This window comes from Paraburkholderia dinghuensis, assembly GCF_003837865.1.
In the GTDB taxonomy this organism is placed as follows: domain Bacteria; phylum Pseudomonadota; class Gammaproteobacteria; order Burkholderiales; family Burkholderiaceae; genus Paraburkholderia; species Paraburkholderia dinghuensis.
In genome coordinates this window covers 415-56803 of the sequence record NZ_RQIS01000013.1, presented here as the reverse complement: position 1 = coordinate 56803, position 56389 = coordinate 415, and the positions used below count along the sequence as shown (strand labels likewise).

At 61.2% G+C, this 56389-nt stretch carries 52 protein-coding genes and 8 pseudogenes (1 of these 60 cut by a window edge); 38 read left to right on the top strand and 22 right to left on the bottom strand.

Annotated elements, in window-relative coordinates; all coding sequences use genetic code 11:
* Positions 1-766 carry the 3' portion of a DMT family transporter gene (locus D1Y85_RS18185; protein ID WP_124152469.1) on the top strand. It extends 116 nt beyond the left edge of the window, so 766 of the gene's 882 nt are visible here — the last part of the coding sequence; the start codon falls outside the window, past its left edge; it ends in the stop codon at positions 764-766.
* A 213-nt stretch (positions 767-979) separates the two neighbouring features.
* Here the strand turns inward: D1Y85_RS18185 and D1Y85_RS18180 are convergent, their stop codons facing one another.
* Positions 980-1423, bottom strand: coding sequence for a cupin domain-containing protein (locus D1Y85_RS18180; RefSeq protein WP_124152468.1), 444 nt, complete (start codon positions 1421-1423; stop codon positions 980-982).
* Between the two features lie 408 nt (positions 1424-1831).
* Between D1Y85_RS18180 and scpC the strand changes: the two genes are divergently transcribed.
* Both scpC and D1Y85_RS18170 read left to right on the top strand, forming a co-directional pair.
* Complete coding sequence (gene scpC, locus D1Y85_RS18175; RefSeq protein ID WP_124152467.1) at positions 1832-3340, top strand: succinyl-CoA:acetate CoA-transferase ScpC; 1509 nt, start codon at positions 1832-1834, stop codon at positions 3338-3340.
* A 137-nt stretch (positions 3341-3477) separates the two neighbouring features.
* The gene (locus tag D1Y85_RS18170) at positions 3478-4206 is read left to right on the top strand and encodes an OmpA family protein (protein ID WP_124152466.1); all 729 of its coding nucleotides are present in this window, start codon (positions 3478-3480) and stop codon (positions 4204-4206) included.
* A 105-nt stretch (positions 4207-4311) separates the two neighbouring features.
* On the opposite strand, the gene D1Y85_RS18165 is transcribed toward D1Y85_RS18170, so the two are convergent.
* The 4 genes from D1Y85_RS18165 to D1Y85_RS18150 form a co-directional block, all read right to left on the bottom strand.
* Entirely contained in the window at positions 4312-5454 is a 1143-nt protein-coding gene (locus D1Y85_RS18165; RefSeq protein ID WP_124152465.1) for an endo-1,4-beta-xylanase, read from the bottom strand.
* A 587-nt stretch (positions 5455-6041) separates the two neighbouring features.
* Positions 6042-6332: a hypothetical protein gene (locus D1Y85_RS18160; RefSeq protein WP_124152464.1), complete on the bottom strand. Its 291-nt coding sequence runs from the start codon at positions 6330-6332 to the stop codon at positions 6042-6044.
* Between the two features lie 320 nt (positions 6333-6652).
* Positions 6653-7120, bottom strand: a complete 468-nt coding sequence (locus tag D1Y85_RS18155; RefSeq protein ID WP_124152463.1) for a YaiI/YqxD family protein — start codon at positions 7118-7120, stop codon at positions 6653-6655.
* A gap of 108 nt (positions 7121-7228) precedes the next feature.
* On the bottom strand, positions 7229-8224 hold the full coding sequence (locus D1Y85_RS18150; protein WP_124152462.1) for an aldo/keto reductase: 996 nt from the start codon (positions 8222-8224) through the stop codon (positions 7229-7231).
* Between the two features lie 399 nt (positions 8225-8623).
* On the opposite strand from D1Y85_RS18150, the gene D1Y85_RS18145 reads away from it, so the two are divergent.
* A complete protein-coding gene (locus tag D1Y85_RS18145; RefSeq protein ID WP_124152461.1) occupies positions 8624-8950 on the top strand; it encodes a DUF4148 domain-containing protein in 327 nt (108 codons plus the stop codon).
* Between the two features lie 32 nt (positions 8951-8982).
* Here D1Y85_RS18145 and D1Y85_RS18140 read toward each other — a convergent pair whose 3' ends face one another.
* The gene (locus D1Y85_RS18140; protein WP_425466947.1) at positions 8983-10653 is read right to left on the bottom strand and encodes an AMP-binding protein; all 1671 of its coding nucleotides are present in this window, start codon (positions 10651-10653) and stop codon (positions 8983-8985) included.
* Between the two features lie 597 nt (positions 10654-11250).
* Here D1Y85_RS18140 and arcD point away from each other — a divergent pair.
* Positions 11251-12714: an arginine-ornithine antiporter gene (arcD, locus tag D1Y85_RS18135; protein WP_124152459.1), complete on the top strand. Its 1464-nt coding sequence runs from the start codon at positions 11251-11253 to the stop codon at positions 12712-12714.
* 228 nt (positions 12715-12942) lie between these two features.
* Positions 12943-13332 (top strand): Rap1a family protein, encoded by a 390-nt coding sequence (locus D1Y85_RS18130; protein WP_124152458.1) that lies wholly within the window; start codon positions 12943-12945, stop codon positions 13330-13332.
* A 128-nt stretch (positions 13333-13460) separates the two neighbouring features.
* Here D1Y85_RS18130 and D1Y85_RS18125 read toward each other — a convergent pair whose 3' ends face one another.
* Positions 13461-13928, bottom strand: a complete 468-nt coding sequence (locus tag D1Y85_RS18125; protein ID WP_124152457.1) for a CBS domain-containing protein — start codon at positions 13926-13928, stop codon at positions 13461-13463.
* Between the two features lie 411 nt (positions 13929-14339).
* Between D1Y85_RS18125 and D1Y85_RS18120 the strand changes: the two genes are divergently transcribed.
* Positions 14340-15359 carry an alcohol dehydrogenase gene (locus tag D1Y85_RS18120; RefSeq protein ID WP_124152456.1) on the top strand — a complete coding sequence of 340 codons (1020 nt, stop codon included), beginning with the start codon at positions 14340-14342 and terminating at the stop codon, positions 15357-15359.
* 39 nt (positions 15360-15398) lie between these two features.
* Here the strand turns inward: D1Y85_RS18120 and D1Y85_RS18115 are convergent, their stop codons facing one another.
* Complete coding sequence (locus D1Y85_RS18115) at positions 15399-15989, bottom strand: LysE family translocator (protein WP_124152455.1); 591 nt, start codon at positions 15987-15989, stop codon at positions 15399-15401.
* Positions 15990-16090: 101 nt separating this feature from the next.
* Here D1Y85_RS18115 and D1Y85_RS18110 point away from each other — a divergent pair, with 101 nt between their 5' ends.
* Complete coding sequence (locus tag D1Y85_RS18110) at positions 16091-16981, top strand: LysR substrate-binding domain-containing protein (RefSeq protein ID WP_124152454.1); 891 nt, start codon at positions 16091-16093, stop codon at positions 16979-16981.
* A 6-nt stretch (positions 16982-16987) separates the two neighbouring features.
* Here D1Y85_RS18110 and D1Y85_RS18105 read toward each other — a convergent pair whose 3' ends face one another.
* On the bottom strand, positions 16988-17878 hold the full coding sequence (locus D1Y85_RS18105; RefSeq protein WP_124152453.1) for a LysR family transcriptional regulator: 891 nt from the start codon (positions 17876-17878) through the stop codon (positions 16988-16990).
* A gap of 69 nt (positions 17879-17947) precedes the next feature.
* Between D1Y85_RS18105 and D1Y85_RS18100 the strand changes: the two genes are divergently transcribed.
* The 3 genes from D1Y85_RS18100 (at position 17948) to D1Y85_RS18090 (ending at position 20517) form a co-directional block, all read left to right on the top strand.
* Positions 17948-18148, top strand: coding sequence for an SDR family oxidoreductase (locus tag D1Y85_RS18100; RefSeq protein WP_342773480.1), 201 nt, complete (start codon positions 17948-17950; stop codon positions 18146-18148).
* Between the two features lie 112 nt (positions 18149-18260).
* Positions 18261-18614 carry an NAD(P)-binding domain-containing protein gene (locus tag D1Y85_RS18095; RefSeq protein WP_246024963.1) on the top strand — a complete coding sequence of 118 codons (354 nt, stop codon included), beginning with the start codon at positions 18261-18263 and terminating at the stop codon, positions 18612-18614.
* 289 nt (positions 18615-18903) lie between these two features.
* Positions 18904-20517, top strand: coding sequence for a methyl-accepting chemotaxis protein (locus D1Y85_RS18090; RefSeq protein WP_124152452.1), 1614 nt, complete (start codon positions 18904-18906; stop codon positions 20515-20517).
* A gap of 287 nt (positions 20518-20804) precedes the next feature.
* Here the strand turns inward: D1Y85_RS18090 and D1Y85_RS18085 are convergent, their stop codons facing one another.
* Positions 20805-21155: a BON domain-containing protein gene (locus tag D1Y85_RS18085; RefSeq protein WP_124152451.1), complete on the bottom strand. Its 351-nt coding sequence runs from the start codon at positions 21153-21155 to the stop codon at positions 20805-20807.
* A 725-nt stretch (positions 21156-21880) separates the two neighbouring features.
* On the opposite strand from D1Y85_RS18085, the gene D1Y85_RS28030 reads away from it, so the two are divergent.
* Positions 21881-22084: a hypothetical protein gene (locus D1Y85_RS28030; RefSeq protein ID WP_342773478.1), complete on the top strand. Its 204-nt coding sequence runs from the start codon at positions 21881-21883 to the stop codon at positions 22082-22084.
* Between the two features lie 298 nt (positions 22085-22382).
* On the opposite strand, the gene D1Y85_RS18075 is transcribed toward D1Y85_RS28030, so the two are convergent.
* Complete coding sequence (locus tag D1Y85_RS18075; RefSeq protein ID WP_124152449.1) at positions 22383-23396, bottom strand: AraC family transcriptional regulator; 1014 nt, start codon at positions 23394-23396, stop codon at positions 22383-22385.
* A 98-nt stretch (positions 23397-23494) separates the two neighbouring features.
* On the opposite strand from D1Y85_RS18075, the gene D1Y85_RS18070 reads away from it, so the two are divergent.
* On the top strand, positions 23495-24247 hold the full coding sequence (locus tag D1Y85_RS18070; protein ID WP_124152448.1) for an SDR family oxidoreductase: 753 nt from the start codon (positions 23495-23497) through the stop codon (positions 24245-24247).
* A 242-nt stretch (positions 24248-24489) separates the two neighbouring features.
* Here D1Y85_RS18070 and D1Y85_RS18065 read toward each other — a convergent pair whose 3' ends face one another.
* Positions 24490-26082, bottom strand: coding sequence for an EAL domain-containing protein (locus D1Y85_RS18065; protein WP_124152447.1), 1593 nt, complete (start codon positions 26080-26082; stop codon positions 24490-24492).
* Between the two features lie 507 nt (positions 26083-26589).
* Between D1Y85_RS18065 and D1Y85_RS18060 the strand changes: the two genes are divergently transcribed.
* The 8 genes from D1Y85_RS18060 to tnpC all read left to right on the top strand — a co-directional run bounded on the left by D1Y85_RS18060 (position 26590) and on the right by tnpC (position 33971).
* A complete protein-coding gene (locus D1Y85_RS18060; protein WP_124152446.1) occupies positions 26590-27216 on the top strand; it encodes a hypothetical protein in 627 nt (208 codons plus the stop codon).
* 365 nt (positions 27217-27581) lie between these two features.
* A complete protein-coding gene (locus tag D1Y85_RS28110) occupies positions 27582-27875 on the top strand; it encodes an efflux RND transporter permease subunit (RefSeq protein WP_124152445.1) in 294 nt (97 codons plus the stop codon).
* Positions 27872-29167 carry a paraquat-inducible protein A gene (locus D1Y85_RS18050; protein ID WP_124152444.1) on the top strand — a complete coding sequence of 432 codons (1296 nt, stop codon included), beginning with the start codon at positions 27872-27874 and terminating at the stop codon, positions 29165-29167. Before D1Y85_RS28110 ends, D1Y85_RS18050 begins: the two co-directional genes overlap by 4 nt.
* Positions 29142-30764, top strand: a complete 1623-nt coding sequence (locus D1Y85_RS18045; protein ID WP_124152443.1) for a PqiB family protein — start codon at positions 29142-29144, stop codon at positions 30762-30764. Before D1Y85_RS18050 ends, D1Y85_RS18045 begins: the two co-directional genes overlap by 26 nt.
* A complete protein-coding gene (locus tag D1Y85_RS18040; protein ID WP_124152442.1) occupies positions 30761-31351 on the top strand; it encodes a PqiC family protein in 591 nt (196 codons plus the stop codon). The genes D1Y85_RS18045 and D1Y85_RS18040 overlap by 4 nt, the downstream gene beginning before the upstream one ends.
* 227 nt (positions 31352-31578) lie before the next feature.
* Positions 31579-31986 (top strand): IS66-like element accessory protein TnpA, encoded by a 408-nt coding sequence (tnpA, locus tag D1Y85_RS18035; RefSeq protein ID WP_185219035.1) that lies wholly within the window; start codon positions 31579-31581, stop codon positions 31984-31986.
* Positions 31983-32348, top strand: a complete 366-nt coding sequence (gene tnpB / locus D1Y85_RS18030; RefSeq protein WP_124152440.1) for an IS66 family insertion sequence element accessory protein TnpB — start codon at positions 31983-31985, stop codon at positions 32346-32348. Before tnpA ends, tnpB begins: the two co-directional genes overlap by 4 nt.
* A 33-nt stretch (positions 32349-32381) precedes the next feature.
* Positions 32382-33971: an IS66 family transposase gene (gene tnpC / locus D1Y85_RS18025; RefSeq protein ID WP_124152439.1), complete on the top strand. Its 1590-nt coding sequence runs from the start codon at positions 32382-32384 to the stop codon at positions 33969-33971.
* Positions 33972-34024: 53 nt separating this feature from the next.
* On the opposite strand, the gene D1Y85_RS27955 is transcribed toward tnpC, so the two are convergent.
* From D1Y85_RS27955 to D1Y85_RS18010, 3 genes and pseudogenes are all read right to left on the bottom strand, one after another.
* Positions 34025-34378 (bottom strand): LysE family translocator, encoded by a 354-nt coding sequence (locus D1Y85_RS27955; protein WP_281278298.1) that lies wholly within the window; start codon positions 34376-34378, stop codon positions 34025-34027.
* A pseudogene (locus tag D1Y85_RS28105) lies at positions 34374-34631 on the bottom strand (LysE family translocator); the annotation flags it as partial. The pseudogene D1Y85_RS28105 and the gene D1Y85_RS27955, both read right to left, overlap by 5 nt.
* Before the next feature lie 251 nt (positions 34632-34882).
* Positions 34883-35047: pseudogene (locus D1Y85_RS18010) on the bottom strand (porin); the annotation flags it as partial.
* Here D1Y85_RS18010 and D1Y85_RS27125 point away from each other — a divergent pair.
* Positions 35016-35177, top strand: coding sequence for a hypothetical protein (locus D1Y85_RS27125; protein ID WP_185219041.1), 162 nt, complete (start codon positions 35016-35018; stop codon positions 35175-35177). The pseudogene D1Y85_RS18010 and the gene D1Y85_RS27125 sit on opposite strands and share 32 nt — an antisense overlap.
* A gap of 105 nt (positions 35178-35282) precedes the next feature.
* Here D1Y85_RS27125 and D1Y85_RS27120 read toward each other — a convergent pair whose 3' ends face one another.
* Both D1Y85_RS27120 and D1Y85_RS18005 read right to left on the bottom strand, forming a co-directional pair.
* Complete coding sequence (locus D1Y85_RS27120) at positions 35283-35429, bottom strand: hypothetical protein (RefSeq protein WP_185219034.1); 147 nt, start codon at positions 35427-35429, stop codon at positions 35283-35285.
* A gap of 493 nt (positions 35430-35922) precedes the next feature.
* Positions 35923-36684 (bottom strand): hypothetical protein, encoded by a 762-nt coding sequence (locus tag D1Y85_RS18005; RefSeq protein ID WP_221410319.1) that lies wholly within the window; start codon positions 36682-36684, stop codon positions 35923-35925.
* 154 nt (positions 36685-36838) lie between these two features.
* Here D1Y85_RS18005 and D1Y85_RS18000 point away from each other — a divergent pair.
* From D1Y85_RS18000 to D1Y85_RS17945, 12 genes and pseudogenes are all read left to right on the top strand, one after another.
* Positions 36839-36991, top strand: a pseudogene (locus D1Y85_RS18000) (IS5/IS1182 family transposase); the annotation flags it as partial.
* 997 nt (positions 36992-37988) lie between these two features.
* Positions 37989-39212 carry a hypothetical protein gene (locus D1Y85_RS17990; RefSeq protein WP_185219033.1) on the top strand — a complete coding sequence of 408 codons (1224 nt, stop codon included), beginning with the start codon at positions 37989-37991 and terminating at the stop codon, positions 39210-39212.
* A gap of 28 nt (positions 39213-39240) precedes the next feature.
* Positions 39241-39366 carry a hypothetical protein gene (locus D1Y85_RS27950; protein ID WP_281278297.1) on the top strand — a complete coding sequence of 42 codons (126 nt, stop codon included), beginning with the start codon at positions 39241-39243 and terminating at the stop codon, positions 39364-39366.
* A gap of 45 nt (positions 39367-39411) precedes the next feature.
* A pseudogene (locus D1Y85_RS17985) lies at positions 39412-41259 on the top strand (DUF4034 domain-containing protein); the annotation flags it as partial.
* A 406-nt stretch (positions 41260-41665) separates the two neighbouring features.
* On the top strand, positions 41666-41899 hold the full coding sequence (locus D1Y85_RS17980; protein WP_124152431.1) for a type II toxin-antitoxin system Phd/YefM family antitoxin: 234 nt from the start codon (positions 41666-41668) through the stop codon (positions 41897-41899).
* Positions 41896-42291 (top strand): type II toxin-antitoxin system VapC family toxin, encoded by a 396-nt coding sequence (locus tag D1Y85_RS17975; protein ID WP_124152430.1) that lies wholly within the window; start codon positions 41896-41898, stop codon positions 42289-42291. Before D1Y85_RS17980 ends, D1Y85_RS17975 begins: the two co-directional genes overlap by 4 nt.
* Before the next feature lie 18 nt (positions 42292-42309).
* On the top strand, positions 42310-42582 hold the full coding sequence (locus D1Y85_RS17970; protein ID WP_124152429.1) for a hypothetical protein: 273 nt from the start codon (positions 42310-42312) through the stop codon (positions 42580-42582).
* A gap of 75 nt (positions 42583-42657) precedes the next feature.
* Positions 42658-43017 (top strand): fimbrial biogenesis chaperone, encoded by a 360-nt coding sequence (locus D1Y85_RS17965; RefSeq protein ID WP_124152428.1) that lies wholly within the window; start codon positions 42658-42660, stop codon positions 43015-43017.
* 110 nt (positions 43018-43127) lie between these two features.
* Positions 43128-43836 (top strand): annotated as a pseudogene (locus tag D1Y85_RS17960) (IS5 family transposase); the annotation flags it as partial.
* Positions 43837-44833: 997 nt separating this feature from the next.
* A complete protein-coding gene (locus D1Y85_RS17955; RefSeq protein ID WP_246024961.1) occupies positions 44834-45478 on the top strand; it encodes an AAA family ATPase in 645 nt (214 codons plus the stop codon).
* Positions 45479-45752: 274 nt separating this feature from the next.
* Positions 45753-45842, top strand: a pseudogene (locus tag D1Y85_RS17950) (HU family DNA-binding protein); the annotation flags it as partial.
* Positions 45839-46768 (top strand): annotated as a pseudogene (locus tag D1Y85_RS17945) (PDDEXK nuclease domain-containing protein). The pseudogenes D1Y85_RS17950 and D1Y85_RS17945, both read left to right, overlap by 4 nt.
* 91 nt (positions 46769-46859) lie before the next feature.
* Here D1Y85_RS17945 and D1Y85_RS17940 read toward each other — a convergent pair.
* Complete coding sequence (locus tag D1Y85_RS17940) at positions 46860-47408, bottom strand: hypothetical protein (protein ID WP_124152427.1); 549 nt, start codon at positions 47406-47408, stop codon at positions 46860-46862.
* Between the two features lie 253 nt (positions 47409-47661).
* On the opposite strand from D1Y85_RS17940, the gene D1Y85_RS17935 reads away from it, so the two are divergent.
* Entirely contained in the window at positions 47662-48480 is an 819-nt protein-coding gene (locus tag D1Y85_RS17935; RefSeq protein WP_148089152.1) for a TraB/GumN family protein, read from the top strand.
* A gap of 327 nt (positions 48481-48807) precedes the next feature.
* Here the strand turns inward: D1Y85_RS17935 and D1Y85_RS17930 are convergent, their stop codons facing one another.
* The 3 genes from D1Y85_RS17930 to D1Y85_RS17920 form a co-directional block, all read right to left on the bottom strand.
* Complete coding sequence (locus tag D1Y85_RS17930) at positions 48808-49644, bottom strand: IclR family transcriptional regulator (protein ID WP_246024960.1); 837 nt, start codon at positions 49642-49644, stop codon at positions 48808-48810.
* A gap of 97 nt (positions 49645-49741) precedes the next feature.
* Positions 49742-51004, bottom strand: coding sequence for a CaiB/BaiF CoA transferase family protein (locus D1Y85_RS17925; RefSeq protein ID WP_246024959.1), 1263 nt, complete (start codon positions 51002-51004; stop codon positions 49742-49744).
* Positions 51005-51185: 181 nt separating this feature from the next.
* Complete coding sequence (locus tag D1Y85_RS17920; RefSeq protein ID WP_124152423.1) at positions 51186-52493, bottom strand: MFS transporter; 1308 nt, start codon at positions 52491-52493, stop codon at positions 51186-51188.
* A 310-nt stretch (positions 52494-52803) separates the two neighbouring features.
* Here D1Y85_RS17920 and D1Y85_RS17915 point away from each other — a divergent pair, with 310 nt between their 5' ends.
* From D1Y85_RS17915 to D1Y85_RS17905, 3 genes are read left to right on the top strand one after another with little or no spacing between them, the layout of a single operon-like run.
* Positions 52804-53274, top strand: coding sequence for a MaoC family dehydratase (locus D1Y85_RS17915; protein WP_124152422.1), 471 nt, complete (start codon positions 52804-52806; stop codon positions 53272-53274).
* Between the two features lie 57 nt (positions 53275-53331).
* Positions 53332-54498, top strand: a complete 1167-nt coding sequence (locus D1Y85_RS17910; protein WP_124152421.1) for an acyl-CoA dehydrogenase family protein — start codon at positions 53332-53334, stop codon at positions 54496-54498.
* Between the two features lie 27 nt (positions 54499-54525).
* A complete protein-coding gene (locus tag D1Y85_RS17905; protein ID WP_185219032.1) occupies positions 54526-55533 on the top strand; it encodes an acyl-CoA dehydrogenase family protein in 1008 nt (335 codons plus the stop codon).
* A gap of 463 nt (positions 55534-55996) precedes the next feature.
* Here the strand turns inward: D1Y85_RS17905 and D1Y85_RS27700 are convergent.
* Positions 55997-56389, bottom strand: a pseudogene (locus D1Y85_RS27700) (DDE-type integrase/transposase/recombinase); the annotation flags it as partial.

The window sequence follows — 56389 nt, the reverse complement described above, 5'->3', positions numbered from 1 at the left end:
AATCGATCCGGTCAGCTTCGGCGGCATCAGGCTCGTTTCCGGAGCGATCACGCTCGCCGTCATCGTTCGGTTCAGACCGGAACGGCCCGCAGCCGCAAACGGCGACTGGCTCGCCGCTGCCATGCTGTTTTCCTACGTTGCTTTCTTTTCCTTCGCGTATCTGACCTTGTCCGCTGGTACGGGAGCATTGATTCTGTTCGGCGCGGTTCAATTGACGATGTTCAGTGTCGGCCTGCGCTCCGGCGAAAAGTTCGGATTAATAGCGTGGCTCGGTCTCGCACTGGCAGTTGCGGGACTTGTCTACCTGGTGTCGCCGGGTATTGCAGCGCCGCCGCTCGTCGGCGCTGCGTCGATGGCAGTCGGTGGCGTGGCATGGGGCGTGTACTCGTTGCGCGGTCGCGGAGTGGCCGATCCGCTCGCCGCCACGGCGGGAAACTTCGCGCGCGCGGCGCCGCTTGCCGTCTTGCTAAGCGGGCTTTTTATCGCCAACGCGCGTGCTCATGCGAACGAGACCGGGGTCACCCTGGCGATTGCCTCCGGGGCGCTCACGTCCGGTATCGGGTATGTCGTCTGGTATGCGGCGCTGAGCAAGCTCACCGCTATGCGAGCCGCCACCGTACAGTTGTCGGTGCCACTGATTGCTGCATTTGGCGGAGTGGTGTTCCTTTCGGAAGCGATCACGCCGCGTCTCGCTGCCGCTTCTGCCTCGATTCTTGGCGGTATCGCGATGGTGCTGAGCAGCAGGTCGCGGAAACCTCGCACGTAGCGTCCATCGTGCTCGCGACCCGCGCGCTCGATTACGTGAGGTCAATCATGCCAGCAGGCGGAACTTCATTTCGACTGCGACAGGCACACCGAACGCCGAGCGTTACGGCCTGTTCCGTGCGATTGCCCGGTCCGTTCGTCGCTGTGTTCGGGTGGCGGCAAGGTCGCGAGACGCGCAACGTTGCGCCGATCCATCACGACCCGCCGCACCCTCTCATGCCCCGACGCGCACGTTGCACTTCGCAGCGATCTCCATCAGCTTCGGGATATCCGGCTCGCCGGGCGGCACTTGCGCGTCGATCATCGTGAAGAGGGCCGCGGCCTCGCTGACGGGTCCCGACACCGAGAGCATCTCGCAGCCGTCCGCACCCATAGCGAAGCTATGCACCGTGCCGCCCGGCACGTGAACGAGCGTGCCCGGTGTGCCGGTAGTGGCCACGCCATTACAGACGACCTCGACGCTGCCCTTGATGACGTAGAACGTCTCGTCCCAGACGTGGCTGTGGGGAGGCGGGCCGCTGCCTTCGGGGCCTTGCTGAAGGAAAATTTCATAGCCGCGCGCCGTTTCGCGCGAGGCCAGCACGGTGATCTTTTCACCGACGACGTTAAGAGCGCGCGGATATTCGCCGGGCGTTACGACAAACGGTTCTGAATTCATGCGTTAGGTCTCCTGCGATGTGCGGGTCGTCGCGCTTGTGACGTATTCGCTGCCTGCCGTCCCGATCGTGACGTTGAGAGACTGATGGTCGAACCGGTTCTCGTGCCGTGGCCAGCATCGATGCGTAGCGCGTCGCCGGACGCCACAGAGTAGGCATGCGCTCGCGCCCTTGTATGTGGTCTAACGCACATAGGGCAGGGCGGTTGCCGACACCAGCGTTTGCAGACACTCGACCGTCTGCGTGTTCTCACAAATGCCGGTTGAACTGCGCTGTGGCCACGTAAAGACCTCCGGATTGCATGTGGCGTATCGTGACTATCAACCTCGCTTGCCGTCGCAGACGCTTTGCGCGGGCATTCGCAGTGGCACTGTTTCGAGAACCCCTGACCCTGATATCGAGGAGCTCACATGGAATCGCGAATCAAGAACGCGGCGTTCATGTCGAAAGTGATGCCGGCCAGCGCGGCCGCCGCACTGATCCGGCCGGGCATGACGGTGGGAATGAGCGGTTTCACTGGCGCGGGCTATCCGAAGGAGGTGCCGCTCGAACTCGCGCGGCTGATCGAGGACGCGCACGCGCGGGGCGAGCAGTTTGCCATTCGCGTGCTGACCGGCGCATCCACCGCGCCGGAACTCGACGGGGCGCTCGCCAAAGTGGGCGGAATCGATTTTCGCCTGCCGTACCAGAGCGATCCCGAACTGCGCGCGCGCATCAATCGGGGCGAGATCGAATATATGGACATTCATCTCGGTCAGGTGGCCCAGTATGCCTGGTTCGGCTTTCTCGGCACGATCGACATGGCCGTGATCGAGGTCGCCGGCGTCCTGCCCGACGGCCGCCTGATTCCTTCGACTTCGGTGGGTAACAACAAGACGTGGCTCGACCTGGCAAGCCAGGTGATTATCGAGGTGAATTCGAATCAGCCCGCCGGACTCGACGGCATGCACGACATCTACTACGGCACGGCGCTACCGCCCGAACGCAAGCCGATACCGCTCGTTGCGCCCGGAGACCGCATCGGCGAGCCGTATCTGCGGGTCGATCCCGCGAAGGTGGTGGCGGTAGTCGTTACCGACGCCCCCGATCGCCTTGGCCGTTTCGCGGCGCCCGACGAGATCAGTGCGCGTATCGCCGGGCATCTCGTCGAATTTTTCCGGCACGAAATCGCACGTGGACGGCTGCGGCCCGAGTTGCTGCCGCTGCAGTCGGGCGTGGGCAACATCGCCAACGCCGTGCTGACCGGCTTGCGGACCGGCGGTTTCGACGGCCTCAGCGCATTCACCGAAGTGATTCAGGACGGCATGCTGGACCTGATCCGCACCGACACGCTTCGCGTCGCCTCGGCCACGGCGCTCTCGCTGAGCCCCGAGGGCGTCGAAGAATTCCAGCGCAACATCGAGCACTATCGCAGCCGCATCGTGCTGCGTCCGCAGGAAATGTCGAATCACGCCGAACTGGTGCGGCGTCTGGGCTGCATTGCCATCAACGGCATGGTGGAGGCGGACATCTACGGCAACGTCAATTCCACGCACGTCGCGGGTACGTCGATCATCAACGGTATCGGCGGTTCGGGCGATTTTGCCCGCAATGGATTTCTGTCGTGCTTCGTGACGCCGAGCATCGCCAAGAACGGCGCCATTTCGTGCATCGTGCCGATGGCAAGTCACGTGGACCACACCGAACACGACGTCACCGTGATCGTGACCGAGCAGGGGCTGGCCGACCTGCGCGGGCTCTCACCCAAGCAGCGAGCGCGGGCCGTCATCAGCCAGTGCGCGCATCCGGATTATCGTCCGATGCTCGAAGACTACTTCGACCGTGCGTGCCGCGAGAGCGCCGGCAAGCACACGCCGCATTTACTCGACGAGGCGTTGTCCTGGCATGCGCGCTTTGTGAAGACCGGCCACATGCGTTGACGTACCGGTTCGTCTACGTGCCTGGTGGAGCGCGCCTCGACGACCTCTGGAACGCAGGTTTCTTCGAGGTCGCCAGGCTTGAAACCCGGCCTGAGTGCCAGGTTGCTTCACGCGCCTTTCCACTCTGTGCGAACGATATGAAACAAGCGAACTCCCGTGGCTCCGTTGGCAGCGGCCTGCGCCGCATCGCCATCGTGCTTGCCGCCGGTTCTGTACTCGCCGCCGCATGGTTCGCCGGCATCGTGCCGGCTAGCGCGCAGGTCATGATGTTCGTGCCGCCTGCGCCACGCCGTGAGATCGTGCCGCCGCCGCGCTTCGGCCACGTGTGGGTGCGCGGGCAGTGGGTCTGGCAGCACGGTCGCTACGTGTGGGTGCCTGGGCACTGGATCGTCGTCGCGCGTGGCGCGGCTGTGCCGCCGCCGCCACCGCTCATCGCAGAGGTGATGCGCCTTTCCGCCGATGCACTTTTTGCCTTCGATCGCGCTTCACTCGCGGACGTTTTGCCCGGTGGCCACGCCGAGATTCGCAACGTCGCCGCGAACCTGAACCGGATCGACTTCGGTCGCGTTGAGGTGCGTGGCTACACGGACCGTATTGGCTCCGTGGCGCACAACATGCGGTTGTCCCAGCGACGCGCCGACGCGGTGAAGTCGCTGCTCGTCGAGCAGGGCATTCCCGCCGAGCGCATCGATGCCCGCGGTTTCGGCATGCAGGACCCGATTACCACCCACTGCTCAGACAGCCTGCCGCGTGAGCAACTCATTGCTTGCTTGCAGCCAGACCGTCGAGTGGAGATCGTGACGTTCGGGCACGGAGATCAGCGCTATAGGGCGTCGCCGCCGGGCGCGGCACGGGTGCCGCGGTGAGCCTATTTATTGTCCGCGTCCGGCGTTGTATGCAATGCGACTGGGCCGATCCGGAAATCCGCGCGACGGCACGCGGACTCCTGCGTCGTATGGCTCAACGTTGCATCACGGCTGATACGAAGGATCGACGATTGCCCACAGCGCGGCTTTCGGCTGCAGGTTCGCGTCGAACAGCAGCGGCAGATTGGTCCGCACCGCTGGCGTCGACGTCAGCCAGGTGTGCTTGTCCGAGTAGCCCCAGAAGGTAACGGCCTTGATGCTCGGCTCATGTTCGAACAGGTCGAACACCGCGCGATACCGTAGCGCCTGCGCGCGCATAAGGTCGTTCGGGACCGGGTTGCCGATATCCGGAAGACACGCATGCGGATTGCCCCAGCATTCGCCCGGGTCGTTGTAGAGACTCACGTCGAGCTCGGTCACCTGGTTTTCGAGTCCGAGCGCGGCGACGTCGTCGAAGGCCTGCTTGATATTCGGCAGCGGCGGCCAGTTGACACTGATATGCATCTGATGCCCGACGCCGTCGATCGGTACACCCTGCGCGCGCAGATCGCGTACCACCGATAGCAGCTTCGCGCGCTTGCCCGCGTCGTCCGTGCTGTACTCGTTGATATAGAGCTTGACGTCCGGATCGGCAGCACGCGCGGCGCGGAATGCAATTGCAATGTAGTCCTTACCGAGCGCGCGATACCACGGACTGTCCGTGCGATAGACCTGATGCGGGTCGTCGCTGATCACTTCGTTGACGACGTCCCACGCATAGACCTTGCCGCGGAAGTGCGTAACGACGTCAGTGACATAGCGCTTGAGCCGCGCCGCGACGATATCGTGGTACTGCGGATCTTTCGGGTTTCCGTCGAAGAACCAGTCCGGCGCCTCCGTCCAGTCGCCGTTCTTGAAGTGCCATACGAGCGTGTGCCCGCGCACCGCAATGCCGTGCGCCTGGGCGAACGCGATGATCTTGTCCGCCGGCTCGAAGTTGTATTGGCCTTCGGCAACACCGATCGTGCCTGCCTTCATTTTGCTCTCGGCGGTCAAGCTCGAGAATTGCGTAGCGAGCAGCGCAGCGTCGGCGGGACTGTCGATCGACTCGGGCTCGATTGCCGCGCCGACCTTGAAGTGCGTCGCCATCACACTTCGCAACTGTGGTACCGCTTGCGCGGGCGCCGCCGCGAGCGGCGCGCCGCTTTGCGCGCAACCTGCGGTCCAGGCAATCGAGCACAACGCGGCAGCTGCCCAGATCGCACGCATCGAGATCCTTATAGGACGCATTTTCCCTCTCTTCTTAATGGATTTTCCGTTCGGTTAGTTTTCTGGTGCGTGCAACGTTACCGCTAACAATGTAGATGTTAAGCAACGACTCATCGACCCGCTATACGGGATTTGCCTTACCCGCTTATCGATGCAACGGGTTTGAGGAAACGATGTGTGGGACAGTGGTGCCAGTCGGGCCGAGAGAGCGGGGTAGACGGGAACCCATCTGGACTGGAGCGAGGTGAGAAAGGGAGAGTGTGGAACTTCCGAAGCCGAAACTTTGCGATTTTCCTCGAAGCGGTCTTCCATACGACGTATGGCGATCTAGCGCCTCGTGCTACAGATTTGTGTAGTTCGTGAGGATCGTCCGCTACAACAGACACGAGCTATGCCTGTCGATGTCGGCCTCCGCCGCTGCTTGACTTGTTCGCACCTTCGTCGGCACCTGTGCATCCATGCCGCTCGACAGCGCGGGACCGTTCAGGTCGGTTGTGTTAATTAGTGCCCGTTAGATGTCGCATTGACGCTTGCTCCCCATGCGACTGAACCGCTTATTCGCGGCTGCTTGTCATCTTTAACCAGTTTTACTGGGCGGCCGGCGACTTGACGCTCGGGGTAGCCAGCGAGTTGTTGTTCGGGAGAGGCGGGAGGGACGGCGTCGACATCATCGTGTTCGACATACCCGCGTTCTGTGACCCGGCGGCCATGCCGCTGTCCGTGTTGGCGTTGGCTGGCATGCCGTAGCCGCTTGTTGCTCCTTTCATCTGGTTAGCGGTACTGTTGTCGGTTGACCCTCCGCCCGCCTGGGCATATGCGCCACCCGACACCGTGAGTGCGGCGACAGCCGCGATTAATGTGCTAATTGCCTTACTCATGCTTCGACCCTCCTTAAGCGGACTGCAATGGAGACGCAGACGTCGTTGCCTGCGTCCAGAAAACCAGCAATCAACGTGCCGCTAAAGCGGCGAGTGCGTGAAGTCGGTGTCGACGGATTGCCGACGATCTGTACCTGTATTCACCGACCGAAACTGGCGGAGATGAAATGGACACAGGTGGAAATTGTAGTCGCCCCCGTGTTTGTCCGTGCAAGCACGCCCGAGTCATCGCGCGTGAATAGGGCCGGGATATTCGAATCTTGCTGCGCCGCTGACACAAGCAGCTAAAACAAGCGGCTAAAAGTTGCTACAAGCGGCTCTCAGCTGGCTCCGCTGCGCGGTGAGCCGTGACGTGCCAGGAACCGGTCGAGTTGGCCCGCAAACGCATTGCTGTCGCGCGTGGTGAAAGGTGCAGGGCCGCCCGTCTCGATGCCGGTGCTGCGCAACTGGTCCATCACGTCGCGCATTGTCAGGCGTTCCTGGATGTTTTCACGTGTAAACCAGTTTCCGCGCGGATCGAGCGCATGGGCGCCCTTTTCGAGCACCGCAGCGGCGAGCGGTATGTCTGCGGTAATGACAAGGTCGCCCGACGTGACTAATTCGACGATGCGGGCATCGGCAACATCGAAACCCGAGGGAACCTGAATCGCCTTGATGAACGGCGACGGCGGCGTGCGCAAGTATTGATTCGCGACCAGCGTCACGCAGATCTCTACGCGTCGCGCGGCCCGGAACAGCATGTCCTTGACGACGGCAGGGCAAGCGTCGGCGTCAACAAGCATCTGCATGAGAGTGATCCCGGAGAATAAACCGCGATCATATAGCAAGGCCAGCGGTCGGCGAGAAGCCAGAGCGCCGCTTCCCTTCGCGGCGCGGCGCTCTTTTGGCGGCTCGTTTTACCAGCGCTGGTGGACGTGGGGCGCTATGAGGCGCTCGTAAACTTCACGGACGCGTTGCATGACCTCATCGGGCAGTGGCGCGAGGCCCGCAGCCGAGACATTCGACGCCGACTGAGCCGCGTTTTTACTGCCCGGGATGATGACGGAAACCGCCTCCTCCATGAGAATCCAGCGAAGCGCCAGCTGCGCCATGGTGGCGCCTGCCGGTACGAGGTTGCGCAGTTCGTCGACGGCTTTCAACGCGATGTCATAAGGCACGCCGGAGAACGTTTCGCCGACGTCGAACGCTTCGCCATGCCGATTGAAAGCACGGTGGTCGTCCGACGCGAAAACCGAATCCGCGGACATTTTGCCGGTCAGCATGCCGCTCGCCAGCGGCACGCGCGCAATGACCGCAACGTTTTTCTTTTGCGCCTCGCGGAAAAACAGGTGGGCGGGGCGTTGACGAAACATGTTGTAGATAATCTGGACCGAAACCACATTGGGATACTCGATCGCCTTCAGCGCTTCCTCGACCTTTTCAACCGACACGCCGTAGAAGCGGATCTTGCCCGCAGCGACAAAGTCGTCCATTGCCTCGAACACCTCAGGACGGTAATAAACCTCCGTCGGCGGGCAATGCAGTTGCACGAGATCGAGCGTATCGACGCCAAGGTTCGAAAGGCTCCGGTCGATGAAACCCGCAAGCTCACGTTTGTTCGTGTAGCCGCTGGTCACATGCGGGTTGAGCCGGCGTCCGAGCTTGGTCGCCACGAAAGGGCGCTCGCCGCCTCGTTGCCGCAATACGTCCCGGATGATCCGCTCCGACCGGCCGTCGCCATAGACGTCTGCCGTGTCGAGGAAATTGACGCCGCTATCGAGCGCGGCGTTTAGCGCGGCCTTGGCGTCGTCTTCGGCGACATCGCCCCACGCGCCGCCTATCGCCCATGCACCAAAACCGATTTCTGATACATTCCAGTTGGTACGGCCAAATTTTCTCTTCGACAGCGTCATGTGAGTTTTCGTCCTGTGTTTTGCGAAATTCGCCGTTAGCGCTTCAGTCGGCCACGCTACATCCGTTCCGGCCATCTTGCGTTCGATAGTGTAGCAAGCATGCGAACGATCTAGTCGTGATGTCTGTGCCCAGATCCCTGCGTGCGTGAACGGTCGAAAAACAGATCTTCGCAGAGTTTCGGGGAAGGCGTGGCCCTTGCGGGACGCTCGACTACCGGCGGGCGTATTGCTCTTTTCGAAGTGCGACAGTCATTCGACGCGCAGGCTTCTGACTTTCTTCTCTTTGTGCAGTGCGCGTCTTCCGGTGACTGGCCTGAGGCAGAATAAACGCGGAAGTCACGCGCGACTGGCGGCATCGCACCGCTTGCATCGCGCGAATCGGACGCGAGGAGATGCGCCATGGAAAACCTCCTGAGAAATCGCGCGACGCTTATTGCGTTGGCGTGCGTGCTGACTGGATGTGCCGTCGGCGGTACGCCACAAGGCATGACACAAAGCGGGCCCCATCTGAGCCCAACGGAGTGCCGTGATCTCGCCGCACTTAGAAACAACGCACCTCCGACGAAGCAGCTAAACATGAGCGAGCTTTCGGCGCTGAGGAAAGCGGGCTACGACCCGTCACCATGGAACGATGACCCAAACTACCCAGATGATCTCCACGAGGCGCAGCGCATCGTCGACCATTGGTTCCAAACGGAGTGCCCGCCGTTTCTTCAACCGGGGTGAGACGCCCCGGAGGCAATACCAGGCACACGGCGTCAGATTCGATTGACCAACCGCTCGCGCAATTGTCGCCGCAGCACTTTGCCAATCGGCGTTTTTGGCAGATCGTTCACGAAGACCACCTGCTTCGGCACTTTGTAAGCGGCCAGGCTCGTCCGCGCAAACTCGATCACTTCCGACTCGTTCAGCGCCGGGTCCCTTTTCACGACGAATGCGACGGGTGCCTCGCCGCATTGTGAATCCGCCACGCCGACCACGGCGACCTCCAGAATGCCGGGATGCTTGAAGAGCACGCCCTCCACCTCGTTCGGGTAGACGTTGAAGCCGGAGACCAGAATCATGTCCCTCTTGCGATCGACAATCCTGATCACGCCACGCTCGTCCATGATTCCAATATCACCGGTCGCGAAAAATCCATCCGTGCCGATGACACGCGCAGTGTCTTCCGGCCGGTTGAAGTAGCCCTGCATGACACCGGGTCCTGCAACGCAGATTTCACCCGGCGTACCCGCGCCTACCGCTTCGCCGCTTTCATCGCGGATTTCAATGCGCATGGAAGGCAGCGGCACGCCGATTGTCCCTTCAAAAGCAGTCAGCGTCACGGGATTGGCCGTCACTGCGCCGGCGGCTTCCGATAGTCCGTAGACTTCCAGCACCGGGCAGCCAGTGAGTTTCTGCCAGCGCTCGGCAACCGCAGGCTGCGTAGCGGTACCGCCCCCGAAGGTGTTGCGCAATGCCGAGAAGTCGAGCGCGACGAAGTTCTTGTTGTTCATTAACGCCGTAAATAGCGTATTAAGGCCAGCCACGATGGTTGGCCGGTGTGCTGCGAAATCCTTCACGAGGGCGGGAATATCGCGTGGGTTCATCACCAGAACGCAGCGGGTGCCCATATGAAACGAGGTCAGGCATTGACATACCAGGCCCGCGACGTGATACAGGGGCAGTGCGACGAGCGTGATTTCACCGCTCGGCCGAAATGCCGGCTTGAGCCAGGCGCAAAACATCGCCACATCCGCGAGCACGTTGCCATGCGTCAGCACGGCTCCTTTGGGTTCGCCGGTCGTTCCGCCGGTGTATTGCAGGAACGCTCTTGTTTCGCGGTTCAGCGCCGGCCTCGTGAAGTCCGCAGCCAGGCGTGTGGTCATGGCGGTCCTGAAGGGGATCGCACGAGCGATCGACCAGTCCGGGACAAGTTTTTTCTTTTTTCGAACGACGTAGTCGACAAGGAGCGATTTCGGGAAATTCTGCATCTCCGCCACGCGCGCGACGATAACGTGCTCAATTGCGACATGAGCGAGCGCCTGCTCGACGGTGGCAGCGGCAATTTCCATCACGACGATCGCACGCGCACCGGAATCCTTGATCATATTCGCGAGTTCCGGCGCGGTGTAAAGCGGATTGACGTTGACGACGGTGAGACCGGCCCGGAGTGCGGCAAACATCGCGATGGGGTGTTGCAGCGAGTTCGGCAACATGAGTGCGATGCGATCCCCTGGTTTCAGCCCAAGGTCTTTCTGGAAATAGGCGGCGAGGCGGGCGGAGTTTTCGTCCAGCTGGCGGTATGTGAGATCCACGCCGAACTGGTGAAAGGCGATCTTGTCGCCGAAGCGATCGACGACCTGTTCCAGCAGGGCCGCCATCGAGGCGTAGTCATCGAGGTCGATGTTCGCCGCAACGCCGTCGGGATATTGCGAAAGCCAGGGCAAGTTTGACATTTCGTTCTCCGCTGCGGACTACTTCGATGTTTGCCGCCGACACTTCGATTCTTTCCCCTCCAGCGAGGCTTCCCGGCGTTGTACGGGGACGGCCACCACCCCAAGGACCACAAGTCGCATCGAACGTCAAAGATGATGATTCCGCGAAGGCTGGAAGTCGCGACGAATTGTTGATAACGACAATCGCATCGCGCGATCCGTTTTGCGTGGTAAGCCAGATGACCTGCATTTTGGACTCACAGCGTAATCTTGCCGTTACCTTCCAGGTGTGCTTTAGCGCACATACGCGTACGATCGGATGCGTCTCCACATGCGAAGGTCCAAGGTTGGAGCCAGGTCGCGACACAATTTCCGGACGTGGTATCTAATGCTCCGAGAGTCGTTCAATCGATACGTAAAGCAGCACCGTGTATGCGAACGCTACGTTTTCCTTGTTTTGTGTGTCGTTTGCAAACAATTGCTTCGCAAAGGAAATAGCGCCGCCAGGCGATCTTGCCACGCCGGGTCAATGCAGATCAGTCTTGCGGTGCGGTGTCAAAGGCGCAGCCATCCGGTTGCCCCGTCGTGAAAGTCAAAGGCGGAGGGGATATGAGCGACGCGACGCACGGGTTCGATGCGGCAGGTGAGCGTAGAGACTCGAATGGCTTAACGCTGGGCGCGCTCGTCGCGTTGGTGGTCGGTTCGATGATTGGCGGCGGAATTTTTTCGTTGCCCCAAAACATGGCTGCGTCCGCGGGCGTCGGAGCCGTGCTGATCGGCTGGGTCATCACGGCCTTCGGCATGCTGGCGCTTGCCCTGGTGTTTCAGACCCTCGCCACCCGCAAGCCGTACCTCGACGGCGGCGTCTACGCATACGCCAAGGCGGGATTTGGCAACTACATGGGATTTGCTTCTGCGTGGGGTTACTGGATCTGCGCGTGGCTCGGCAACGTCGGGTATTACGTGCTGCTCTTCAGCACGCTCGGCTACTTCTTCCCCATATTTGGCGAAGGTAATACGCTGACCGCCATCGCGTGCTCCTCTGTCCTGCTCTGGAGCGTCCACTTTCTGGTGCTGCGCGGCATCAAGGAGGCGAGCTTCGTCAATCAGATCACGACAATTGCGAAGCTCGTTCCGCTCTTCCTGTTCATCCTCCTCTGTCTCGCCGCGTTCAGGATGGATGTGTTCTCCGCCGATATCTGGGCGCGAGCGAATCCGGCACTGGGCACTGTGCACGATCAGGTCCGTAACATGATGCTTGTCACGGTCTGGGTGTTTGTTGGCATAGAAGGCGCGACCGTTTTCTCGGCACGTGCGGCCGATCGTAAAAGCATCGGCAAGGCGACGGTGATTGGTTTTTTCATCGTTCTGCTCGTGCTGGTGCTGGTCAACGTACTGGCGCTCGGAATCATGACCCAGGAGCAGCTAGCCGGGCTGAAGAACCCTTCGATGGCAGGCGTGCTGCAACACGTGATCGGACATTGGGGGGTGGTGCTGGTGAGCGTGGGTCTCGCCATCTCGCTGTCCGGCGCACTGCTGTCCTGGGTCATGCTGTGCGCCGAGATACTGTTCTCGGCCGCGCGGGACAGCATGATGCCTGCTTTCCTGCGCAAGGAGAACGCGAAGAAGGTGCCCGCGAACGCGTTGTGGCTGACCAACGGCATGGTGCAGATCTTTCTGCTCATCACGCTTGTGTCGAAAGGCACCTATCTCTCGTTGATCTATCTCGCCACGTCGATGATTCTTGTGCCTTACTTCTGGTCGGCAGCCTATGCCTTACTGTTGGCTATCCGCGGCGAGACTTACGAATTTTCGGAAAAGGAGCGTCGCAGGGACCTGATGATTGCAGTCGTTGCGGTTCTCTACGCGGTCTGGCTGCTTTATGCGGGCGGAGTCAAGTATCTTCTTCTTGCTTCCCTGCTTTATGCCCCTAGCGTCATCCTGTTCGCCAAGGCGCGATGGGAAGCAGGGGAGCAGGTGTTCACCCATATCGAGAAGGCCATATTCGCAGTTGTGCTCATCGCGGCTGTATCGGCGGGTTACGGCCTGTATCGCGGGCTGCTGACCCTTTGATATCGAAGTATCGCGTCGCACGAGACGCCTTGTACCGACGAAGAATGAAGTTCCGCTTTGTTCGGCGAGCAGGGCTGGGCAAGCGGAAGCGCTCACGCAATGGCGAGCTTCAGTGCGCTTGTATTGTTCGAGGATGCGGCCCGCGATTTCGGCATGCGAGCGCTGGATTCCACTGCGAGTCACATTCGCAGACAGACGAGACGTGACTGACTCAGAAGGAGGGCGAAAATGAACCGGGCGATCAAGCAACTGACAGTTGGCGCACTCGCGGTCTGGGTGGCCACGATTTCCAATGCGGCTCCGCAGTTCGAATCGCTTGGACACATCGTCGATGGAAACACGTATCGGGGCTTTTCATCCGCTGCGAAAGCAACCTATGTGGCGGGCGTTTTCGACGGTGTACTGGTTACAGGTGCAATGGGTGATGTCGACGAGAGCCTCCTGAGGCTCAAGCAATGCACGATGCACATGACACTGCGCCAACTGGATACGATCGTCGACGCCTATATCGACAAAAATCCGTCGCAATGGGGGGATTCGATGAGCAAAATTGTCATGAACGCGATGGGCGAAGCCTGCAAGGATCGTGGCATAGCGATTTTGCCGGAAGACGGGTAGTTTCAAGCCGGAGGCGACTGGCGACGCCGGGGCCTACGCGCGGGAAAGTTGGCGGCAAAGGCGTCATCGCGGGTGATTGCGTGCTCGCGTTTTCAACTCGTCTGCCTTCGGCTCGCCTGTCTGCCGGTCTAATAGGCGCCGCCGGTATCGATCGTCAGATAGAGCATGTCATGCTCCAGAAGCCGGATGAAATTCTCGTCCTCCTGAAAGAGTTCTTCCAGGAGATCGCTGTTGGAAAGCACGCCGATGACGCGCCCGGATTCGATAACGGGTAGATGCCGGATCCGCTTTGTATGCATCAACCCCAGGCACGCGTCGCAGGTATGTTCGGGCGTCACGTAGAACACCTGCGTGGTCATGATCTCGCCGACCCTGGTGTTGGCGGCGTCGCGGCCGAGCACCTCGACTTTGCGGGCGTAGTCGCGCTGAGACAGGACACCAACAAGATCGCTGCCCTGCAGCACCAGCACGGTCGTTACATCCTTGTCGGCCATCAGATGCAGTGCGGCAAGCACCGTGTCATCGGGGCCGACCGAAATGACCTCACGGGTGTTCACGGACAGAATTTGCCGTGCCGTTTTCCTTTCCTTTTTCATGACCGCCTCCATACAGAAAGGGCAGCACGCACGGACTCCGCCTGAGCAAAGCAAGATCGGAATACGATCACCCGGGTCCGCCAAGGCTGGCCGATCTTTTCGTCTTTGTTGAATCGCAGTGTAGATCGTTTGGCGCTGGCGGAACCTGCAATTTTCCTTGCGGCTCATACCGAAGAACACGCCGCGCCCGGTCGAGTAATGGCCGTCATGGATCGACTGATGCAGCGTACAAAGAAAGGATTTCGTTCCTCGCGCTGCCCACAAGAGACCGGAGACATCGACGTCCTACAATGTACCGTGGTCGCGCATCCCCAAGGCCGTCGCACCGGGATTGCGCATCGTAGTGCCGTTCCAGCCGCGTGCGGCGTGCAGTCATACCGCACGGTTCGTCCCTTTTCCAAGGAGCAGACGATGCGAAAGATGCAGGTGGTGCAAGTGGCAAAGCCCGGTGGACCGCTGGAGCCGGTCGAGCGCGACGTGCCCGAGCCGCCCGAGGGACATGTCCTTGTCAAGGTGCAGGCTTGCGGTATCTGCCACAGCGATTCACTCACGAAGGAAGGCCACTGGCCGGGTCTGCAATTTCCGCGCGTGCCGGGACACGAGATTGCGGGCGTGATCGAGAAGCTGGGCCCGCGTGTCGAGGAATGGCAGGTCGGGCAGCGTATCGGCGTGGGCTGGCACGGCGGGCACTGCGGCCATTGCGAACACTGCCGGCACGGCGACTTCGTGCTCTGCAAGAACGGACTCATCCCCGGCATCAGCTACGACGGAGGCTACGCCGACTACATGATCGCGCCGCAGGAAGCGCTCGCGCGCATGCCCGACGATCTATCGGACGTCGATGCCGCACCGCTTCTTTGCGCGGGCATCACCACCTTCAACGCGCTGCGCAAGAGCGGCGCGCGCGCGGGCGACGTCGTCGCGATCCTCGGCATTGGCGGGCTCGGGCATCTCGGCGTGCAGTATGCGCGAAAGATGGGCTTCGTCACTTTGGCCATCGCGCGCGGGCAAGACAAAGCGCCGCTCGCCAGGCAACTCGGCGCGCATCACTACATCGACAGTGCCTCGCAGAATGTGGCCGAAGCGTTGCAGGCGCTTGGCGGCGCGCGCGTGATCCTCGCCACGGCCACGAGCGGAAAGGCCATGACCGCGGCGCTGGGCGGCCTCGGCCTGAATGGCAAGTTGATCATGGTTGGCGTCTCGGAGGAGCCCGTGGTGGTGCCGATCACGCAGTTCATCATGGGCCGCCATTCGGTGCAGGGCTGGCCCTCGGGCACCGCCGCCGATTCGCAGGAAACGCTGGCGTTCAGCGCACTCTCGGGCGTGAAGCCGATGATCGAGGAGTATCCGCTTTCCCGCGCGGCCGAAGCCTATGAGCGGATGATGAGCGGGAAGGCGCGTTTTCGCGTGGTGCTCAAGCCGGGAGCTTGAATCGCGTGCGTATCGCTGGCGCTCGTCGTGCGGCGCGGCTTATCGCCAGGTCGGAATGAGGGACGCGGCGAGCAGCACGCCCATCGCGAGATTGAGCATGCGCCAGTGGCTCGGCGTTCGAAAGAACCGCGCGAGCAGCACGCCGAGCGCGCACCAGAACGCGAGCGACGCACACGCAGCAACGCCGAACGCGGTTCCGAGCAGCATCGCGAGCCGGTTTGGATTGCTCGCGAGCAGCGCGAACGACGCCGCCGCGCCGACTGTCATCGCCCAGCTTTTCGGGTTGAGCCAGAGCAGCAGGAAACCATTGGCGAGCGTAACCGGCCGCGCGGGGCCGTTACCCGCGCCTGGCGGCCCGCTGCGGGCAATGCGCCACGCGAGCCACAGTAGATACGCGGAGCCGAGCGCCTTCACAGCGGTTTGCAGCGAGGGCAGCGCGAGCAGCAGACCGCCGAGCCCAAACGCAGCGATCGCAGCGAGCACGGCGAGGCCCATCGCGATGCCGAGCATCAGCGGAATCGAGCGTACGAAACCGAAGCGCGCGCCCGAGGCGGTGGCGAGCGTGGTTGCGCCGCCTGGCGTCACGGTCGAGACGGCGACGAAAAGTAGAAGTGGCAGGATCGAGGTCATCGGTGCACATCCGGGGAAGTGAGATCTGCACTGTACGGATCGGCAACGCATCCTGAAAGGTAATAATATTGATGTGATCCATTACGCCAGATAATGCATCGATGAGCCGGAACCTCGACCTCGATCTGATCCGCACCTTTGTTGCCGTCGCCGATAGCGGCAGCATGACCGTCGCTTCGAATCTGCTGCACATGACGCAAGGCGCTGTGAGCCAGCAGGTGAAGCGCCTCGAAGACGTGCTCGATTGCCTCCTGTTCGTGCGGAAGACGCGCAAGCTGGAGCTTTCGCGCGAGGGTGAGGCGTTTCTCGTGAAAGCACGCAAGCTGCTGCGGCTGAACGACGAAATCTGGGCCGACATGACCAGCCAGCCGTTGCGCGGCGCCCTGCGTGTGGGTGTGCCCTACGATCTCGTGACGCGGCTCGCGCCCGCAATGAAGGCATTTGCCGAGGCGCATCCCTACGTCGATATTTCGCTCGTCTGCGCGGCGTCGCAGGAACTGAGCGAAGCGGTCAATAGCGGTCGTGTGGATGTGTCGTTGGTCGAATATGTCGCGAGCGAAGCTGAAGGTGAAGTGGTCCGCATCGAGCCGCTGGTATGGGTCAATGGGCGCGGCAGCGATGCCTGGCAGAAGCGGCCGTTGCCGCTGTCGATGGTGGACGAGCATTGCGCCTTTCGACCGGTCGTGCTCGGCGCGCTCGCGGACAAGGGCATCGCGTGGCGCACGGTATTCGAAAGCGGCAACATCGAGGCGACCGCCGCGACGGTGCGCGCGGGCCTCGCGATCACGGCCTGGCTCGTCTCCACGGTGCCGGCCGATCTGGAGACACTCACGCCTCAGGCGACCGGCTTGCCTGCACTGCCTCCGTTCGCGATCTGCCTGCGATTGCCCACGACGGTTCAGCCCGCGGCGCGGGAATTCGCGCGCCACGTACGAGAATCGATGTCGAACGACGCAGGCATTCGACGCGCGCAGTTTGCGAACATTGCGTGACGTGTTCTACAAACGCTGCGGGAGCGCAGCCGCAAAAAAATCGGTGACCCGGCGCACGCGCGCAGGCACGAAACGACGTCTCGGCCAGACGATACTCACATCACGGGCATCCCGAATGAAGTCGTCCAGCACGGTCACGATGTCGGGATGCTTGAGTTCGTCGGTCAGCGAAAGCTTCGCGAAGAGGCCGATTCCCACACCCGCGAGCACGGCCGATCGTATTGTCTCGACGCTATTCGACGACAGGTTGCCTTGCACCGGTACGCTGAACCGGCCTCGCGGACCATGAAACGGCCAGTTCGCCGATTCCAGCAGACCGCCGTAGAGCAGGCAATTGTGACTGGCAAGTTCCGCAGGATCCTTCGGCATACCGTGTCGCTCGAAATAGCCACGCGATCCGACGCAGACCAGTGGGGTGCTGGCGATTCGCTTCACGACCGAATCCGGATCGTTGACGGAGCCCACTCGAATCGCGAGATCGATTCGATCCTCCACCATATCGCGAACGAAATCCGACAACACGAGATCGACCCGAAGACCTGGATGGCTTGACAGCAGTTCGGGAATGAGCGGAAGAACGTGCAGGCGGCCGAACGTAGCGGCGGAGGCGATCCGGACAAGGCCCGAGACATCCAGCGTGCTGCTGGTCAGTTCGCTATCGGCCACCTCGATTTCATCGAGCAACGGCTTGGTCCGCTCGTAGTATTTCTGCCCCTGGTCCGTCAAGGTCACGCTGCGTGTGCTTCGGTTAAATAGCCGCACACCGAGGCGCTTTTCCAGCGCGCCAATCGCCTTGCTGATGGCGGACTGTGAATCGCCGGTTCTACGCGCCGCGGCGGAAAAGCCGCCCGCTTCGACAACGGCGATGAAGGCGCTTAATTCGTGAAAGCGATCCATTGCGTTCCTCCCACGTGATCTAGTCTCGCGGCGAATAGCTCTTATGATAAATCCGCCGATTATCAGTCGCTGAGGCGGCAATTACGATGTCACTTTGCCCAGTCGGCGACACGCGAGGATCTGGTGAGCATGTACAAGAGCATGGTTCCGATCGGGCGACTCGCCCGGGCTGAGGAGATGGCCAGCGCGGCGCTATTTTTCGCCTCCGCGCAGAGTTCCTACATGACGGGCGCGGATTTGATGAATGACGGTGGCATCGGTCAGGTCTGACGCCCGAGGTGCATCGTTCACGGAAAACACATTTGAACAGGCAGAATTAAGCGTCCGTCGAGACGATATTGCGCTTCTATAGGATTACTAATCGGATGCTACGCGCAGATCTGTGTCCGACCTCGAAAAGGAATGCACCATGATGTATTCAACTAGCGACCCCGGAAAAATCGCAGCGGCACTTGCCCGCCAGCTCGACTGCGGCAGCGTGGCTATTGGTGTCGCAAACGTGCAGAGCCCTGAGTCGATCGAGGCGATGGTGAAGCGACTCGGCGAGCAGGTTGCCGCCATGAGTTTGACGGATGCGCCGAGCACGGAGGTCATGATTCTCGTCGTGCCATTTCGCGCACACGCCGCCATTGGCGATCAGCTATCTGATTCGGACCGGAAGGTCATGGTCAATGTGATCGACAGTGACAGCATCTCGCCGGATGAGCTTATGGGGCTTCTGAATGCGGCGAGGTGATGATCGTGGCGATGTTTGTTCCGGTGCGTCCCTTTACCGGGATAGGGCTGCGCAGTCTGACGTGTGGGAGATGGTGCCCAAAAAGGCCTTCTAGAAATGAGAAAAACGTCGCTCGCAGGAGTGGGGAACGTAAGGGGGCACGCGTGTCGATCGGTTCAACGGCTGCAGCTCAATATTTGGGTAGGGATTCAGTTCGCACGAGCCTTGCCGTAAACGCCGAGATGAGGGTCTTCGCGCCGTCATGCCACGCTGTCAAACGCTTTCGACGTTTTGTTAACGGTCCTTCCCGATGAAACTGACTATCAAGCTACCTCTGGCCTTTGGTGCTGCACTACTGCTGATGTTCGCCGGCGCAATGTACGGGCTTTATTCGTTGAACCACTCGATTACGGAATACAACACGGTGGTTAGCGACAACGTCGCAAACGAGCGGGCGGTGTCCAGCGTGCTGGTGACCTTCAAGCTACAGGTTCAGGAGTGGAAGGACATCCTGTTGCGCGGCAAGGATCCGGCGAAACTCGAACACGGATGGGCCGCTTTCGAGAAGCAGGAGCGCTCCGTCGACGACCAGACCCGCGCGCTGCTAGCGAAGCTCGACGACGGCAAAAGCCGTGCGTTGGTGGAGCAGTTCGCGGCTGCACATTCGACGATGGGCGTCGGCTATCGAAAGGGTTTTGAAGCCTTCAAGGCCGCGGCTTTCGATCCCACCGTCGGCGACACCGCTGTCGCGGGTGTCGATCGCGAACCGGCACGTTTGCTGGCCCAGGCCGCGCAGGAAATCGCGGAGACGAGCGCGGCCGTATCGACGAAAGCGGCTGCTGACGCGAGGCAGGCTTCGGTGATCAGCATCGTGCTGATGCTGGTGGCATTCAGTGCGGGGTCGGGCGGGGCGGTTATCTTCAGTCGCTCGATCACGCGGCCGCTCAATCGGGCGCTGGATGTCGCGCGCACCGTCGCGCTCGGCGACCTGACGACCGAGTTTCACGCGACAGGTTCGGATGAGATCGCAGACCTGCTCGCCGCGCTAAAGGATATGCAGACGAGTCTGTCGAGCGTGGTCAGCAACGTGCGGCGCAACGCAGAAGGGGTGGCGACAGCGAGTTCCGAGATCGCGGCGGGCAATCTGAGCCTGTCGGCACGGACCGAAGAGCAGGCGGCATCGCTCGAAGAAACCGCAGCCAGCATGGAGGAACTGACCGGCACGGTGCGGCAGAACGCGGGCAACGCCCGTCAGGCATCGACGCTCGCCGGCACGGCCTCCGAAACGGCCGCGCGCGGTGGCGATGTGATGGGGCGCGTGGTCGAGACGATGGCGGGTATTTCGGAAAGCTCGTCGAAGGTCGGCGAGATTATCGGCGTCATCGAAAGCATCGCGTTTCAGACCAACATCCTCGCGCTCAACGCCGCAGTCGAAGCCGCCCGCGCGGGCGAACAGGGGCGCGGCTTTGCCGTCGTCGCGAGCGAGGTGCGGACGCTCGCGCAACGCAGCGCCAGCGCCGCGAAGGAAATCAAGGCGTTGATCGAGCAGTCGGCGAGCCGCGTCGATACGGGCAACGGACTGGTGCGCGGCGCAGGCGGGATCATCGCGGAGATCGTTCAGTCGGTGCAGAAGGTGACGGCGATCGTGGCGGAAATTTCCTCAGCCTCCGACGAGCAGACCACCGGCATCGAACAGGTCAACATGGCGGTCAGTCAGATGGATGAAGTGACGCAGCAGAATGCGGCGCTCGTCGAGCAGGCGTCGGCGGCTGCGCAGTCGATGGCCGAGCAGGCGACGGCTTTGCGGGAAGCGGTCGCGGTGTTTCGCATCAACGATACCGCCGACAGCGCGGCCTATACGCACAGCTCGCGCGGCTCAATGAGGCGCGCGGCAACGCCGTCCACCCGTGCGCTAGCATGTTGAGCTGAGGCGGGCCCGGAAAATCAGACAGGCGACCCAAGTCGGCCCGAGCTTAAGCGGGACCTTGTCGGCAGTGCGTGGCGGTGAGCCCCATCGCCGAAGACACGGGACAGCCCCTCAGGTCGAAGCGACCCCGGCGTGCGATTCTCGCGGCAAACGCACACCCGTACGCCCGGGGGCTGATTGCCGCTCACCGTTTGCGGCTCTTCGACCCGCGACAGCGGCGGGACCTGGACGGGAACCTTGCTTGTCCCGTCGATCCTCCTGATCCCGACTAGCCTTGCGCGCGTTTACTGTCCTGGTTCCTTAATCGTCAGGTGATTGTCCACTGAGGCTACACCAGGCACTCCCTTGGCGGCCGTCATGGCGAGATCAATCTGTGAAGCGTCAGGTACCGTTCCTTCCAGCATTACCGCGTCGCCGTGCGCCTTGACGATGATGTTTTCAGTCTTCAGCCCCTTGGTTTTCACCAGTGCAGCACGCACTTTTTTATTGAGCGCGTGGTTTTGCGCTTTTGTCGACTGAGTCATCGGTGCGGCAGGAGCCATCCCAGCGCCTTCGCTCGCCTGGGCGTGGGCGTCAATTGAAGCAAGCATGGCCAGGACACAGCTTGCTAACGTGATTGTTTTGATCGCGTTCATACAGGTTCCCTTTCTTTCGATAGATTAGGATCACTACAACGCCCTTGCGCTACGTCCGGCACCGAGGTCTTTCCCGCAGATCGCTGAAACGTTCGACAAGGCGGTCTCGGGCCGGTTCGACATGCCGCATCGCATCGCAAGATAGAACTCGGTAAGTAAAGGCTAGTAAATCGCCGATCCTATGGCAATAAGCATTCCGCTCTGGGAAAACCTCAAATTGATGTGCTTTGCCGGAACATGTCGTAAGAAAACATTTCGAAAAGATTGATACGAACGTTGAAATGCCATGCACTCCGTGGAGAGCGCCAACGTTCAGCAAGTCCGCTTGAACCCGACATTGAGCCGGCAGCCGTAGCTAGCCCGCGTGAATACGAAAATCGATTCGCGCGAAGAACGTGGAGATGTCTTTTTGTATCTGGCTCGCCTGGCAATGGGAGTGCCAACGACCTTGGGGAAACAATTTTCTGGCCTCAGGACCTGGCCGGACAAGACAGGTTGGTGCGGTTCGCGGCGAACGGTTCGGGATCGCAACACTCGTAGCGAGCCAACCGCGCGTATGATAAGCAACGCCACCTCCTTGAGCCGGGGTTACCTTGATGCGAATCCTGATCATCACTGCCTTGGCCGCCCTGCTCCCTCTGGCGGGGTGCCCATACTATGTGCCCGCAACCGTTGTATCGACACCGGCCAGCTTCGATCGATCCTTCAGTGCCGCGGCGGGCGCTATGAGTGACGAGGGTTTGGCGATCAGCGTGCAAGATCCGGCAAGCGGCACCGTCGTCGGCAACCTCAACGGCGCGACCGTTACGGCAACCGTCCGCCAGCAGGCCGACGGTAGCGTCGTGGTGCAGTTTCACTCACCCAACGCGGGCGATCCCACACTGCTTTCCCGCATCTCGCAGAGCTATGACCGGCGTATGGGGCGGTAAGCACCCTCTCCAGGTGTCTGCACCTACCATGAAGTACGACGCAACGAACCCAATAAAGTTGGCAGCTTTGCGATGCACTTGATTCCGCGCCGACGAGATGCCTGCGGTTACGCCGTCCGGAATCTGAACGAAGCAGCCGCTCAACCGGCCTTAGTGACCGTGACGACGAACGGCAGTTAGTGGCTGAACCAGAAAATCGAAATTGGCAGTCGGGGGACTCGGCGCACGTCGGTCTCGAACTTACGTAGCCGACCCATTGCCGCTGTTTGTTGATAGGCGCTTTCGTGCAACGACCGGTTTAGGTTTCCTGACCGACCTGCTTCCGTTGAATGGCCCGGGCCTGGCTGTCCGGATTGTCGTTATCGAAAGGTTCCGAAAGGTCGTTAAACGGGTTCGTCGTCGATGGCGTTTGAGAATAGAGCCCCGGTGGCATTCCGACCTGCCGTGTAAAAGCGACGCCGAAGGCGCTAACCGAACCGTAGCCCACACGCTCGGCGATTTCGGCAATCGTTAGTCGCCCGTTGCGCAGCAGTTTTTTGGCCAGAGACATCCGCCATGTCAGCAGGTATGTCATCGGGGCGACGCCAACATCCCGGCGGAAGCGGTCAAAAAAAGCAGAACGCGACATCGCCGCATCGCGTGCCAGCTGCTGAATGGTCAACTGTGCCGAAGGTTGCTCATGCATGCGCCGCAGCGCCATCGCCAGCTTTGGATCGGACAGTCCACGCACCAGGCCCGGTGACGCCGCAGTATCGGCTGCCGATCGGAAGGCCTCAATCAGCAATACTTCCAGCAAACGGGCCACCACAATATCTTTTGCAGGCCGATCGGCGCGAGACTCGTCACGCAAGAGGTCAACGAGCGTCGACAGGCTGCGTTGTCGGCGAACGAGCACCCATTGAGGCAGAAGTGACAGCAGCATTGCCGAGTCCGGCGAGCCGAACTCACAGTTGCCGACGAGCATGCGAAGCTCAACAGGGGCATCAGGATCACCGACGCGCGCCCCGCCCGGGATCGGCGTGATCGGTGTGGTGACGGCCTCGCCTTCGCGCGGTGGCTGCCGATCGAGGCTCGACGCCGCGAATCCACGCGCGGCGGGAATGAGGACGAAGTCGCCTTCGCGCAGCGTTATCGCCTCGCTATCCGACGCACCGTCCACCGTCAAATGGCAAGCCCCCTCTAGCACCACGAAATAGAACGGCCGGCCCGTCTCGGCGCGGCGTACGGCCCAAGGGGTCGATGCGAGGACGAGCTTGGAGAAAGGGGCTTGAGGCTGCAGCAGCAAGACGACTTCCCCGAGTGGGTCGACCATCTCTGGACTATCTCAACAAAAGAATGGACTTGTAACTATAGCTGATCCAGTTCAGCAGGCCTATCGTAGAAGCACTGCCCACCTTATTGGATCTTTCAATGTCTACCCTCTCCACCGTCCTCATTACCGGCTGCTCGTCCGGTTTCGGCCTTGAAACGGCGCGGCATTTCCTCGACAAAGGGTGGCGTGTCATCGCGACAATGCGCGCGCCACGCGAGGACCTGTTGCCGATTTCGGACCGACTCCGCGTTCTGCCGCTCGACGTCACCGATGCCGGGAGCATTCGTCGCTGTATTCAGGACGCCGGTCCGATCGACGCATTGGTCAACAACGCCGGCGTCGGATTGCTCTCGCCGTTGGAGGGCGTCGACCTCGCAAACGCCCGCGAAGTATTCGAAATCAACACGCTCGGCACCATCGCGGTGACACAGGCGGTATTGCCTCAATTCCGGCAAAGGCGCGCCGGTGTAATTGTGAATGTGACATCGACCGTGACGATGAAGCCGCTGCCGCTGCTGTCTGTCTATACGGGTAGCAAAGCGGCAGTGAACGCCTTCACCGAATCGCTCGCACTGGAACTGGCGCCCTTCAATGTGCGCGTGCGCCTCGTGCTCCCAGGACGTGCGCCAGGCACGAGCTTCGGCGACAACGCCCGCCGGTTAATGGGCGACGGCGTCCCCGAAGCATACGCGGACTTTACGCAAAGCGTGTTCGCTGCAGTACGCAATACGACCACCCCGGTCACCAATGCCATCGACGTTGCGGCGGCCGTGTGGAGCGCGGTCACTGATCCTTCCACACCGATGCGTATACCCGCTGGTGCGGACGCGGTTGCGCTGGCGCAGGCGTGAGGGCGCAGGGGCGACGTGGTACGTTCAGATCAGCGCGTGCGGTGCGGCCACCTGGAGCGATCCATAAACGTTTCGCGGACATCCGACGCACCATTTGCTCTGCAGGCTCAGTTGATCCGCTATCGATACCGACGCGACGAGGCTATTCAACAGAGTCAAACGCATAGCAGCCGTTCCGATAACCGTGTGAACACGTCGCGTCGTCTTCTTGAAGGGGAGGCAGCGATCCTCGCAGCTGAATGCTAGATTGACGGCAGACTGTCCGCGTGGCGCGGTTGGCGTTGCTTGCCAAGCCATGTGGCAAGATCACGCGCAGACATTGCCTTCGCGTAGTACCAACCCTGCGCATACTGCACGCCTTTCTCGCGTAGCCACGTTGCCTGAAACCCCGACTCCACGCCCTCGGCGACGATTTCCAGGTGCAGTTCGTGCGCCATCGCGATGATGTGGGGCGCGACGACACTTGATGCGGTTTCCTGCGCGATCGTGTCGACGAACGACTTGTCGATTTTCAGAACGTCAATCTCAAACGTCTGCAAATAGGCCAGGCTTGAGTAGCCTGTTCCGAAATCGTCGATATAGATCGGATGACCTGCTGCCCTGAACGCGGCAATAACACCGCGCGTCGCATCCGTGTTCATGAAGCTGCGCTCGGTCGCCTCAATTCGGATCTGCCTGGCCGCAATGCTGGTTCCCTTGAGCGACGACGCGAGCAGATTCAGGAAGCGGAAGGTGCAAAGATCCTCGCTGCTCACGTTGATCGAGACATAAAAAGAGGGATTCGCAGACAGCAGTTCCCCGAGCTGTGCGAAGGTCTTCTCGAGCACGAGATCGGTTAAAGGCTGAATGAGGTGATTTTCCTCGGCGACCCGCACAAACACTTCGGGTGAGATAGCGCGCCCTTGCAGTTTCCAGCGGACCAGCGCTTCCACGCCCACACATTCGTTGTCAGCGAGTCGAACGATGGGTTGATAGACCACGTCAATCTTGCGTCGCGATATGGCCCATTCGAGCGTTGAAGTAAACGAGAGTTGCCGGGTGATCCGCTTGTACGCCAGCCAGCCAAGCGCGGCGCCCGAGACGACACCGATCGTAAGCCACGCAGCAAGCAGCTTTGGCCAGTCACCCACGATGCTGCTGCGAGGGGATTTCACCACTACGGCGAGCGGCCGCGTCGAAGACAGGGCAACCGCATAGTTCCATTCCTTGCTTTTCACGTTGCCGCCGTGCTTCCAGGCGTTGAGCATCTCGTCCGGGTCTGTGCCGGCCGAGACGGCCATGACTGTTCCCGTTGTCGTCTGGATCGTCGCGATAGGACGTCGGGATGGGTCAATCAGGTCGACGTAGGATTCCGGATCGATGGAAACATAGTGACCGTTGCGGCCGACCATCAGGTCCTTGCGTACGTCGCTTAGCGGACTCTTCTGACGGAACCAGACGAGAAACCCGTCGTTGCTGCGGTAATCGGGCGGCGGCAGCGTGAGGTCCTGTGTGCGCACGTCACCAAGAAGCGGGGAACAAAGATATCGCCCATCTGCGTATGCACCCGCATCCTGGACGTACCGGTAGTTGTATATGACGCGTGCGGCCTGCTCGAGACTCGACGGTGAGCAAGGTGCGCCCGGTTCCAGGTCCAGATCGGAAAGGGCGGCAAAGGACTGGAACGTAACAAGCTCCGTACGCATCATCGCCTTGCTGGCGAAATCCCGAATTTCCTGCCGGTCTCGTGTTTCAACCTCCCTGTTGGCGACATAGAGACTGGTGAGCACCGGGCCGATAGTCGCGAGACACCCAAGGGCTATCGAAACCGAAATCAGCGTGTAGCGCTTAATCATTTCGTACCCCAGGCGTGGAAAGTTTGGGAACGAACGAGTGTTTGAGCGCGCGCGAGCGGCACGCCTTGGATGCCCGCACCCGGATATGCGACTATAGAATAGCCCCCCGTGCTCTGTTTTCAACGCGATACCAGGCTGAATGAAGAGCTGACACCCTGGGCTTCGAGAGGCCGGAAACGGTGTGAAGCCGAAAGCCCGTCGTTCGCGCCGGACCGGCGGTCGCGGACCGTTCATGGCCGACTACTGTCCGATGAGGTCGGCCGCTGTCGACTGTGGATTCAGCCGGTCGCGCCATCCTGCTTGCATCGACCGGTTGAATCCGCAGAGTCGAGCGGCCGCCTGGTATGGCCACTCACGAAAAGGCAGTTGGCTCCGCCCGCAATCGCGGCCATATAAGACCAAGGTCCGATGCTATGCGCCCCTTGTGGTGCTAGGCTGCGAAAAAACTCGCTCCGGTTCCGGACGGGCGCAGCGAGCGTGACGCCTGATTGCACCGAGGGGCCTTCCATGCTCTTTCGATTGAACGCATGCATTTCCGTTGCGCGTCGCAGCGCACTCTTCGTCGTCATCATCGGCTTGTCCACCAGCTGGATGCCCGAGTGCCGCGCGGACGACACGGCGGCCTCGGCGCCTGCACAAGCCGAGCCACGCGGCGCATCGGTCGACACCGAAAGCGGCATCGTCAGCCTGATCGACCAGAAGAACGCACTCATCGTTGTGACCGTGCCAGGCCGTGAAGATCTGAGCTACAGTGCGCAAGATTTTCCCGACTTGCTCAACTCAGTCAAAGTCGGCGACAAGCTCACGGCAAGCTACCTGGAGCCGTACGTCACCGAATTGAAACCCGATAAGGGCGCGGCTCTCACACGCCTGGATCGCACGGCGAAGGTGACCCAGCATTCGCGTGGCGCCAATCAGGAGAGCTTTCAGGCACTCCGAACCTTCAGCGGCGTTGTGGTAGTCACCGGCATCAACAGCAAGCTAAAGCTCCTGACCTTCGAGGACAAATCAGGTACCGCCCATTCTATTCGGGTGAATCGCCCGGATCTCGTCGAGGTGATGCAGTCGCTAAAGCGCTATAGCCACGTGCGGCTCGTGTACGAATCCGAGACGACGGTGACTGCCTCCCCGTAGCGGCCTGACGGCCGCACTTCGATCGCCGATGTCGTCTTGATCCTCGACGGTGCGCATGCAATGATTTTCAACCAGCAGGGCTTGATGGCCGGAACAGCACTACGAGGAACGAAGATCTCTCGTATCAGTCCATGACGGTCAGGCGGGCGAAGAGGTTGTCGCGACCGTTCGACCGGCGTTGTTCACGTCTTTCCAGTCATTCAGGGTAAGGGTGCTGCTTTCGGTGATGCCGTCGCGCTGATCTTTCGTGCCCGCAATGTCTGATCGAGCGTGGCACGTGGCTCACGTATAGGGCCTGAATGAGACCGTCACCAGGACGTGAAGTGCTGTGTTCACTTCGGCGATCAGAGAGATGGTAACCAACGTTGATCGTCTTGAATGACGATGCGCAGCGCGCCCGGTCCGTCGAATGTCTGAACGTTGAGGAGCCGGTGAACGGCGCATACAACACGACATGTATGTATTCGTTGAGTTCATCGACTGGTAACCTGGCGCTCAATGTTTTCTTCGAGCCTGGCGCGAATCGGGAACTCACGCAGGTGGACGTGCAGAATCGTGTGCCCGTCGCGTTGCCACAACCGCGACAGTCGGGGCAGTCCCACTGCATCCACGCCCGGAAGAAGTCGAGCGAATTCATTGTTGTACAGGTGTCGCAATGACTCACAGGAAACTCATCGCCTGTCACGAATGCGATCTCCTGCAGCGCGAGGTAACCGTGCCGGTGGGCGGAGCTTTGCGATGCCGGCGCTGCGGTGCGCAGCTTTACCGCGAACTCCCCAACAGCCTCGACCGGGCGCTCGCGTTTTCTCTCGCCGCTGTTGTACTCTTCGCGGTGTCCAATCTCTATCCGATCGTTGGCCTGTCGGTCAGCGGGACTGTCGTCGAAACGACGCTGCTGGGCGCCGTGAGCGTGCTGTATCTGGACGGGAAATGGCCAATCGCGGGCCTCGTGTTTTTGACCACTGTCCTGATGCCGGTCTTGCAGACCGCAACCATGCTGTGGCTACTGATTCCGCTGAAATGCGACCGTGCGCCGTGGGGCGGTCCGGCCATCTTCCGGCTATGCCGTTTTTGCCAGCCCTGGGGGATGACCGAGGTCCTGATCCTCGGCTTGCTCGTTGCGCTCGTGAAGTTGTCCGCGATCGCAGGCGTAGTTGTAGGCCCCGCACTGTGGTCATTCGCTGCGCTGATGTTCGTACTGGCGGCGGCGGGCACCGCCTTCGATCCACGCAGCTTGTGGTCGCGCGTCGCCGCCGTTGAGCACATAGACGCAGAGCCGGACCTGGACGAGGCGTCGCTGCAAGGTTCGCTTACCGCAGCACAAGGTGGACTCGCGCAGTGCCACGATTGCGGACTGCTCGCAAGCGTGCGGGCGCATGCCCACACCGACACGTTCGCTTGTCCGCGCTGTGGTGCGGCAATGCATGTGCGCAAGCCCGCAAGCCTGTCTCGCACGTGGGCCTTCCTGATTGCTGCGATGGTGATGTACATCCCGGCGAACATGCTGCCCGTGATGTACACGAACTCGCTCTTCGGGACCGAGGACGACACGATCCTCTCAGGCGTCGTGTACCTGTGGACATCGGGATCGTGGCCGCTTGCGGTCGTCGTGTTCGTCGCGAGCATCGCTGTGCCGATGCTCAAGATCCTCGCGCTCGGATACCTGACGATCTCCACCCAGATGCACTCGCGCTGGTACCCCGTCGAGCGCACACGGATCTATCGGATGGTCGAGTTTGTGGGGCGCTGGTCGATGCTCGACATCTACGTGATCACGATGCTAGTCGCGCTAGTGCAGTTCCAGGCGCTTGCGACAATCCAGGCCGGCAACGCGGCGATCGCATTCGGTGCCGTGGTGGTGCTGACGATGTTTGCAGCGATGGCGTTCGATCCCCGCCTGATATGGGACGAAGTGGAGCGAGATCATGCCAGGACCGGAGAAACAGCCTGATTTCCCCGACGCACAGGCAACGCCGCGCTCGCGCTGGCGTCTTCAGGTCGTCTGGCTCGTACCTGTCCTCGCGGTCCTGATTGGCGGATGGCTCGCTGTCAAGGCAGTCATCGAGAAGGGACCGACGATTACGATCAGTTTCCTGACCGCTGATGGTCTCGAAGCGGGAAAGACGAAAGTCAAATTCAAGAACGTCGACATAGGGCTCATCAAGACCGTAACGCTCACGCCCGATAACGAACGAGTCATCGCGACTGCCGATATCAATAAAAATGCGACGAACATGCTCGTCGACACCACGCGTTTCTGGGTCGTGCGCCCTCGCATATCCGGCGGAACGGTGTCCGGGATTGGTACGCTCCTGTCCGGCTCTTACGTCGAAATGGATGTCGGAAAATCGAAAACCGCGCGTCGCGACTTCGTCGGTCTCGAGACACCACCCGCGATCGCGAACAATGTGCCGGGGCGTGAATTCATTCTGAAAAGCACCAATATGGGCTCACTTGACGTCGGTACGCCGGTCTATTTCCGAAGGCTGCAGGTCGGACAGATATCGGGCTACAAGCTCGATCCTGATGGACACGGTGTGACGCTCAGGGTGTTTATCAACGCGCCGTACGACAAGTTCGTTCTCGCGGACACGCGCTTCTGGCACGCGAGCGGTGTCGACGTAACAGTCGGGTCGAGTGGCATTCAGGTCGATTCGCAATCGCTCGTGTCGATCATGATCGGCGGCGTGGCATTCGAGTCGCCGCCGAATGCGCTCGACGAAGGCGTCGCCGCGAGCGACTCGACCTTCACGCTGTTCCTGAATCGGGCTGATGCGATGAAGGCGCACTATCACATCGTCGTCAAGTACGTTGCCGACTTCACTGAATCGGTCAGGGGACTGACCGTGGGCGCGCCTGTCGACTTCCGCGGCATCGTGGTGGGTGAAGTGACAGCGATCTATACACGCTTTGATCCCAGGACAGAGAAATTCACCATTCCGGTGGAACTAGACCTGTATCCGGAGTTGTTCACGTCTCGCTATGAGGTCGGCGCGGCCAGCAGCGCGGGCGGCCGCCTGTCCAACGATCCTCACGCGCTGGCGGATCGCCTCGTCGCGAAGGGACTTCGTCTTCAGCTTAGAACGGGCAATTTGCTGACAGGGCAACTGTACCTGGCCGCCGACTTCTTTCCTGACGCGCCAAAAGCCACCGTCAATTGGGCGTCATCGCCTCCAGAACTTCCGACGATCCCCGGTAACCTGCAACGGTTGCAGGAAAACGTCACGCAACTCGTGGCAAAGCTCAACACGATTCCGTTCGAGGCGATTGGCAAGAACACGCGAGAGACGCTGGCGAACGCGAAGACGCTACTCAACGATCTCGACACCATGATCGTGCCGCAGGCGCAGGGCACGCTCGCCGCCGCGCACGCTGCACTAGACTCGGCCAACAACGCGTTGCAGCCGGACTCCGCCCTGCAGGAAAACGCGACCGACATGATTCAGCAGCTTTCACGCACGGCTACGGCCTTCCGCACGCTGGCCGATTATCTTGAGCGACATCCGGAGGCGTTGATTCGCGGCAAGGCGCAGGAGAACCACCCGTGACACGCGCGCTGATATCGGGCGTTGTTGCCTTGTTCGCCGTTTCGCTTGGCGGCTGCACCGGTTCGCCGGCGTCCAGCTTCTATCAGTTGAAGCCGGACTCAACACTCACCACCATGGGCACTGCGGTCCCGGTATATGTTGTCGTCCACCCGGTCACGATTCCCGCGCTGGTTGACCGACCGCAGATCGTCGTCAGCGTTGCCGACAACCAGGTGTGGCCTGAGGAGTTTCAGCGCTGGGCGGAACCGCTGAAGGGCAATATCCAGCGAACGATCGCCGGAGATCTCGCGGTGCTGCTTGGTTCCGAGCACGTAAGCGTGTATGGGGCGGATTCGAGCGGCTTGCCAACGTGGCGAGTGCGCGTCGACATCATGCAATTCGATTCGGTGCTGGGGGATTGGGCAACGATCGAAGCACTATGGACAATCTGGCCTCCAGGCAAGGCGACGCCGATTACTGGACGCACGCTCGCGCACCAGCCTGTGAAGGGGCAGGCTTACGACGCGCTGGTTGCCGCTCACGATCGTGCGTTGGGTTCGGTGAGCCGGGATGTTGCAGCGGCGATCCTGCAGAGCCTGTCGCGATGACTGGTGCGGGCGCGGCCGCATTCGCGTTATCAAGGTCGATCATGGATTCATCCAGTGGGAATGGGCTCCGCTATGGTGGCCCGAACGACTCGACGCAGTCGCTTTGTCGCCAGGACGCATAAGGACGGTAAGCGTCTGATCTGTACCGTTCCCCCGCCTTGCGCAGATGATGCAATCATCGCCTGAGACGGGCACGGATGACCGACCGTGTCCACAAAAAGCGGAGAATGGACACGGTGTCTCAGACAGTCGAGTTACCCGCCAAGCGGCAGAACCGACGGCATCCATTGGAGTGGAAACGATCGGTTGTTGAGCAGACGTTTGAGCCCGGCGCCGCGGTCGCCCGGATTGCCCGCGAGAACAACATCAACGCCAACCAGGTGTGGGCGTGGCGCAAACTTTACGCTCAGGGTTTGCTAGTCGAGGATGCGCAGATGCAGGCCATGCTGCCTGGCGTTGTCGATGCACAGTCCGACCGATTGACAGTTCAGGCGCCGGATGCGCAAGACGCGCCTGCACCGGCCGTCGCTGCAAAGGGCTGCATTCAGCTTCAACATGGTAATACGTCCCTTCGGATAGAAGGCGTGCCTGACGCGACGATATTGCGTCTGGTCCTCGAGCGGATTCTTCGATGATCGGCCTGCCTGCAAACACCCGGATCTGGATCGCTGCGGGCGTCACTGACATGCGCGCCGGCTTCAATTCGCTCGCCGCGAAGGTACAGATGGTGTTGGAGAGAGACCCTTATGGAGGCCATATTTTTATCTTCAGAGGCCGCCGCGGTGACCTTCTGAAGGCGTTGTACTGGATCGATGGCGGCCTATGTTTACTTGCGAAGCGTCTTGAGAAGGGGCGTTTCGCCTGGCCCCGCGCCGACGCCGGTGTTGTGGCTCTCACGACGGCGCAGCTTGCCTTGTTGCTCGAAGGCTTTGACTGGCGAGAACCGGTCGACGCAGCACGTCCGCGCAGCGCTTTGCAAACGTCTGTTACCCGATGATCCATGTGAGCCAGATGGTCGTAAACGGTCGCAATGGATCTGGCCGATACCGACCTGCCCGACGACATTGACGCGCTGAAGGCGTTGGTACGCGCGCATGCGGTGTCGGCCCATGCAAACGCGCAGCGGGTCGCCGAACTGCAGGATCAGCTCAGCTCCCGCACGATCGAGATCGAACATCTGAAGCTGACGATCGCAAAGCTTCGCCGCATGCAATTCGGTCGTAAGTCCGAGAAGCTGGCGCGTCAGATCGAGCAGCTTGAGCTACGACTTGAGGACCTTCAGACTGACGAAGGTGCGGCCGCCCAGACTGACGCGAAGAAGACGCAACCACGTCGCGAGAGCACCGGTCGTAAATCGCTGCCCGATCACCTTGAGCGAGAAGAGCGCGTACATCTGCCCATTGATGAGCACTGCCCAGGGTGTGGTGGCGCGCTCAAGCCGCTGGGCGAAGATGTGTCCGATCAGCTCGAATACGTGCGTGCACACTTCCGCGTCATCCATCATCGGCGCCCCAAGTTCGCCTGTTCGTGCTGCGACTGCATCGTGCAGGCCGCAGCGGCGAGCCGCCCAATCGATCGTGGCCTTCCGGGGCCGGCACTGCTCGCACATATCGCAACATCGAAGTTCGCGTACCACATCCCGTTCTACCGGCAGTCTGTCATGTACGCGCGTGACGGCGTCGAGATCAAGCCGGGCACCATGGGCCACTGGCTGGGTAGTGTGACGTGGCTGCTCAATCCGCTGGTCGACGCGGTACGCCGCCATGCCCTTGGAGGCGCCAAGGTTCACGGTGACGATACGCCGCTGCCGGTGCTCGCGCCAGGCAATGGCAGGACCAAGACAGGCCGTCTCTGGGTGTATGTGCGCGACGATCGGCCCAGTGGTGCCTCGGATCCTCCAGCGGTCCGGTTTGCCTATACACCGGATCGTCGCGGCGAACATCCCCAGCGACATCTTGCCAACTTCAAGGGCGTACTGCAGGCAGACGCATTCGCCGGTTACGCGGAGTTGTACGTCGGCGGTGCGATTCGAGAGGCAGCGTGTATGGCGCATGCGCGACGAAAGCTGCACGATTTGCACGCGGTGCGGCCATCGCCCATTACCAACGAAGCACTGAAGCGCTTCGGCGCACTCTATCGCATCGAAGAGCACATTCGTGGAAAGCCACCTGAAGAACGACGGCGCATCCGCCAGGCGCAAGCCGTTCCACTGCTTGATGAAATGAAGCGGTGGTTCGAGGCGACGCTTCTCACACTCTCCGCGAAGTCGGACACGACCAAAGCGATCCAGTACTCGTTGAATCGCGGGCCTGCGCTGATCTATTACTGCAGCGATGGTCAGGCCGAAATCGACAATTTGATCGCTGAACGGGCATTGAGGGGCGTGGCAATCGGGAGGCGGAATTTTTTATTCGCCGGCGCTGACTCAGGCGGGGAGCGCGCAGCCGCCATGTACAGCCTGATCGGTTCTGCCCGCCTGAATGGCATTGACCCCGAAGCCTACCTGCATTACGTCATCGAACGCATCGCCGATCACCCAGCGAACAGGATTGAAGAACTACTACCTTGGAACGTCGCTCCTATGCTGCCCGCCTCCGCACGCATCGATCCAATCCGCTAGCCAAGCCTCGCATAAGTCAGCGTCCATCGTATCGGTGCAGATCGCATGCTTGCTCACAGCTTCTCCGTCGCGAGTTTCGCACCTAACCCGATGAACAAAGCGCCCATTGCCTTTGTCAGCCAAGCCGAGATGGTTGCGTTTCGCCGAAGCGCTTGCGTCATTCGCGATGCGAGAAAAACATAGGCGATGCTTGTGCTGATCCCAACGGTGTTGCCGATCACGCCCAGCTCGAAGAGATGTGCGACCGGTCGAGGATCATGCGCGCTCATGAATTGAGGCAGTAGTGCAGTGTAGAACAGAGCCACCTTCGGGTTTAGCACGTCGCTGAGAAATCCCTGCCAGAAGACATGCCTTAGCGGACTCTTGCCACTGCTCTCCTGGAGCGCGAATCCGCCGTTCGCGCGCAACGCGCCCCCAACCCAGATAGACGAGATAAGCCGCTCCGACGAACTTCACGACAGTAAATGCCGTCGCCGACGCGAGGACCAGGGCAGACAATCCTGTCACTGCTGCGAGCAAATGAATGTAGGCACCAAGGTTGATGCCAAAGGCTGCACATAATCCTGCAGCCCGTCCCTGCGCGATCGTGCGGCCCAACAGAAATAGCATGTCGGGGCCGGGCACCAGGCAGAGCACAAGACTCGCACCGATAAAAAGCATGTACGTATGCCAACTCATTCTCTAGTCCACCCTTTGAACAAGCCCTGATGTTCCGTGACAGACAGCATTACGACTGTCTCCAGGCGCTTTGAAAACTACCATAAGATGCGGCACGGTCGCCGTTCCGCAAAAATTGTAACCTTGCAGTCGCAGAGTCGGCATCGGTCAAGACGGTATCGATACAGTGCTTACGCGCAGATCGGCAGACAGGCCCGCAAACAAGGGTAGTTCCGAGAAGTATTGGACCGGAATAGCGGAGAGAGGTAATCGACCACGGAGTCGAACTGACGGCCAAGGGTTAATGTGCCGTAGGTGTCGTTCTGAAGTCCGACGTACGCCAACCGGTTGAATAGCGACTCGTTCCTCGCGAATCCGCCATTGTTGATGTTGAAAGCCGACTGCAGCCTGAAGATTGCCGATGCCATTCATATGTTGTCCTACGCCATTCCGTTTCTGCTGCTGGCCTTGCCGATCTGCCTGGCATGGCGCTGGGTGTGGCGTCGCCTGATCGGAAAATCGCGTAAGCGGTCAGCTGGAACTGATTGAATGCATATCGAAAGCAAAGCTGTTTCCGTATGGCACTCTGGCTAAAAGGCGGTCCGCGTTGTACCCGATCGTCTCGGCGGATTCTCCTGGCATGTCGGGTGGGATTCAGCGGTACTGTAGAAGCAGCCAGCCGCGATGAGCGTTCCTGCGCGGGTCCGCCCATTTCGTGACGGCCCCACTGTCGAACAGAATAAACTCACCATCGGCGTGCAGAAGGCGCGTGAAACGGATGATATCGGTGGGCGCGGCCATGAAATCCTTTTTTAAGGGGCGCCGTATCCAGCCGGAATTGTTTGGCCGATTTTTTCGGCAGATGATGCGTAGCCTGCCTGCGCTCCACGACTTCCGTGGCTATTCCTTCGCGACGGTTGCACGACGTTCGGCTCGCTCGCGGATGACCCTAACGATGCAATCCTGTAGCGCCCGCCACTGGAATCGGCGTGCCCCGGAAGTGCCGGTTGCCACCTAAAAAAAGCGGCCCGGAAAATCTGGGTCACTGTCGGTGGTGGTGGCTTGCCGCTGGCTTTAGTGGGACTGATCCGGAAAGCTGCCCTTCGCGGCCGCATCACGCGACGAGTCGGGCAGTGACCAGTGAAACAATTCGCGGTCGCCTAGCGCCCACAGGTCTGCGAAAAGGCCACGGCGTGCAGCTCGCTTCGTGAGGAGGTTTCCAACTGCACCGGTGTCCGTGCCTGGGCGATGTCCCAAAGGATGCTCTGCACAATTCGAGGAACGACAAAGTCGACTAGCCAATTCCTGCTGGCTCCTCGATCGCAAGGATGCTTTTGAGATAGTCAAGCGGTGTAAAGCCGTACTGAGGTAGCCCAGGGTCAAACCCGGGCCAATGTTCTTCGCCACTTAACGTCACCGTTGCGCCGACCAGCCTAAGGAAAGCCGCAGGATCCTTCCCCATTCGCTGAAGAAGAGCCTCAAACCCCTTGGCGATCGGTTTAAGTATATTGAATCGCGGCTGGCATTGAATCAGAAAGACATTCCCCGCGAACTCTCCATCGAGGAAGAGAGATAGCGCGTTGGGTCCGCCGTCGATCTCACCGAACACGATCCATGAACCGGAGCCGCCGCGATAGATCTTGTTGCTCTTGTTATGTTCGATCGAATACGCACGATCACCACCAGGTTCGTAGCGCCTCGTCAACTCCCGTATCTCAGTAGCCCCAAATATGTCGACTAGAGGAAGCGCCTTGTCATAGCGAACGTCGTACGCACGACAAAAAAAGAAACCATCATATTGACTGTAGAACTTGACCAGCTCAGTAGCGCCGGGCCAATTTGAGAGGTCCTCTATTGATGCCTCTCGAGCCTGTTTATCGCGCTCATTTGCGATGGGCCACAGCACGTGCTGGACAGGCGTAAGCCGCGGCGGCTCAACAATGCCACCGAGAATATGAAACTTGACCCGAAGAGCGGGGTCAGGGTCTTTCATACGGTCCCAAAAGGCCGTATTGGATACTGCGGCGTCTCGTTTGCGAAGATAGCCCAATGTCATTCATCCAAAAGGTTGCTCGACATAACTTAGAAAATTTCTGCACAATTAACGGAGAGTGTGCTCCGACGGCAAAGGCGCAACTACCGGACGCGTCCTAAAGACGATCGTCTCAGCGCGAGCCAAGATGCGCCATCGCCTTGCCTGACTCGCCCCGATGAAACAGCGCTCGTTCGCCTCGTTGAGTTTCGATGCCAAGAAAAAGCAGACGCGGCGTGAGGTGTTCCTGGCACAGATGGAGAAGGTGGTGCCGTGGACGGCCCTGCTCGCCTTGATCGAGCGGCACTATCACCAAGAAGGTCGCCCCGGACCAGATAAAAAAACGGACCTTGCGGTCCGTTTTTCGACTATCTCTGCAGTCGCCACTCCAGCCACTCTGGATACGCACCTCGCGTCAGATGTCCTCTGACGATCCGCCCCCTTGATTCATGTCAAATCTTGCAGCCACTCCGCGAACACGATCCGCGATGCGAGTTAGCTTAACTGGCTTGCACGAAGGTGCGCGGGCGCACAGATCAAAGAGGAAGGCGCGTCGAATGCGAGAAAACAGGCGTGAAATAGCAGCGGGTTACGGAACAAACGGAAGCTATCTGACCGCCGGCTACCTCGGCGGATCGATAGTGGCCAAGGCACGTACCGAAACAACGCGAATGGCTGTCCGCAAACGTGGGCGCGATTGCGCCCAGTGGAAGAAGTCCATTTTATTTTCTCGCGCACCGAACCCTCGACATGTCCAGTCTCTCTGCGTCTTTTACGAACGTTACTCCCACGTCTTCGCGTGACGTCGTCAATGCCGCGTCCATCCGGCAGTCTATCGCGAGACGCAGTAGCCTGCGACGCGATCGTGCCGACGTCAGCCGCTGGCTCGAAACGCATTTTTTCCGCTGGGTGATAGGCAGTTTCGAGCACGTCGTAGCGGTGACGAGTATCGAAGCGTGGCAGATTTGCTGTGGGGCGGCGCCTGTTCCGGACTGGTTTCGCCAGAAACTGTCGGCCGGCAGGCGCGACATGATCTACATCGATCCCGAGCACAATCTCCTGCTTGAGCAGGAGAACTGCCTGGTCGAATTCCTGCAGACCCGTCTGTCGACGCTGGGAGCGGGAAGGCTTCAGCGCATCACTGCCGCGGCCGCCTTCAAAGGATGGCACGACGATCACGACCGCATGAGGACCCGGCGTCAGCGTGGCTGGAGGGAAAGCGAAGCTTTGGCCATTCAGGCGGTCCTCGCGACACCCAATGGACAATTCGTCGAATTGCACGGCTCGCGTAATGTGCTGCCGGCGAGATGTCTTACGAGTCGTTCCACATGCAGCATTGCCTCGGTCAGTTCGCCGACCGCGACCGCCTTGAAGGCGGCTATGGCGAGTATTACGCAAGCGCATGCGAAGAGGGACGATTGCGTCTCTTCAGCCTGCGGGACGCGAGCAACCGTCCGCATGTGACGATCAGCCTGATCGAGGATTTCGGCGAATGGAGCGTGGGGCAGATCAAGGGTAAGCAGAACGCGACGCCGACGGCCCGCTACTTGCCCGATGTCCTGGCGCTGCTCAATACCTTGCGTCCCCGTCCGAACGACAGTGTCGATCTGTCCAATCTCGGCGCCATCCCGCACGCGCTTCCCGCGGTGCCGGGCAAGCCTGTCGAGTTCGGCTACAAGAGCTTCGCCGAGATGGATGCGCTCGACGAACAACACGATCTCATCGCGGTTTTTCCTCATCTGGCGAGCCAGCTTCGTGCGCCTGATCCCCGCACACAGTGGCTCGCGCTCGCCGCTGGTAACACGCTTGCCGACGCAGGGGGCCCCCGGCACGCTGCGGTTACAGCGGCGATCGAAATATCATCGAGCGACGATCTGCCGGACGCAAGTTGGCCTGAAGACGTTTTTGCCCGCCATTTCCCTGGCATGCCTGACCTTTTATCCGCTGACGGCGAGGGCTGGCTTGCACGACTGTCGGGCTCCTCGACGCGCCAACGCCGCAGGAAATGGGCACTCGCCGTCGCCGAACCGCAGTTTTTCCGGCACGCCGGCACAGGCATGACACGCTCGCTGAAGCTTTCCACGGCTTTTGCACGGCGACAGCAGGCGCAGATCTGCGAGGAGCTCGGTCTGGGTCGCGATGGCAGGGAGGCGGTGACGCGCTTCCGGCGGAACTTCTTTTACTGCCCGAGCTTTCGTGGACTCGCCGCGATCCGGGGCGATGTGCCAGGCAAAGCGTGGCAGCTTCTCGCGGCGCATGCCATGCGTCAAAGCTATCTGTTGCGATTTCTGGTCGTCTGGGGGCTCGTCGAGGCACCGCTTGCGTGGTCCTTGCTCCTGCTCAACGCCCAGCGAGTGCGCGCGTGCTTCGACGGCTGGACGATGTTCGGTCTCGCGGCCGCGCGCGGCCGCACCTCGCTGGTTCCCCGGAGCGCCGACCCGCGCGCGGAGCCGAACATGGCGGCGCTAGTCGAATGGGACGATTTCCAGCGCTCCAGCGCGGTCTGGAAAAAGCTGAACTGGTCGTCCTTCGACCTTTCATCCGCTGCATAACCGATTCTCACAATCAACATTAATTGCCATGACTCAAGCAAAAGCCCTGCCCGTTGAAGAGGCGAGGGCGCATGACATCCCCATCGATTTCGAAACCCTCATGCCAGCGCACGAATGGGACAAGCTGGAGCAGTTGCTTTCGCAACTACGCTAGAAGGCGCACGATTACCGCGGCCAGCAAGACTACAGCCGGTGGGAGAACGATTTCTCGATTCATGCCCTGAAGAGCGGCCCGGCCGTGCTCGAGCAATTGCTTCTCTGGAGCGAAGCCCATCCGTCAAGCTCTTTCCCTGGCATGCTGGAAGTCGCCTACTGGTCCGCCTGGTTCGGCGAATATCGTGGCGGGAGCATGGCTGACGAGGTAACAGACGCCATGTGGTCGTGCTGCGGCTTCGCGCAGGATGCCATGTTTTGCGCGCTCTTCAGACTTCTGCAGAAAGACGCGCACGCGTGGCTCTCCGCGCGCGCCGTGCTTTACTCCGTCGCGGCGGTCGGGGAGCCGGGCTGGTGTTCCGCATGGCTATTGCAAGGCGAGCGTCCGGAGAGCATACCCGCGCGTCGGGTATCCGGGGACCTTGCGGCATTGCGCGGCCGTTCGGGCGGACAGACTTTCAACCAGTCCTTGCCGGACATGCTCTCGGGCGTCCTGACCGGCGATGCTTTGTCGTGGCGCCGCGACCCGGCCACCGAAATAACGGTCGATGAAGGCGCTGTTCCCCTGCAATACTGGTTGCGCGTCGCCTTCGCCATGGATCCATTCGCGCTCGAAGCAGCCGCGCGCTATGTGTTTCTGCGCATGCCGCGCTGGGGCGGGAGCATCAAGGAAATGCTCGAATTCGTCGACCAGCCGTTGTGCGCGCGTTTCGATGAAATCGAGCGCAACGTGCTGCGCTTTGTTGCGTGGTATGACGAGATGGAGGTCGACGGCTATCTTCTGGAAGACGAGCGGGTAGTCCGGAATCAGTTGAAGATCGGCGAGGCTCTGGCGAAGCGTCCACTACCCGATAATCTGCGCGGACGCGTCCATAAATATATCGCCTATCTACTCGCCAAGCTCGGCCGGTTTGATGAAGCGGGCAAGCATTATGTGGTAAGCGCGCCGCACAATCATTTGCAGGAGTGGGAGATCGTCCGCGCCGTCGCGACATGGGTAGCTAGCTCGGAGAGAGGCCCGTGGCTTGGCCAGATCGCCGCAACCAACCGGTTGGTGAACTCGCCGGCCGCCGCCCTGTACGGTTTCCTGTGCTCGCAGGGTTGGGCTGGCGTCGAAAAGCGACCGGAAGTGGCCGAGGGCTGGTATCGAAGGGCGGCAGAGCTTACGCCTGATCTCAGCTATACCGGTTTCTCTCCCTTTAAGTGCATCGACGATCTCAGGAATATCGAGGGCGACCAGCCGTTCCTGCCGATGTGGCTGAGGGCCGCTGACTATGGCGATGCCAGCTCGCAATTCCTCTGCGGCTGCTATTTCGACGACGAGGGCAACGATCACGACCGCGCGATTCAATATTTCCGGCAGGCTGCCGCCAACGGCCATATCGTGGCGATGATCAATCTCGTCTCAGGGCAACTCAAGGGCGTGCTCAACAACACGATCACCGGAAACCAGGCGGGTGAAGCGGCTCGGGATGCTCTCAGGCATCTGGATACCGCAGTGAATCTACTCCGGTCGCAAGACGAACTCGACGACTTCTCTCAAGACATATTGTCCCGCCTCGAAGGAGCGCATGGCTGGGTGTTGAGCAACCGCGGGTTCCCACGGTTCGCACGGCTGCACGTCTTGCCCCGCACGATCGAGATTGCGCGCAGCGGGCATGTCGGTGCCATGCAGGCGCTGGGCTGGTGGTATGGCGAGAAAAACACGGAGCACTACAACTACAAGGAGGCCGTCCGCTGGACGGAAGCGGCTCGTCACGCCGATCCGGATGACGAAGACTTGGAGTCGCTGCTCGACGCAATTCGCGGTAAGTCCTTATGGCGTGGGGCGAGATATCGGTTCATGCAGCGGACAATCAAGCGGGAAGGCCTGCCAGGGCAGCCAAACGTGTGAAGCGGCTGAACTTTGTTGGCGTTTCGCGGGATATTGCGGCGTGAAGCTGCGAGCCGTGTCTGGCGAAAAGCCGGCGCGGCTTTTTCCTTGCCTTGACGACGTCGATCGAAAGGCTGCCTGCGTATTCCGGCGAACGTAATCATGCATTTCGGCAGATCGCGATCACGATACCGGAACGAGCGATCACGGGACCGAAACGGGTGATCACGTAAACGGAACGTAATCCGGTGTGAGTCTGACGGTGGCGTGGCGTTGTTAACTATTGGGGCGGGAAGATAGTGACGGGGCAGCCCGTAAGCGAAGAGATGTCCCGGAACTGGCCCGCAGCGGCCAGCAGCGAAAATGACTATCTAAGATAGTCACATATGCTATGATTATGAATATGGTATGTGACTAGAGGTGCGACGTGGACAGTAACCATGTTTCCAAATCCGAATTCAAGGCAAAAGCGCTCGAATACATGCGGCAGGTTGAGGCGTCGGGCGAAAGTGTGATCGTGACCGACCACGGCAAGCCCGCACTTGAAGTTCGGCCGTACCGGGCGCTCGAGCGCGACCCGCTGGATGTGCTGCGCGGGTCGGTGGTGCGTTATGACAATCCGACCGCACCGGTGGATGTCGAGTGGGAGGCGGCGCAGTGATCGTTCTGGATACGCACGCGCTGGTGTGGTGGGTGACAGGCGACCCGTCCCTGAGCAAAAAGGCGAAAGCGGCGACTGACCGCGAGACGGCCGGCGGCGTGATTCTGGTTTCCTCGATCTCGTCGTGGGAGATCGCCATGCTGGTCGAGCGGGAGAGGCTGGTGCTGTCGATGGATGTGGACAGCTGGCTCGCGGCGGTGTCGGCGATTGAAGCCGTGCGCTTCGTTCCGGTGGACAGCGAAATTGCAGTCAAGTCGGTGGAACTGCCTGGCGAGTTTCACAAGGACCCTGCGGACCGGATGATCGTCGCGACGGCGCGCAAATTTTCGGTTCCGCTCGTGACGAAGGACGAGAAGATCCAGTCCTACGCACACGTCAAAACAATCTGGTAACGAAGGCGAAGGAAAAGCATGAGCCTCGCGTTCAGTGACTTGGACAAACCGCTGTTCATTGCGGCAGCGCTACGCGGTTGGCGTCTTCAACGGATGTCGGATGACCTTTACGCGCTGTTCAGTCGCAACGGAGCGTCGGTCGACCTGGTTGCCGATGGTCTGACGTTCAAGGACGTGGCGAACCGCTGCGGAGCGAGCGGGACCACAACGTTGCGCCAGGCCGTCGAGCGCGATGGCTTGACGTGGCCTGCGTCATTCGAAGCATTCCTCGCGCTTGCGCGAACGGTATAGAGGGAAAAGCGGCCCGGTCTTGTGAACGTTTCTGTTTCCTCGCTTCGCAAGCGTCTTCTTGAGCCTTGGACAAAAATGCGATTCTTGTTTCTCTCGGCCCTCACAACAATGGGCTTTGCGGTTACGGACACGATGCGCACACAGATCAAGGTCTTCGTGCGGCCCGACAAGCTTCCGTATCCCGAAACAGATTTACCGAAACACCTGACGTTCTCGCTCGTCCATTGGCCCGGCAAGGTCACGCTCGAAATCGGCAATCCCACGCCGTATTACGCGACGATCGGTGTGCTTCAGCTCGCGATCGAAGACGCGCTGCGGCCCGAGACGGTCGACATGATCGCGCCGTTTTCGCATGTCGCCGTCGATGTCGACGGGATTGCCGGAACGCCGGGCGAGCACGCGAAAGTGCTTTTTGCGTTACGTAGTCGACCCTGAACAACTCGGAACTCCTTGTGCGGCAGAGCTTTGAGGCCGAAATGGTGTTGTGAAATTTGCAGGAACCTGGCACATTGACGCGAGAATCCTGCATTTTTGACGAGGTGCGGATGGGTCCGAAGACGCCTGTGACGGAGGGAGATTTCTTCCGCCAACCGCTGTGCGAACAGATCAACCTGAAGCATCCGTTGATACGTTTGGCCGACCTGATCAACTGGGAGCGACTGGGCGCATCAATGACCGGGAGCTTCGTGTCGGCCAAAGGCCGAGCGGCGAGTTCGCCGCGCCTGATTGCGGGACTACTCTACCTGCAACACGCTTTTGATCTCTCCGACGAAGAGGTCGTCTGGCAATGGGTTGAGAACCCCTGCTGGCAGGTCTTTACGGGCCAGACGTATCTGCAGACCGAGCCGCCAGTCGATCCGTCGAGCCTGACGCGCTGGCGCAAACGACTGGGCGAAGCCGGTGTTGAAGAATTGCTCGCCGGGACGATCGAAGCAGCAAAGCGCGCTGGCGTGATCAAGGCCTCGAGCGTCAAGCGCGTGATTGTCGATACGACCGTTATGGAGAAGGCGATCGCACACCCAACCGATTCGCGATTGCTCGAACGGTGCCGCGAACATCTGGTGAAGGCTGCGGCGCGGAACGGTCTGAAACTGAGGCAAAACTACAACCGCGAGGCGCCTCGGCTGGGGCTGCAGATTGGCCGCTACGCTCACGCGAAGCAGTACAAACGCATGAGAAAGGCATTACGCACGCTGCGTTCGCGCGTTGGATGGGTGATGCGTGATGTGGAGCGGCAGATGGCCCATGTAGCGGATTCAGCCCACACAGTTGCAGATAATTCAAGCACGAGGGTTTCATCAGTCGCAGTTATTTCGAGCAGTAGACAGCGTCGATTGCAAGCACGCCCGGTTTCAAATGCAAGTCGCTACAACTAGGTGTAACAGATTGCAATCGACGACGACTATGCCCGCAATCAATGTAACTTTAGGCTCAAGTTAATTGCGACTGAAGCACGCCGTCGGCTCACATTATTTGCGGCTGAGCTTGCAATCATTCGCGTCGGCTTGCAATCCATTGTTGCATGCTCGCATTATTTGCGACCAGCCCATGCCCGCATGATGTGCCCCCGAAAACGTGGGTTTCTTCCATCGGGCAGCACACGACCCACAGCGGAAGTTTGCTGCGCTTAAAGCAGACGCGTTTGGCATGCGCGCAGCCACTCGATGAGCTAGACGATGGCCGCGGGTGTCGCTGACCTCATTGCTTCATCAGGTTGGGGCCACCCGGTTAAGGCCCGCATTGATCGAAGCCATCGTTCAATATTAGGGAGTCTCTGATCTATTCGATCGAGGTATTGATCTTGCGAGCTCGATCAACTTGTTGATCACGCAACTGATTGGTTCAATGAGGCGAAGCTTCCCTGCCGGGATATTAAGCGCGGTATCCGGTGTTTACGATCCAGAAGGACCCCAAGAGAACAGCAACAGCAAAGAGGGCTGCCAAGAGACCCACGAGACGAACTAGACCAGGCTGCTCTTTTGTCAGGGCTACCTTAAGTCCGAGGTAAAAAGCTATTGGCGGAAGAACAAATATGGGAATAATGAGAAAGAGTAATGGTAAAGTCAGCGCGGACAATGCCATCGAAATAAATATTCGATTCAATATCGTGAACTCGAGAATTTTTATGGGAAAGGACTAGGAAAGCGACCCGTCCTAGCGAAATCAGTACCTGCTTACAAAATACCTAATTTATCAACTCGCATCGTACGCCTGGACTTCCAAAAAAGCAGGATGTGGATCCTATCGAAGTATGTTTCGAAAACTTGAAGATTGGAAAAAGACCAGGCGACCCGTCGTCCTGTTCGTTGACGAAGCGCAGGATCTCAACGGCAACACGCTCAACGGCCTGAAACGGTTGATGGAAGTGGTCGAGGACGGGGGCGGCCTGCTCTCGGTCGTGCTGGTCGGGCAGCCTCGGCTGCGATATGGACTCGGGCGGCCGACCATGGAAGAAATCGGTTACCGGACCGACGTGTTCGATTTCGAGGGCGTCGCCGGCGTGCAGCGCCCTTACATCGAATGGCTGCTTGACAACTGCAGCCAGCGCGATGTCGAACCGGATTCGATCCTGACCGAAGCGGCGGTCGATGTGTTTGCCGAGAAGCTACGCACGCCGTTGCAGATTCAGTGGCATCTGACGCGCGCCCTGGAAGCCGGCTACGAGGCGGGTGAAAAGCCGGTGTCGGTGATGGTCGTGGAGTCCGTGTTGTCGAGGCAGCTCGATGACCTAGAACCGACGCTCAAGCGTCTGGGTTTCGGCGTTCGGGATCTTGCCGAACAGATTGACGCGAAGCCCACCGAGATCCGCGCACTGTTCGACAACCAGCTTGATCCGACATGCGCGACCGGATGCTGGCCGCCGGCTTGCCCGTCTGAAGATAGGTGTACCGCATGACGGCGCGACCACCAATGACCCCGCCTACAATCGCCAACTGCTTCTCGACCTACATGCTTCCGCGCCTGCTGCTTGTCTACATCGACTGGCCGCAATTAATGTGAGCGGGCAACGATGGATTGCAAGCCGACGCGGATGATTGCAAGCTCAGTCGCAAATAATGTGAGCCGGCGGGGTGTGTCAGTCGCAACTAATCCGAGCCGGAAGCTGCGTCGATTGCGAGCACGGCCCCCGTCGATTGCAGGTCGTTACAACTAGGGGTGACACGAAGGCGGCCACAGGCGAAGAAATCCGGATCGCGGCCGCCAGGACGGTGAAGTTCACCGCTGGCAAGGCGTTCAGGGATGCGGTGAACGCGCGGTGACGAAGAGCGACATCGTGCCGGCGATTTACGCGGGTCTGCAACGTGAAATTGCTGAGGTGGTGGAGGCCGCCCGCGTAACCACCTCCCGCAGCGTCAATGCGTTGATGACCGCGACCTACTGGGAGGTTGGCCGGCGCATTGTTGTGTTTGAGCAGGGGGGAGAGGAGCGGGCGGCATACGGTGACGCACTGATCAGGCGGTTGGGCGCCGATCTGTCGCAGCGGTTCGGGCGGGGCTTCGGCGGGCGTAACCTGGCGCAGATGCGAGCCTTCTATCTGGCGTGGCCGGCTGACCGGATTGTGCAGACGCTGTCTGCAATTTCTGACGGATCGCCGCTGGCGTCGGCGGTAGCGCCCCATGGGCTCGAGCTCGGCACTGTTGCGCAGGCGTTTCCCTTTCCATGGTCCGCCTACGTCCGCCTGCTTTCTCTGAAGACACCCACGGCGCGCGCCTTCTACGAAACCGAAGCCTTGCGCGAAGGCTGGTCAGTCCGGCAGCTCGACGGCCAGATCGGCAGCCAGCTCTACGAGCGGCTGGCGCTATCGCGTAACAAGGCGGTCCTGCTCAGGAAGGCGGTCGGCGTCGAGCCCGGCGACCTTCCCACGCCGGAGGAGGCAATCCGCGATCCGTTTGTCCTGGAATTCCTCGACCTGAAGGTGGGCCGTTTCAGCTACGCGGACGCCGGCTAGATGCATCTCTATCTGAACTACACGCGTGAGCACTGGGTCAAGCCAGGCGAAAACCCGCCGGTCGGGCTGATCCTGTGTGCGGAAAAGGGGGCGGCCGAGGCGCACTACGCACTCGACAACCTGCCGAACAAGATTCTCGCGGCGGAGTACCAGACGGTGCTGCCCGACGAGACCCTGATCGCCGATGAGCTCGAACGGACTCGCGCCGAGCTCGAACAGCGCAGACGGCTGGATTGACCGCGACAGCGTGGTGCCGCGTTGGCAGAACGAATACGGTTTATGGCTGCTCGAGCAACGATTTTAGGCATCGCCGGCCTGCGTCACTTCGTCAGATCAGTCCGCGATTTCTCAGGATGAACAGATAGGGGCAACTCGCCGGAGGCTCCACCGATACGGTGGGCTCCGAGGCCAGACGCTCCTGTATCGCGCGCTCGAGGTCCTCCGCCTGCCGGTCCAGCCAGCGCGGTGCAGAGGCCCGCGCCCACGCCAGCCACGCAGCCGCGGACCACAGACCGCTGCCCGCCGGCCGGGGCGGGACGCGCACGGCGTGTCGCCACGAAATGCCGTTCCGAAATCGCACACCGGTCACACGGAGATGCTCGCGCGTGCAGACGAATATGAACGCACGGTGCGGTCTCTCGTCGTACAGCACGCCCGGCTCGTGCCGACCGTCCGCTGGCGCCGACTGGATCGGCCCGCTCCATTCGAACTCGATGAGTGCGCCTCTGCGTTCGGCCTGGTCGGCGTTGTACGCGACACCCTCAATACAGGCATTCATGCCTGCGTCGCCCAGGATCGGGCCGCCAATGAAGACGCGTGTTTCGATGATAGAGCGCGCGATGGCGGGTGAAGTTTCGTGCGTCAGCGTGATCGCCATAGAATGATGGTCGGTGGTTCCGTTGCGGGAGACGAAAAGTCGTTGTGCCGTCAACCTCCCATGATGCGGCAGGAACTACGACACAGGGTGTGGACTATCGATACCGGATTGTCCTCCTGCAAAAGGACTACATCGATGAAAATCGTCACAGCGGCTTGCTGTTGTACTCGCGACGCTTGTTGCGGCCAGGGGCATCTGCGCAGCATCCTACGACGGCGTTCCTGCGCTTGAGGTCACGGCTCCCGACGGGGCGGTGAGCTTGCTGGTGCCCGACATGCACATTCCGTATGCCGGCCTTCGTCAGCCGTTGCCTTCCGTGTTGCGGGGCAGGTCGCGTCTTGTGATCGAGAGCTCCGTTATCCAAGGACCGCAGCCAGTCCGGCAGGACCTGCGCGATATGCTTGCCCCGAACGCGCTCGCAAGCCTGGAGACGCACCACGAGTTGGAACGCGCGCCGTGGGCAATGATGCTGTCCGACCAGGACGTTGCGGTCCTCAAACGCCGTGGTCAATGTGCGAGGCCCGCATTCAGCGCCGAGGTGGTTGACTTCATGCTGGCGATGAAAAGCGCGGCCGGCGCCGCTTCGGTTGCGAGCCAGCGCTGCGCGGGCGCTGGTCAGCTTTCGCGCGATAAGATCCTTACGCAGGCCGCCGCCAGGCTGGAGGTGCCAGTCGTGACGCTCGAAACGCAGGTAGCGGTCGACGCCCAGCGCAACGCGGTTCCCGAGCCGATCTACCAGGAACAATTGCGCATGGCTCTCGCCCCGGACGTCGAAGGCACATATGTCGCGATGGTTGCTGCGCTGAACCGTGGTGATTTCGACGCGGTGCTTGAACAGGTCAGTACGGGTTACGCCAATCCGGCCGATGCGGCGACGTTCTACCGGATCATGATCGAACAGCGTAACCGGGCGTGGATGACGCCGCTACAGCGCTACCTCGACCAAGGAAATGCAGTCGTGCTTGTCGGTGCTGGCCACCTGCCTGGTCCTGCGGGCCTTATCCGGCTACTGACGCAGGCCGGGTACCGGGTTGAGCCGACCATCTTGCCCGCTGACCCCGGTCAGGGGTGATACCGCACGGGCACGTTGTGACTGTATGGATGGTTGGACACGCAACGTCGCTCCGACGGCGAGGACGCCGTAGCGGTCGGAATCCGCCTTTTTCGTCGAACGCCCTCCAGTAACTCGACCGGTTTTGCGCAGCGTAACGGCTAGCCGGTGTCGTCGAAACCCGTGACGATGTCGGGCGCGAGTCCTCGCATGCGAAAGAGCTCGACTGGCAGCCCACCGAGGCTTGAAGTCGGCGGGGGAGTGTGATTCTTGTCGGGGTGGTCGTCTACAAGCGCTGTTCATCAACGCTCACTCGCATGTGAAGGGCGTGTCCGGTCGTGAAGCGACCTACACGGACGCATGAATCAGGTTGATCTTCGGCTCTGCGTGGCCGAGCAATGCCGACACCTCCACCGCGCCGCGCATGATCAGGGCCTTGAAGCGCTCCATACCCGGCACGCCGCGGCTCACTGGTGTGCCCATTACGAGCGCTGCGATGACTGCACCCGACTCGTCGCGTATCGGTGCGGCGAAACCTACCACGTCGGCCGAGCTTTGTTCGACCGTGGCGGCGACACCTGTCTCGGCCACTTCCTTGAGGATGGCCTTGAGTTCCCGCTTGTGCGTGCGCGTGGCACTCGTGTGGGCGCGCAGCTCGGCCGTGCGGAAGTACTCGGCCTGCTGCGCTTCGCTCATCGCGGCAAGCAGCACTCGGCCGCCCGACGACGAAAACAGTTCGCGCCGCTCGCCAATACCCGCGATGAAGCGGATCGCGCTGCGGCTCTCAGCCGACATCACGTAGACCATGGAGGGCCGGTCACTCGCGAGCTGGCCGATCAGGATCGTCTCGCCAGCCTCCAGCGCGAGCCGCTCCATCACCGGCCGCGCAATCTCGGGAAAGCGCCGCTGCGCAACGATAGCCGCACCGAGCTTGAAGGCCTCCACGCCGAGCACGTACTTGCTGCCGTCATGCGCGAGGTAGTGCGCGTGCGTGAGCGCACGCAGCAGCGCGAGCAGACTCGTTTTCGGGGTCGCGCTCAGGTCCGCGAGCTCGGTGAGCGTGGCGCCTTGCGGGTGGTCGGCGAGGATGCGCAGCACCTGCACGATGCGCGTAGTGGCCCGCGGGCCGGGCGACGCAGCGGCGGCGTCGGTGCGTGGCTCACGGTCTTCGGAGTGGCGCGGCATGGATCGATTGACGGTTGAACGGTGCGGAAAATTATACATGTCGTCCTGCCCTCGAAATGCGTGCAAACCGACCACGCCACCAGCGGCCGGGGTTCCTTCAAGCGGCCGCCTTGTCCCCCGCATCTGCCTCGCGCTCGCCGCGCGCACGCACGACCGCGTTCGCGCCTACCGCCCCGCTCGCGCACAGCGCGTCGATGCGTGCGGCGTCGAGACCGAGCAGGTCGTCGAGCAGCGTGCGCGTGTGCTCGCCGAGCAGCGGCGGCGGAATATCGTATTCGACGGGGGTCGCCGAAAGCCGCAGCGGGCTCGCCACGCTCGGTGACGTACCAGCCAGCGGATGCGCGATGTGGCGTACCGCTTCGCGCGCGCGCGCCTGCTCCGAGCCGAACGCCTGCGCCACGTCGTTGATCGGTCCGCACGGTACGCCGCAGGCTTCGAGCGCGGTGATCCACGCGTCGCGCGTGCGCATGCGGAACGCCTCTTCGAGCACTGGCAGCAACAGCGCGCGATTCACGCTGCGCGCACTGTTGGTGGCGAAGCGCGGATCCGCCACCAGTTCGTCGAGCCCCATCGCACCGCACAGCGAGCGGAACTGGCTGTCATTGCCGCACGCGAGAATCAGATGCCCGTCGCTGGCTGCGAAGGTCTGGTACGGCACGACGTTGGGATGCGCGTTGCCGAGCCGTCGAGGCGCCTCGCCAGTGCACAGGTAGTTCATCGACTGATTCGCGAGCATCGCCAGCTGGCAGTCGAGCAGCGCGATATCGATATGCTGGCCGAGGCCGCTGCGCTCGCGTTCGATCACGGCGGCGAGCACGCCCGTTGTCGCGTACATGCCGGCCATGAGATCCGTGACTGCCACGCCCACTTTCTCCGGGCCGCCGCCGGGTTCCCCGTCGGGTTCGCCCGTGATGCTCATGAGGCCGCCCATGCCCTGAATGAGGAAGTCGTAGCCGGCGCGGCGCGCGAGCGGCCCGGTTTGCCCGAAGCCTGTCACCGAGCAGTAGATGAGCGCGGGGTTAGCTGCCGAAAGGCTTTCATAGTCGAGCCCGTACTTCTTGAGCCCGCCCACCTTGAAGTTCTCCACCAGCACGTCGCACTGGCTCGCGAGCTCGCGAATCAGCGCGGCGCCTTCGGGCGCGGCGATGTCGACCGCCATCGAGAGCTTGCCGCGGTTCGCGCACTGGTAATAGGCGCTCTCCACCGTGTCGCGGCCGTTTTCGTCGCGCAGGTACGGCGGGCCCCACGCGCGCGTTTCGTCGCCGCTGCCCGCCCGTTCGATCTTGATCACCTGCGCGCCGAGATCCGCGAGATTCTGCGTGCACCACGGCCCGGCCAGCACGCGCGAAAGATCGAGCACCCGAATGCCTTCGAGCGGGCGGCGGCGCTGGCCGCCTGCTTGCCGTGCCCGTTGGGCTGGATCCGGTGCCTGCGTTTGCGTTGACGGTGATGCCGATGGATGTCGCGTATGCTGCTGCATGTGAAATGACCTTTGCCTGGATTGCGGGACTACACGTTCAGTACTTGCGCATTCGCGCCGCTCATTCGAGCGGTTTGCCGCGCGTCTCGGGCATGCGCCAGTAAGCGAAGAGGCTGACAGCCGCGCTGGCGCACACGTAGACGAGGAACCAGCCTTCGCGCTGCTGCGACTGCAGCCACGTCATGAGATAAGGCGTCGTGCCGCCCAGCAACGCGACCACGAGGTTGTAAGCCGCGCCGATGCCGATGCCACGCACCTCCGTCGAGAACAGCTCCGCCATGACCGCGGGCGCGATTGCCGAATAGAGGCCATAGGTCAGCAATCCGAATAATTCGACCAGCAGCATCGACGGAATACCCGGGCCGATCGAGCGCACCACCGGATAGAGCCCCACGAGGTAGGCCGCCGCGAACACCATCAACTGCGGACGCCGCCCGAAGCGATCCGACAACGCACCGAAAAACGGTTGCGCGAGCATGAAGATGGCGATGCTCAGGGTACTGGCGAGGAATGCGTCCGCCGGCGTCGCGCCCGCGTGACGGATCGCGTAGATCGGCATGAAGCTGATGAACAGATAGAAGCTGAACGCCCCCAGCACGCTGATGCCCACGAGGCGCATGACGGCGGTGCGATGGTGCGACCATGTCCACCACAGCGAGCGACGCTGGATGCGGCCCGAGCGGCGCAACTGCTCGAACGCGTGCGACTCGCCCACGTTGCGGCGCATCCAGAAGCCCGCAAGCGAGCCGCAGCCGCCAATAAAGAACGGAATGCGCCAGCCCCAAGCCACGAGCGCTTCCTTCGGCATGACATTCGTCATCACGCTCGCGAGCGCCGAGGCAAGCAGCAGGCCTGCAGCGATGCTGAAAAACAGGAAGCTGCCGTACAGGCCGCGCCGCTTCGCGGGCGCGGACTCCGTGAGAAACGTGGTGGCCGCGCCGTACTCGCCGCCCACCGAAAGACCCTGCACCATGCGCAGCACCGTCATGAGCACCGGCGCGAGTACGCCGATCGTGGCGTAGGTGGGCAGCACCGAGATCAACAGCGAGGAGCCCGCCATCATCATGATCGTGAGCGTGAGCGCCGCGCGCCGCCCGAAGCGGTCGGAAAAACCGCCGATCACCCAACCGCCCAGCGGCCGCATGAAGAAGCCCACCGCGAACACAGCGAAGGTGGCGAGCAGCGAAGCCGTGTCGTTGTCGGCGGGGAAGAACTGCTTGCCGAAGTAGATCGCAAAGGTTGTATATACAGACCAGTCGAACCACTCCACCACGTTGCCGACGCTACCGGCAAATATGACGCTGGCCGTGCGTCGCGGCACCGCTTCGGCGGACGCGCCTGCGTGCGCGATCTCGGGATTGGCGTTCATCCAGCTTGTCTCCTTTGTTCCCGTGTTTCAGGTCTACTCGAATCGGTCGGGCTAGTGTGCCGGCAGTGCCGGACTGGTTCTGAATGTAGCACCGGATTCTGAATTCGGAACGAACTATACGCCTGGCGTATACCCTTTCAGGGCCGATGTTTTCGCATTTTTCCGTTTGTAAACAATGGATTATCGGCGACTCCATGGATTCAAATCATGTTCCGATATCGGAATCGTGTTGCGGATATCGGAACTCGATTCTAGAATCGGAGCACGACATCGGCGCAGCGCGCCATCCATCATCGGGAGGAAGACAGGCATGACGACACATGACGACACCCAACTGCTCGGACGCGGCTTCTACTGGCAAGAGTTGAATGCGGGTCAACGCTTTCGCACGTTTCGGCGCACGGTCACGGAAACCGATCTCGTGAATTTCATCTCGGCCACCGGCATGCTGGAGGCGATCTTCATCGACGCGCATTTCGAGCACGGCGCCATGAGCGGCCGCCCAGTCCCTGGCGCGCTCACGAGCGGGCTGATCGAAGGCCTGCTGTTTCAGACCATGGTGCAAGGCACGGGGCTCGCGATGCTCGAGTTCTCAATGAAGGCGCACGCGCCGGTGCTGGTCAACGACACGATCTACGGTGTGGTGGAAGTCGAGGACGTGAAACCCACCTCCAAACACAATCGCGCCGTCGTGACGAGCCGCGTGGAAGTGCTCAATCAGCGCGACGAGCTCGTGCTCTCGTACACGGTCAAGCGCATGCTCGCGGGCTGCCCCGAATGAGCACGTGCGCACCCGGTTACTTCGTATTGCCTGGAACTCAATTTTGAGCAGCACGCCATGACCGATCCCTTCACCTTCAGAACGATTCCCCCCGAGGACGAGGCCCTGCGCGCTCCCGTGCGCGCCTTCCTCGCCGAGGCCCTTCAGGGCGTGCCACCCGCTGTGCGAGCACGCTCATGGCTCGGCTTCGACGCCGGCTTCAGCCGGCAGCTCGCCGCGCGCGGCTGGCTGGGCCTCACGCTGCCGCGCGAATACGGCGGGGGCGGACGCAGCCCGTTCGCGCGTTTCGTGCTTGTGGAGGAACTGCTCGCAGCTGGCGCGCCCGTCTCGGCGCACTGGATCGCCGACCGCCAGAGCGGCCCGCTCATAGCGCGCTACGGCACGCCCGAACAGAAAGCCTTCTACCTGCCGCGCATCTGCAAGGCCGACGCGTTCTTCTGCATTGGCATGAGCGAGCCGAACGCGGGCTCCGACCTCGCGAGCGTGCGCACGCGCGCTGAGCGCACGGCTACCGGCTGGCGCCTCTCGGGTCGCAAGATCTGGACGACCAACGCGCCGCACTCGCACTACATGATCGCACTCGTACGCACCTCGGGCGTACCAGAGGACCGGCATCGCGGGCTTTCACAACTGATCGTCGACCTCTCGCTGCCCGGCGTGCATATTGCGCCGATCCACGACCTCACTGGAGACGCGCACTTCTCTGAAGTCACGTTCGACGATACCGAACTGCCTGCCGACGCGCTGATCGGCTCCGAAGGTGCGGGCTGGGAGCAAGTGACCGCCGAGCTGGCGTTCGAGCGCAGCGGGCCGGAGCGCATCTATTCGAGCATCGTGCTGCTGGAAGAGTGGGCGCGCACGCTGCGCGATGCCGCCCACACGGCGCAAACGCAGGTGGGCGAAAGCGAACGCCGCATGCTCGGCGCATTCGTGACCGAGCTGGCGACGCTGCGTGCGATGTCGGTCGCGGTCACGGGTCAGCTTGCCGATGGTGCTAGCCCCGCCACACAGGCCGCGCTCGTGAAGGACCTCGGCACGAGCTTCGAGCAGAGCGTGCCGACGCTCATCGGCGATGCGCTCGGCGCGCATCCCCAGCAAAGCGTGCCGCGCGAACTGGCCGATACGCTCGACTACGTGACGAAGATCGCGCCGTCGTACTCACTGCGAGGCGGCACGCGCGAGATTTTGCGCGGCATGATCGCGCGCGGCCTCGGGCTGCGCTAAAGGGACAAGAACATGGAGGAGAACACCATGGATGACATGCTGACCGACTCGGTACAGACAGTGCTCGCACAATGCTGCACGCCGCAGGTCGTGCGCGCCGTCGAGGCGGCGCAGGACCGCGATGCTGGCCGCGAACTCTGGGACCAGCTCGATGCCCTCGGCTTTCTCGACGCGCTCGTGCCCGAGGAAAAAGGCGGCTCGGGCTTGCGCCTCGCCGCCACGGTGGGTGCGCTGTTCGCGTTTGGCGCGCACGCGCTGCCGCTGCCGGCCGCGCACACCATGATCGCGCGCGAGTTGCTCGCGCGCGCCGATATCGAAGCGCCGCGCGGGCCGATAACGTTCGCCAATGCCTCGCGGCACGGCACGGCATTCGTGCCATACGGTCTGGTCGCCGAAGCGGTGATCGTCGAAACCGACGATGGTGCGAGCTTCGTCTCGCTCGACGACGCCGAGGTGAACGGCCACGGTGACAGCCTGGACGCCACGCTCACGTATCCCGCGCGTGCGGCGCGCGCGCTGCCCGCAACGGTGCGCGGCGTGACGGAACTGGGCGCGCTCGCCACTGCGGTAACGATGTCGGGTGCGATGCAGCGCGTGTTCGATATGACGCTCGGCTACGTGAACGACCGTCAGCAGTTCGGCCGTTCGCTTGGCAAGTTCCAGGCCGTGCAGCAGCAATTGAGCGTGATGGCCGAGCACGTGGCCGCCACGCGCGTCGCGATGCAATTGGGGTGCAAGGGGCATCGCACCTCGGTGCAGCGCATTGCGGCTGCGATCGCAAAGGCGCGCGCGAGCCGCTCGGCGCCGCACGTGGCGAACGGCGCGCACGCGCTCGCAGGTGCGATGGGCATTACGGCCGAGTTCGATCTCCAGCTCTATACACGACGGTTGCACGCGCAACGTCTTCACTATGGATCGGAGGCATACTGGGACGACGTGGTCGGCACGCATGTCATCGATAACTGGAGCCATGTTGCCGCGGGGGTTATCGGAATTTTCGACACGCTCGACGAGGAAGCGACGGCGGGCGAGTGAGCGGGATGTCCCCAGGGCCGAAATCGAGATAGATATCGTCACGTCGATTCTTGACCTCGTTGCGGTAGGCGTCGGTTATGCAATGCGGACATTGAACGCGATGCAAAGCGATGCATTAAAGCGCAGCTTTCGCGCAATCCGCGTGACGAAGACAACCCTTCAAAGCCGGCTGGTGCTATACACGCGCCGCGCGCATCCTCCCTCACGCCTGGCGACCCAAGCCATCGCGATGCTCGAATCGCACGTCGTGCCCCTCTATGAGCAGACATCCGCGCGTGCTGCGAAGGGTCGGGGAAAAATCGCCTGGACGTTATGTCCCGTGCAGGGGTGATATCGCTGCATCGTCACCACTGTCGATGATCGGCGTGCTTGCCGGCGCGCTGGACCAGAAAGGCGACAGCGCGTCCGGCGTGAACCCACCGCAGCGCGAACGGCCTTGGACCGGCCAGAGTTTCATAGACACTCACGAGCCGTTTAGCGCGTAGCGCCGTTCAAACTCTACAGGCGAGAGATCGCCGGCGGAGCCATGTCGGCGAATCGGGTTGTAGAACATCTCGATGTAATCGAACACATCCGATGTAGCCATTGCCCGGTTCGGGTAGATACGTCGCTTGATCCGCTCTTTCTTCAACGCACTGAAGAAGCTTTCCGCCACGGCATTATCGTGACAGTTACCGCGACGACTCATGCTCGGCACCATGTGGTGGGCCTTCAGGAACGACTGCCAGTCGTCACTGGTGAACTGGCTGCCCTGGTCCGAATGCACCATCACGCCCGGTCCCGGTTTGCGCCTCCATACCGCTGCCAGCAAGGCCTGCAATGCCAGTCACTGGTCATCGTCGAGCGCGTGGCCCAA

Excerpts from the sequence above, each read along its gene's own strand:
- D1Y85_RS27120 (WP_185219034.1), bottom strand. The coding sequence starts at position 35,429 with ATGGCCGCGCCCACCGATATCATCCGTTTCACGCGCCTTCTGCACGCC.
- tnpC (WP_124152439.1), top strand. The coding sequence starts at position 32,382 with ATGGATCTGGCCGATACCGACCTGCCCGACGACATTGACGCGCTGAAG.
- D1Y85_RS18165 (WP_124152465.1), bottom strand. The coding sequence starts at position 5,454 with ATGCGTGCGATCTGGGCAGCTGCCGCGTTGTGCTCGATTGCCTGGACC.
- D1Y85_RS17965 (WP_124152428.1), top strand. The coding sequence starts at position 42,658 with ATGCGATTCTTGTTTCTCTCGGCCCTCACAACAATGGGCTTTGCGGTT.
- D1Y85_RS18085 (WP_124152451.1), bottom strand. The coding sequence starts at position 21,155 with ATGAACGCGATCAAAACAATCACGTTAGCAAGCTGTGTCCTGGCCATG.
- D1Y85_RS18120 (WP_124152456.1), top strand. The coding sequence starts at position 14,340 with ATGCGAAAGATGCAGGTGGTGCAAGTGGCAAAGCCCGGTGGACCGCTG.
- D1Y85_RS17940 (WP_124152427.1), bottom strand. The coding sequence starts at position 47,408 with ATGGCGATCACGCTGACGCACGAAACTTCACCCGCCATCGCGCGCTCT.
- D1Y85_RS18045 (WP_124152443.1), top strand. The coding sequence starts at position 29,142 with ATGCCAGGACCGGAGAAACAGCCTGATTTCCCCGACGCACAGGCAACG.
- D1Y85_RS17955 (WP_246024961.1), top strand. The coding sequence starts at position 44,834 with ATGTTTCGAAAACTTGAAGATTGGAAAAAGACCAGGCGACCCGTCGTC.
- D1Y85_RS17930 (WP_246024960.1), bottom strand. The coding sequence starts at position 49,644 with ATGCCGCGCCACTCCGAAGACCGTGAGCCACGCACCGACGCCGCCGCT.
- D1Y85_RS27125 (WP_185219041.1), top strand. The coding sequence starts at position 35,016 with ATGTTGAAAGCCGACTGCAGCCTGAAGATTGCCGATGCCATTCATATG.
- D1Y85_RS18125 (WP_124152457.1), bottom strand. The coding sequence starts at position 13,928 with ATGAAAAAGGAAAGGAAAACGGCACGGCAAATTCTGTCCGTGAACACC.
- D1Y85_RS18180 (WP_124152468.1), bottom strand. The coding sequence starts at position 1,423 with ATGAATTCAGAACCGTTTGTCGTAACGCCCGGCGAATATCCGCGCGCT.
- D1Y85_RS18065 (WP_124152447.1), bottom strand. The coding sequence starts at position 26,082 with ATGATTAAGCGCTACACGCTGATTTCGGTTTCGATAGCCCTTGGGTGT.
- tnpA (WP_185219035.1), top strand. The coding sequence starts at position 31,579 with ATGGACACGGTGTCTCAGACAGTCGAGTTACCCGCCAAGCGGCAGAAC.
- D1Y85_RS17910 (WP_124152421.1), top strand. The coding sequence starts at position 53,332 with ATGACCGATCCCTTCACCTTCAGAACGATTCCCCCCGAGGACGAGGCC.
- D1Y85_RS18005 (WP_221410319.1), bottom strand. The coding sequence starts at position 36,684 with ATGACATTGGGCTATCTTCGCAAACGAGACGCCGCAGTATCCAATACG.
- D1Y85_RS17990 (WP_185219033.1), top strand. The coding sequence starts at position 37,989 with ATGCAGCATTGCCTCGGTCAGTTCGCCGACCGCGACCGCCTTGAAGGC.
- D1Y85_RS18110 (WP_124152454.1), top strand. The coding sequence starts at position 16,091 with ATGAGCCGGAACCTCGACCTCGATCTGATCCGCACCTTTGTTGCCGTC.
- D1Y85_RS18070 (WP_124152448.1), top strand. The coding sequence starts at position 23,495 with ATGTCTACCCTCTCCACCGTCCTCATTACCGGCTGCTCGTCCGGTTTC.
- D1Y85_RS27950 (WP_281278297.1), top strand. The coding sequence starts at position 39,241 with ATGACTCAAGCAAAAGCCCTGCCCGTTGAAGAGGCGAGGGCGCATGAC.
- D1Y85_RS17920 (WP_124152423.1), bottom strand. The coding sequence starts at position 52,493 with ATGAACGCCAATCCCGAGATCGCGCACGCAGGCGCGTCCGCCGAAGCG.
- D1Y85_RS18090 (WP_124152452.1), top strand. The coding sequence starts at position 18,904 with ATGAAACTGACTATCAAGCTACCTCTGGCCTTTGGTGCTGCACTACTG.
- arcD (WP_124152459.1), top strand. The coding sequence starts at position 11,251 with ATGAGCGACGCGACGCACGGGTTCGATGCGGCAGGTGAGCGTAGAGAC.
- D1Y85_RS17905 (WP_185219032.1), top strand. The coding sequence starts at position 54,526 with ATGGATGACATGCTGACCGACTCGGTACAGACAGTGCTCGCACAATGC.
- tnpB (WP_124152440.1), top strand. The coding sequence starts at position 31,983 with ATGATCGGCCTGCCTGCAAACACCCGGATCTGGATCGCTGCGGGCGTC.
- D1Y85_RS18155 (WP_124152463.1), bottom strand. The coding sequence starts at position 7,120 with ATGCAGATGCTTGTTGACGCCGACGCTTGCCCTGCCGTCGTCAAGGAC.
- D1Y85_RS18145 (WP_124152461.1), top strand. The coding sequence starts at position 8,624 with ATGGAAAACCTCCTGAGAAATCGCGCGACGCTTATTGCGTTGGCGTGC.
- D1Y85_RS18160 (WP_124152464.1), bottom strand. The coding sequence starts at position 6,332 with ATGAGTAAGGCAATTAGCACATTAATCGCGGCTGTCGCCGCACTCACG.
- D1Y85_RS28030 (WP_342773478.1), top strand. The coding sequence starts at position 21,881 with ATGAGTGACGAGGGTTTGGCGATCAGCGTGCAAGATCCGGCAAGCGGC.
- scpC (WP_124152467.1), top strand. The coding sequence starts at position 1,832 with ATGGAATCGCGAATCAAGAACGCGGCGTTCATGTCGAAAGTGATGCCG.
- D1Y85_RS18115 (WP_124152455.1), bottom strand. The coding sequence starts at position 15,989 with ATGACCTCGATCCTGCCACTTCTACTTTTCGTCGCCGTCTCGACCGTG.
- D1Y85_RS17970 (WP_124152429.1), top strand. The coding sequence starts at position 42,310 with ATGAGCCTCGCGTTCAGTGACTTGGACAAACCGCTGTTCATTGCGGCA.
- D1Y85_RS18105 (WP_124152453.1), bottom strand. The coding sequence starts at position 17,878 with ATGGATCGCTTTCACGAATTAAGCGCCTTCATCGCCGTTGTCGAAGCG.
- D1Y85_RS18050 (WP_124152444.1), top strand. The coding sequence starts at position 27,872 with ATGACTCACAGGAAACTCATCGCCTGTCACGAATGCGATCTCCTGCAG.
- D1Y85_RS17915 (WP_124152422.1), top strand. The coding sequence starts at position 52,804 with ATGACGACACATGACGACACCCAACTGCTCGGACGCGGCTTCTACTGG.
- D1Y85_RS18130 (WP_124152458.1), top strand. The coding sequence starts at position 12,943 with ATGAACCGGGCGATCAAGCAACTGACAGTTGGCGCACTCGCGGTCTGG.
- D1Y85_RS18150 (WP_124152462.1), bottom strand. The coding sequence starts at position 8,224 with ATGACGCTGTCGAAGAGAAAATTTGGCCGTACCAACTGGAATGTATCA.
- D1Y85_RS18170 (WP_124152466.1), top strand. The coding sequence starts at position 3,478 with ATGAAACAAGCGAACTCCCGTGGCTCCGTTGGCAGCGGCCTGCGCCGC.
- D1Y85_RS18075 (WP_124152449.1), bottom strand. The coding sequence starts at position 23,396 with ATGGTCGACCCACTCGGGGAAGTCGTCTTGCTGCTGCAGCCTCAAGCC.
- D1Y85_RS18060 (WP_124152446.1), top strand. The coding sequence starts at position 26,590 with ATGCTCTTTCGATTGAACGCATGCATTTCCGTTGCGCGTCGCAGCGCA.